This is a genomic window from Bacteroidota bacterium (assembly GCA_018698135.1).
Lineage (GTDB): Bacteria > Bacteroidota > Bacteroidia > CAILMK01 > JAAYUY01 > JABINZ01.
The window spans coordinates 1-41,467 of sequence record JABINZ010000263.1; the positions used below are offsets into that span (position 1 = coordinate 1).

General features: G+C 34.8%; 33 protein-coding genes. 5 read left to right on the plus strand and 28 right to left on the minus strand.

Features of this window, described 5'->3' with window-relative positions:
- The coding region (locus HOG71_16170) for a thioredoxin family protein (GenBank protein MBT5992383.1) at positions 1-560 on the minus strand (560 nt) is incomplete at its 3' end.
- A 230-nt stretch (positions 561-790) separates the two neighbouring features.
- Here HOG71_16170 and HOG71_16175 point away from each other — a divergent pair.
- A complete protein-coding gene (locus tag HOG71_16175) occupies positions 791-1,093 on the plus strand; it encodes an RNA-binding protein (GenBank protein MBT5992384.1) in 303 nt (100 codons plus the stop codon).
- Between the two features lie 41 nt (positions 1,094-1,134).
- On the opposite strand, the gene HOG71_16180 is transcribed toward HOG71_16175, so the two are convergent.
- From HOG71_16180 to HOG71_16205, 6 genes are all read right to left on the minus strand, one after another.
- Positions 1,135-1,656, minus strand: a complete 522-nt coding sequence (locus HOG71_16180) for a hypothetical protein (GenBank protein MBT5992385.1) — start codon at positions 1,654-1,656, stop codon at positions 1,135-1,137.
- 592 nt (positions 1,657-2,248) lie between these two features.
- Entirely contained in the window at positions 2,249-6,496 is a 4,248-nt protein-coding gene (glgP, locus tag HOG71_16185) for an alpha-glucan family phosphorylase (GenBank protein ID MBT5992386.1), read from the minus strand.
- 87 nt (positions 6,497-6,583) lie between these two features.
- Positions 6,584-7,783 carry a polysaccharide deacetylase family protein gene (locus HOG71_16190; protein MBT5992387.1) on the minus strand — a complete coding sequence of 400 codons (1,200 nt, stop codon included), beginning with the start codon at positions 7,781-7,783 and terminating at the stop codon, positions 6,584-6,586.
- A 2-nt stretch (positions 7,784-7,785) separates the two neighbouring features.
- The gene (locus tag HOG71_16195) at positions 7,786-9,081 is read right to left on the minus strand and encodes a glycosyltransferase (GenBank protein ID MBT5992388.1); all 1,296 of its coding nucleotides are present in this window, start codon (positions 9,079-9,081) and stop codon (positions 7,786-7,788) included.
- Positions 9,082-9,099: 18 nt separating this feature from the next.
- Positions 9,100-11,061 (minus strand): glycogen debranching protein, encoded by a 1,962-nt coding sequence (locus tag HOG71_16200; GenBank protein MBT5992389.1) that lies wholly within the window; start codon positions 11,059-11,061, stop codon positions 9,100-9,102.
- A gap of 119 nt (positions 11,062-11,180) precedes the next feature.
- Complete coding sequence (locus HOG71_16205) at positions 11,181-12,644, minus strand: T9SS type A sorting domain-containing protein (GenBank protein MBT5992390.1); 1,464 nt, start codon at positions 12,642-12,644, stop codon at positions 11,181-11,183.
- 270 nt (positions 12,645-12,914) lie between these two features.
- On the opposite strand from HOG71_16205, the gene HOG71_16210 reads away from it, so the two are divergent.
- A complete protein-coding gene (locus tag HOG71_16210) occupies positions 12,915-13,163 on the plus strand; it encodes a winged helix-turn-helix transcriptional regulator (protein ID MBT5992391.1) in 249 nt (82 codons plus the stop codon).
- Positions 13,164-13,234: 71 nt separating this feature from the next.
- Here HOG71_16210 and HOG71_16215 read toward each other — a convergent pair whose 3' ends face one another.
- Entirely contained in the window at positions 13,235-14,893 is a 1,659-nt protein-coding gene (locus tag HOG71_16215) for a Zn-dependent hydrolase (GenBank protein MBT5992392.1), read from the minus strand.
- Between the two features lie 236 nt (positions 14,894-15,129).
- Here HOG71_16215 and HOG71_16220 point away from each other — a divergent pair, with 236 nt between their 5' ends.
- Positions 15,130-16,296, plus strand: coding sequence for a tetratricopeptide repeat protein (locus HOG71_16220; GenBank protein ID MBT5992393.1), 1,167 nt, complete (start codon positions 15,130-15,132; stop codon positions 16,294-16,296).
- 90 nt (positions 16,297-16,386) lie between these two features.
- On the opposite strand, the gene nrfA is transcribed toward HOG71_16220, so the two are convergent.
- From nrfA to HOG71_16285, 13 genes are all read right to left on the minus strand, one after another.
- Positions 16,387-17,901, minus strand: coding sequence for an ammonia-forming cytochrome c nitrite reductase (gene nrfA / locus HOG71_16225; GenBank protein MBT5992394.1), 1,515 nt, complete (start codon positions 17,899-17,901; stop codon positions 16,387-16,389).
- 24 nt (positions 17,902-17,925) lie between these two features.
- Positions 17,926-18,492 (minus strand): cytochrome c nitrite reductase small subunit, encoded by a 567-nt coding sequence (nrfH, locus tag HOG71_16230; GenBank protein ID MBT5992395.1) that lies wholly within the window; start codon positions 18,490-18,492, stop codon positions 17,926-17,928.
- A gap of 171 nt (positions 18,493-18,663) precedes the next feature.
- Positions 18,664-20,262: a NarK/NasA family nitrate transporter gene (locus HOG71_16235; GenBank protein MBT5992396.1), complete on the minus strand. Its 1,599-nt coding sequence runs from the start codon at positions 20,260-20,262 to the stop codon at positions 18,664-18,666.
- Positions 20,263-20,299: 37 nt separating this feature from the next.
- Positions 20,300-21,838, minus strand: a complete 1,539-nt coding sequence (locus tag HOG71_16240; protein ID MBT5992397.1) for an MFS transporter — start codon at positions 21,836-21,838, stop codon at positions 20,300-20,302.
- A 29-nt stretch (positions 21,839-21,867) separates the two neighbouring features.
- Positions 21,868-22,590, minus strand: a complete 723-nt coding sequence (locus HOG71_16245; protein ID MBT5992398.1) for a respiratory nitrate reductase subunit gamma — start codon at positions 22,588-22,590, stop codon at positions 21,868-21,870.
- Positions 22,591-22,600: 10 nt separating this feature from the next.
- Positions 22,601-23,221, minus strand: coding sequence for a hypothetical protein (locus HOG71_16250; protein ID MBT5992399.1), 621 nt, complete (start codon positions 23,219-23,221; stop codon positions 22,601-22,603).
- Positions 23,205-24,695: a nitrate reductase subunit beta gene (gene narH, locus HOG71_16255; protein MBT5992400.1), complete on the minus strand. Its 1,491-nt coding sequence runs from the start codon at positions 24,693-24,695 to the stop codon at positions 23,205-23,207. Before narH ends, HOG71_16250 begins: the two co-directional genes overlap by 17 nt.
- 21 nt (positions 24,696-24,716) lie before the next feature.
- Entirely contained in the window at positions 24,717-28,334 is a 3,618-nt protein-coding gene (locus HOG71_16260; GenBank protein ID MBT5992401.1) for a nitrate reductase subunit alpha, read from the minus strand.
- Positions 28,335-28,354: 20 nt separating this feature from the next.
- Positions 28,355-29,209 (minus strand): cytochrome c, encoded by an 855-nt coding sequence (locus HOG71_16265; GenBank protein ID MBT5992402.1) that lies wholly within the window; start codon positions 29,207-29,209, stop codon positions 28,355-28,357.
- A 289-nt stretch (positions 29,210-29,498) separates the two neighbouring features.
- Positions 29,499-30,179 carry a hypothetical protein gene (locus HOG71_16270; GenBank protein MBT5992403.1) on the minus strand — a complete coding sequence of 227 codons (681 nt, stop codon included), beginning with the start codon at positions 30,177-30,179 and terminating at the stop codon, positions 29,499-29,501.
- A 96-nt stretch (positions 30,180-30,275) separates the two neighbouring features.
- Positions 30,276-31,259, minus strand: a complete 984-nt coding sequence (locus tag HOG71_16275) for a 4Fe-4S binding protein (GenBank protein MBT5992404.1) — start codon at positions 31,257-31,259, stop codon at positions 30,276-30,278.
- 105 nt (positions 31,260-31,364) lie between these two features.
- Positions 31,365-32,474 carry an ATP-binding protein gene (locus HOG71_16280; GenBank protein ID MBT5992405.1) on the minus strand — a complete coding sequence of 370 codons (1,110 nt, stop codon included), beginning with the start codon at positions 32,472-32,474 and terminating at the stop codon, positions 31,365-31,367.
- Positions 32,475-32,651: 177 nt separating this feature from the next.
- Positions 32,652-33,857, minus strand: coding sequence for a DUF438 domain-containing protein (locus tag HOG71_16285; protein ID MBT5992406.1), 1,206 nt, complete (start codon positions 33,855-33,857; stop codon positions 32,652-32,654).
- Between the two features lie 298 nt (positions 33,858-34,155).
- Here HOG71_16285 and ric point away from each other — a divergent pair, with 298 nt between their 5' ends.
- Positions 34,156-34,881, plus strand: a complete 726-nt coding sequence (gene ric, locus HOG71_16290; GenBank protein MBT5992407.1) for an iron-sulfur cluster repair di-iron protein — start codon at positions 34,156-34,158, stop codon at positions 34,879-34,881.
- A gap of 2 nt (positions 34,882-34,883) precedes the next feature.
- Positions 34,884-35,333: an Rrf2 family transcriptional regulator gene (locus HOG71_16295; protein MBT5992408.1), complete on the plus strand. Its 450-nt coding sequence runs from the start codon at positions 34,884-34,886 to the stop codon at positions 35,331-35,333.
- A 495-nt stretch (positions 35,334-35,828) separates the two neighbouring features.
- Here HOG71_16295 and HOG71_16300 read toward each other — a convergent pair whose 3' ends face one another.
- From HOG71_16300 to HOG71_16330, 7 genes are all read right to left on the minus strand, one after another.
- On the minus strand, positions 35,829-36,209 hold the full coding sequence (locus tag HOG71_16300; protein ID MBT5992409.1) for a helix-turn-helix transcriptional regulator: 381 nt from the start codon (positions 36,207-36,209) through the stop codon (positions 35,829-35,831).
- Positions 36,210-36,212: 3 nt separating this feature from the next.
- Positions 36,213-36,461, minus strand: coding sequence for a DUF1858 domain-containing protein (locus HOG71_16305; GenBank protein ID MBT5992410.1), 249 nt, complete (start codon positions 36,459-36,461; stop codon positions 36,213-36,215).
- Positions 36,461-37,696 (minus strand): hypothetical protein, encoded by a 1,236-nt coding sequence (locus HOG71_16310; GenBank protein MBT5992411.1) that lies wholly within the window; start codon positions 37,694-37,696, stop codon positions 36,461-36,463. The genes HOG71_16305 and HOG71_16310 overlap by 1 nt, the downstream gene beginning before the upstream one ends.
- Positions 37,697-37,754: 58 nt before the next feature.
- Positions 37,755-38,540: an outer membrane lipoprotein-sorting protein gene (locus HOG71_16315; protein MBT5992412.1), complete on the minus strand. Its 786-nt coding sequence runs from the start codon at positions 38,538-38,540 to the stop codon at positions 37,755-37,757.
- A gap of 18 nt (positions 38,541-38,558) precedes the next feature.
- Positions 38,559-40,856, minus strand: coding sequence for an RND family transporter (locus HOG71_16320; GenBank protein ID MBT5992413.1), 2,298 nt, complete (start codon positions 40,854-40,856; stop codon positions 38,559-38,561).
- Positions 40,857-40,939: 83 nt separating this feature from the next.
- Positions 40,940-41,278, minus strand: coding sequence for a cupin domain-containing protein (locus HOG71_16325; GenBank protein ID MBT5992414.1), 339 nt, complete (start codon positions 41,276-41,278; stop codon positions 40,940-40,942).
- A partial coding sequence (locus HOG71_16330) for a hypothetical protein (protein MBT5992415.1) occupies positions 41,275-41,467 on the minus strand: 193 nt, incomplete at its 5' end. The genes HOG71_16325 and HOG71_16330, both read right to left, overlap by 4 nt.

A 41,467-nucleotide genomic window follows, 5' to 3' on the forward strand; every position in this document is an offset into this window, starting at 1 on the left:
GCTGGCATCCAATGTGCATCTTTTCCATCCCACTTTACATTGCAACCAATAGGGTTTGTAATCGGGTTACTAATTACTTTACCTTCTACTAATTCAGTCAAAACCTGATCTAAGTCAAATACCTTGGCTTTGGTATAATCCCTGGGAAAATCAATTGCTCGTCCGGTGTAAACAAGTTTCCTTTCTTGATCAAATACATAAAAGTGAGGAGTACGTAATGCACCATATGCCTTGGCTATTTCTTGTGTTTCATCATATAAATACGTCCAAGGGAATTTGAACGCTTGCATGCGTGCTTTCATATGATCAAAGTCATCTTCAATGTAGGTGTTTTTACTATTTGAATTAATAGCCACGAATTCAACTCCATTAGAACGGAATTTTTCTGCAGTATTTCGGGTTGATTCATCTGAGCCAATCACATAAGGACAATGATTGCAGGTAAAAAAAACAACCAAGATATCTGAACGATCAAAATCAGCTAATTGATAGGTTTGTCCACCTGTCGAAAGCAAATTGAAATCAGGTGCTTTGCTTCCTATTTGTAATGTAAAAGTCATTTATTTTATATTAGTTTATCCGAATAATCATGTAAAATTAGGCAAAATATTGCAGGTGTATTTCAAGCCAAGAACAGATATCTTATATTCATATTTAATTTAAAAAATGTGTTTATGATGTTTAAATACTCCTTATCTTTGTTATGATAAAGCTAATAAAATGCGATTATTAGGTTTCAAACAGCATTTTATTAAAGTCTTTTCGTATCGATTTCACTTAATATTGCAATATGAACATCTACGTAGGTAACTTAAATTACAATGTTACAGAAGAAGAATTACAAGAAGTCTTCTCAGAATTTGGAAGTGTAGCTTCTGTTAAAATTATCAAAGATCAACATACCGGCCGTGCAAAAGGATTTGCATTTATTGGTATGGATCAGGAAGAAGATGGTAAAAATGCCATCGAAAAATTAAATCAAACTGAAATTTTCGGTCGTACTATTAAAGTTAGTCAGGCTAAAGATGGTGGAGGAAAAAGAGACAATTCCTTCAACAAGCCACAAAACAGATATGGCGACACCGATTTATAGGTAAATTTTTCTTCTCAGATTATTCTATTCAATAGTAGTTCTTATTGAATAAACAGTGTTTTGATGCTTTCCTGAAGTCCATCATTGTATTTATTCTTTTGTTTTTCAGGGCAATCAAATCGAAAAAGAATGAATTCATTCTCGGATAGTTTAGTGCAAAAAACACATGTATATGTTTTCTTATTGCTAAACTCCTGAACGCCAACCTTCTTGTTTCTATTTATCAATATTTTTCTTTCCTTGACTGCTAATAAGTCATGTAAATCTTCAAATTCTCTTGATAAGGTATTGGTAACAGTTAATACATCGGATGTAGATTGAAAGTCGAATACATAAGCCTTCATGGATGCTGCATTATTTTTCGTAGACCAGCTTTTCTCTAATTTAGCAAATTCAAGATGATCATTGCTATCTACAGTCTGTTTTTCAATAAACTCCTGTTGAATAAGCACTTTAACCTTATTTTCTAAAAATATATACTTGACAAATTTTTGCCCAAAAGAATTTAATGATATTATTACCATTGCCACAAATACCAATAAACTTATTGATTTACTCTTCATAAATAGCGTTGATTTGGTAATAATAAGATACAAAAAAAAGGCAAATAAGAACTACTTATTTGCCTTCCCTTGCTATTAAAGATTGAAAACAGTGATGAAACTTGATGCAAATATATTAGATTTTTGCAATTATCAAAACTTTTTGAAATAATGATATTAAATCTAAATTACGAATGAATTCATACATTATATTCTTAATTAGTGGAAATAATCAGCAATCTGATTTTAAGTTTTTCATTTTCAATTATTTCAAACTTACTTATCTAATTATTTAAATATTTAACAATAGTTCTTCAGTATCAAATTATCCGCAAAACATGCTAACTAACATATATGTGGATTACTTTTAAAATTACACATTATAGAATTAATAGATTTGCAGAGAATAAAAAAAGTCACAGGCTCAATAGGACATGAACCTGTGACAGAAATGGTAGAAATGAAAAGAATCTGTACTTATATCCTTTTCATTCAATAAAAGTTACCTACGACCTTCAATGCATTTGATTTTCAAATACTTACAAACAGTATTTATTTTTTAAAATCGAAAAGTCAGTAAGAATTTTACCGACTTTTCGATTTTTCAATGCATTTATGCCCAGTAGATTAAATTGATATTTGTTCTATTAGTTAAGTCAGGATGCTTGGGTAGGACGCGCATTCCATAATTGAATTTTCCCGATTTTTGGGCTACATAGTTAATCGAATAGGTCAACACATCTTCCTTCTCAGCAACTAATTGCATTTCAAAAACAGAAAAGTATTCATCATAAATTTCCAACTTGTCTCCATAAACAATGGAATCGTGAGATGAATCTTTAATGATAATTAACTGCGCACTGATTTCTTCTTTGGTTAATTTACCTTTATGCACTTCAATGCTAGCCGAAACTACATCATTCACATTAAGCACATCCCCATTTCCACCTTTTAAGTTGATGGTGTTAATATGAATGCTGGCAAAACGATTACGAATTGATGAAAGCCATTCAGAAAAGGACTTTGCTTTTTCAAAGGAGTTGTCTGATAGCAAAGCATAGCGGCTTGCTGTTGGTAAATACATATCTCTGAAATAGTCATTCAACATGCGATGTGTATTAAATCCACCTAATATCGTAATCATCGATCGTTTCATTTTTTCAACCCATTGAACGGGTACTCCTCTGTTATTTCGATTGTAATAAGAAGCAACTATTTCATTCTCCAGTATATCATAAAAAGATTCACTGTCAAATATGTTTTGTGTATCTGTATTTTTATATTGTTTTTGCTCTCCTATTGCCCAGCCATTGGTTGAATCATAGGCTTCATCCCACCAGCCATCTAAAATGCTGCAATTGATTACTCCATTGATTCCTGCCTTCATGCCACTGGTTCCCGATGCTTCATTAGGCCGTATGGGATTGTTTAGCCATACATCCACTCCTGATACCAATTTTCGAGCAAGTTTAATATTGTAATCCTCCAAAAATATAATTTTACCTAAAAATTCAGGCATTTTTGAAATGGCCACAATCTCCTTAATTAATCGAGCTCCTTCCAAATCATCAGGATGTGCTTTACCAGCGAAAACCAACTGAACAGGATATTCAGGATTTAAAAGAATTTTCTTCAATCGATCAAAATCCTTGAATAATAAAGTCGCCCTTTTATATGTGGCAAATCTTCGTGCAAAACCAATGGTCAGTGGAGTGGGATCCAAATTCTTTAAAAACAGTTCCAATTTTGCAGGTTCTTCTCCTTCCCTTGTCCAGTTTAAAGTAACTTTTTCTTTCACATAACTAAAGAAACGTTCTTTACTGGTGTTGTGAGCATGCCAGATATCCTTCTCTGGAATTTTATTAATCTTCTCCCAAAAGTCTTTGTTAAGTTGTCCTTTCTGATAATCAATCGATTGATACTTATCAAATAAATCGCGCATTTCGGATGACAGCCACGTACTCAAATGAATTCCATTTGTAATATGGCTAATAGGTACTTCCTCTTGCAAAAAGCCGGGCCAAAGTTTAGACCACATTTTACGTGAAACAACTCCATGTAATTTGCTTACACCATTTCTCTTGAATGTATTGGTTAAAGCAAGAATTGTCATTTCATATTCAGCTTTTGAATTAGCATTTCGTCCGGAAATATCATTGAAATTTTTCCAGCTTAAACCATTTGCTTCAACATAACTTCTCAGATAATTTTCAACCAAATTATAATCAAAAACCTCATTGCCTGCAGGAACAGGTGTGTGGGTAGTAAAAACAGTACTTGATCTAATAAGCTCTTTGGCCGTATCAAAATCCAGTTTATTGTATTTAATTTGATTGATAAAGCGCTGGATGATTAAGAAAGCTGAATGTCCTTCATTCAAATGGTATACAGAAGGAGTAATATTTAATTCCTGTAAAAGTTTAACACCACCTATACCCAGTATTAATTCTTGTTCGATTCGATTCTTTTTTCCTCCTCCATATAGATTTGATGTAATCAAACGATCAGCAGGGCTGTTTTCAAGAATATCGGTATCAAGCATATACACTTGAATTCGTCCAACCTGAATGACCCATGCTTTTGCAAACACTTCTCTTCCCGGAAAATCGATGGATATCAAAACGGCTTTCCCTCTTTTCCTGAGTTCATGTATAGGCATTCTATGAAAATCGTTGTGAAAATATTCGACTTTCTGATTTCCATCCAAGCCAATTCCCTGCATAAAATATCCTTTTCGGTAGAGTAATCCTACACCAATCAAAGGAATGTTCATATCGGAAGCTGACTTAATATGATCGCCTGAAAGAATGCCCAAGCCACCGGAATAAATGGGAATTGATTCGTGAAAACCAAATTCCATACTAAAATAAGCAACAGGTTTTTCTGGAGTAATGTAATCATCTCCTTTCACCATTGATTTTTTAGCACTCATGTATTTATTGAACTTATTCATTACTTCTTCGTAAAAATGAAGATAATTTTCGCTTTGAATAACTTCCTGTAAACGTTGTGGATCAATGGTTTCAATTAAACTAACCGGATTGTTTCCCAATTTATCATATAAATCAGGATCAAGCCTATTAAATAATTGATGAGCAACTGGATTCCACGCCCACCATAAATTAAAAGCCAAATCTCTTAACCCCTGAATTTCTTTAGGCATTGACGACTTGACTGTGAAGTTCCGCAGTCGAGGTTTAGTGCTATCTGTTCCACTGAATGCGAGCGCATTCACATTTGTTTTACTTTTTTCCATATGACCGTCAAATCTCTCTTTTGAAACTTTTTCTGCATTTGTATAGGCTGTTAAGTAGTGAGGATAAAAATTCGCCCATTCAGCTTGTAAAGCCAGCTCACGCAAACCCGGCCTTAGCTCATCAGCTTGCTTATTGCTCCGATTTATAAATTCCATAATGGATTCGGATAGCTCGTTAACCACAACATCGTGTGATTGATTATAGCGCTTGATTACATGAACTCCCGGAACCGTTTTTTTCTGCGCATTAACCCATAATCCAAATCCGGCTAAGTCAGTGGTTATTGTTGGAATACTAAATGCCACACTTTCAAGAGGGGTATATCCCCATGGCTCATAATAGGATGCAAAAACAGCTAAATCACAACCCGATAATGCATCGTAATATTCCATGTCAATTAGGCGATCTCGTCCATCTAAATAAATTGGAATAAAGATTAAATTAATTTTGTCGTTCTCACCATTCAATAAATTGTGCTGATTAGCAGCCTTCACAATAGGATCATCGTTCTGATTCCATAAAGGATGGGTTGCGATTTTAGCATGACGGACTCCGGATAGATTTTGGCTTTGATTGTTCGCCTCATTAGATCCGGCCAAAACAAACATAAATACAATTAACTCCTTATTTTTGGCTAAACGATCTTCCTTTTTTATTCTTGCAATTGCATCTAACAATACATCCAATCCTTTGTTTCGATACTCATATCGACCAGATGTTGACAGAATGAATGCATTTTCTTCATCAATATCCTTTTGAAGAAATTTAGAGGCTATTTCCAATAGTCTTTTTCTGTTTTTCTTGAAGTGCTCTGGATTTTTCTGATAATCGGGCACTTTGCTCATATCAAATCCATTTGGCAAAACCTGATCGACAGGCACATTCAGTAAATGTTTTGCTTCCATGGCTGTAATATCACTCACAGTTGTAAAGCTATCTGCCTCGTGTGCACAAATCTTCTCCATCGAATATTTTGCCAGAATATTAAATCGTGCTGCTTCACTATCTGGATTAATATTTTCAATAACACGATACAAATCAATTCCATTACCTGCAATGGAACGCCCTAGAATAGTAGCATGGGTTGTAAACACAGTACTGATATGTGGCGCATACTTTCTCAGATAGAGCAAACCAGAGCCTGTCATCCACTCATGGAAATGAGCAATTGTTTCCAGATCATCATAAATATCGCTAATTGCCTCAATTACTCTTCCTGCATGATTGGCAAAGGAAACTGGTTCAATATAGTCCCATCCTCCGGTCATTGAGTCAACACCATATTCTTCCCATAATTCAAAAAGGATTTTATCTTTATCGACTATAGATGGAGGAACTAAAATAACAGCTGGTTTTTCGGGTAAATCCCAATATCCCACTTTTGCAAGTATTCCAAGGTGATCCAATTTGTGTTTGATGGTCAACATACTTGCTGAGTTCGATTCAACAAAGCCAGGATTTGAGTCCAGGAGAGGTCCTATTAGAAAATAGTTTTTACCAAATGCAGCGGTTGCTTGCTCCAATTTTGATGTAATAACAGTATATATTCCACCTACTTTATTACATACCTCCCAGGATACTTCAAAAAGTAATTTATGATTCATTTTTTGCACGTTCGATATTTATTAATCTTGTTATTTGGGTAGTTGGCTAAAATCAATACACAGAAAAATCCAAAGTTTCTTCAGTGATTATTTTAGTAAATTCTTTTGCTTCAATATTTCAATCAGGTCATTTAATACGTTTGCATAAATAACATAGGCATCATACGGACTTTCGTAGGGATTAAAATATTTATGTACATCACCATCAGAAAACCATTTTGTACACATATAATAAAAATGATCGGATGTCAATAGTTTTCGCCAAGTGTGAATGAGGTTATTGTCTTTAGAAGCTTTTACTGCTTGCTCTATTTCGTATATTTTTTCAATAGCAGAATCCTGCAAAGGATTGCCCAACCATGCTGTTAAATCTCTTTCAAGGTCTGCCCATGAAATATAATAAGGCACATCAATTTGTGACAATGGCGTATAAAAATTACTGACTTCAGCTGGTGTAATAAATTGAAAATCGGGTTTTTTGTAAATTGCTTCCGGCATTGCCTTCATAAATTCAAAAATTCCAGTATCAGCCCATTGATGCTCTCCAAAAGTTTCATAATCCATAAATAGATTAATTAACTCTCCATTTCCTGAAGTGGAATGGACCCATGAAGCAAATTTTTCGGCAGTTAAGGGATAATCTTCCCAAGCCTGATTTGAAAAACGAAAAGCAATATCGTCTGAAAGTTTGAAGTTTTTCAGCAATAAATTCAATTTATGGGTTCCTGTGGGTTGGTATAGAAAATTTGGACTTCTCCAGCCCAATATTTGATTAGCCCCTTCAGTAATCACCGTTTTATAGCCCATCTTTTCCAATTCAAGGGCTAAGTCGTTGTGATAAATTAATTCAGTATTTCGAAATGTTGAGGGTGTTTGCCCAAAAAGTTTCTGTATTTTCTCTTTGTGCATCTGTACCTGCTCTTTGAATTCTTTTTTAGAAAACAAAAACGACAACGAATGAAAATAGGTTTCGTTTATAAACTCTACCTGACCTGTTGCAGCAAGCTCTTGAAAAAGTTCAAGCACATACGGATTATACATTTCGAACTGCTCGAGCGCAACTCCTGAAATAGAAAAGGAAACTTTAAATTGGCCCGGATAACGCTTTATTAAATCCAACAATAATTTGTTTGTAGGAATATAACATTTTTCAGCAACCTTATTTAATATGCTTCGATTTGCTTCTTCATCTTCATAAAAATGGTTCTTACCAATATCAAAAAAAGAATAATCCTTTTTTAATCGAAATGGTTGGTGAACCTGGAAATAAAATACAATTGATACCATTATTAATTATTCAAGATGGTTTTGTATACGATTTTAATTTTTTCTCCGGCAAAATCCCAATGGATAAATTCCATATCGCCCTTGCTTTTTTCGGCTACTTCTTTTGCCAATTCATCATCTTCGAGAAGCATTAACATCATTTCAGCTAAACGATCGATATCCCAAAAATCGACTTTTATGGCATTATCTAAAACTTCTGCCACACCAGATTGCTTGGAGATAATGGCCGGAACATCATACAATAGGGCTTCAAAAGGAGAAATTCCAAATGGCTCAGAAACAGATGGCATCACATATACATCGCTGGTTGCATACATTTTTTCAACCTCTATTCCTTTTAAGAAACCTGTAAAATGGAATTTATCAAGCATTCTTAAACTGGCTACACGCAATATCATACGAGTTAAAAGATCACCACTACCAGCCATCACAAAACGCACATTTTTATATTTCTGAAGTACTTTATAAGCTGCTTCAACAAAATAATCAGGACCTTTTTGCATGGTTACACGACCTAAAAAAAGTACAATCTTCTCTTTTACATTTTTCTCGATTCCCAAGCGTTCCAACCGATGTTTCTTTTCAACAGCATTATGGACGACTTCTATTTTATCTGCATCAATTCCATATTTGCTAACGATGATATTCTTCGTGAAATGACTTACTGCAATTATCTTATCAGCATGCTCCATTCCATATTTCTCTATTTCGAATACCTCCTTATTAACATGCTCTCCGCTTCTATCAATTTCGGTAGCATGAACATGTATGACCAAAGGTTTACCACTTGCATGTTTGGCTGCTACTCCGGCAATAAATGTTAACCAATCATGTGCATGAATGATATCACAATCTTCACCATAACCAAGGATTTCACCAATAATACCATATCTATGAACTTCACTCATCAACTCCTTACCATAATTTCCTGTGAAATGAAGTAATCCCTCCTGCTCAAGCTCCAACCTTTTTTGCTTGTTCTCAATTCTAAATTGATGTAGGTATTCAGTATATTCTTCTTTTGTAAAATAGGGAGCAATTGTAAATTTCTTTTCAAATACAGAAACATCAATATTTTTCATTTCACTGATAACGCTTTCATATCGCTTTATTAGATGAACTTCATCAGCAGCAATAATTTTGAAAGGCACATCAATTTTTTGCCCTCTTTTTGTTGGCATTACAAAAGCCAGCTCCACTCCTGAATTGTGCAAACCACGGGTAATTCCATAACTGGCGGTTCCCAAGCCTCCACTAATAATTGGAGGGAATTCCCAACCGAACATTAAAACCTTCATAAATACTTATTGTTTCAATTAAATTTTCAACAGACTTAAAACCCTGATTAATTCAGCTTCGCTCCATGCTTGAGCAATACAAGCTTTGGCTACATAAGGTGGATTAGGCCTGAATAATTCTGAAATATGGTTAAGTCCATATTGCTCCAAATGAACTTCCCATAAATCTTTAAAATTCTTGATTACTTCTTTTTTAACAGAAGCTTTTGATTTTGACTGTTTCAGCAAGGCATCTGTATAAATACCAATCAACCATGGCCAAACCATTCCCTGATGATATGATTCATCTCTTGTTTCTGGACTGCCCTTATATTCACCTCTGTAATTGGTGTTACGTGGTGATAATGTTCTTAAACCATAAGGAGTAACTAAATGCTGCTTAATAGTTTCCAGGCTTTGCTTGGCTTTGTCAGCACTAACGCATGTATATGGCAATGCTAAGGCAAAAAGTTGATTAGGACGGATGAAGCTTGCCTCTAAGCTGCCATCATTTTTTAGATCACAAAAGCATCCATCATTTTCATTCCAAAAAGATGACTCAAAATGCTGTTCATACAACTTCAACTTTTCAAAAATTTGTTGCTTGAATGAATTATCCAAATGCTCATTAAAATCATTTACTAAAAACTGAAGGGCATTATACCAAAGTGCATTTATTTCAATTGCTGCCCCTGATCTTGGAGTGATTGGTTTTCCATTTACCATGGCATCCATCCATGTATAATTTTCAGTCTCCGATCCAACATAAATGAAGCCATCACCTCCCATATGCATCAGAGGATTCCTATTTTCTAAAACTGCTGAAACTATATTTATCATCAATGGTAGCAGTTTTTTAACAATCTTTTCTTTTTCTCCTGTGTATTCCAGATATTGTTGTGCTGCTCTAAAAAAGAGCCAAGGAGTGTCTACTGCATTATAAGAATGAGCTCCTGATTGGTCAATTATATTTGGTAATAAACCATCTTTTTCATAAGCTGTGAAACTTTCCAAAATATTTAGAGCCGATTTAAAATCATTTCGACAAAGCGTAATTCCTGCTAATGAGATTAAACTATCGCGTCCCCATTCTCCAAACCAATGGTATCCTGCAACTATACCTTTTCGCTTGTTCTGCTCAATTAAGAACTGACCGGCATGTGTTTTCAACGTTTTTAGTGGTTCAGCATCTGTTTTAAACTTTTGACTTTCACGAAGAGCTCTTTTATACTCTTTGTCCCATTCTTTACCTATTTCGGAATTAGCGGAACTCAAAGATGCTCTGAAAATCACTTCTTCCCCTTTTTTCAATTTAAATTCAAAAACTCCGGGAACAAATAAATCTTCCTGATAATCATATCCCCTATTTCTTTCTTTTAAATATTCAAAATTCAACCACCATTTTGGTGATGGGTAAAACACAGAAGGAATGGATGTTTGAATAAATAATGCCGGTAATCCTTTATATGGTTCAATTTTGAATCCATTTTCTTCAAAATAGGTTCGTGGCATAATATCCATATTCTGCTTAGATAAACTATGTATGTTGCGTGAAGCAATAAGAGGATTAGCCTTGAAATGAATTTCCTGATCGCCTGATATCAGCTGATATTTTACCAAAACAGTATCTTCACCCTCAGGCATTAATATTGATTTTATAATAACAGCCTCTCCCAGTGTATAGGTTGTAATGGGATAAAAATCATAGTCAAACGAATCAACATATTTATGTCCGGTTGGATTGTAAACACCGGGGAATTTATTGGTTGACAAATGAAATTCCATATCATTTACACTTGCTGTCAGTTCAATTTTCGAAAGAAAATTAAATACTTTACCCGTTTCAATAACAGGTAGATTTAATAAACCATGATATTTACGTGTATGACAATCAAGAACGGTACTTGAACAAAATCCTCCCCGACCATTTGTGATCAGATATTCCTTTTTCAGTGAAACCTGTAAATCAAGTAACTCCTCACGTTTGAGACTAATCTTCATGCTATTTTTTATTTATTTCCATTTAGGATATGAAGGATGCATATCTCATCATTTCCCAAATTATATCAAAAAATAGGCTCAAGTCAAACCTGAGCCTATTCCTGTAATTTTTAAAACTTTTACTCTTTAATAAACTTGGCTGTAAAAGCATTTTCACCACCATCACTTATTGAAAAAATATAGGTGCCTGCTGCTAAAAAGTCAATATCTGTTGAAATAGTTTGTTTCCCAATTTGTTTCGTACTTGTCTGTTTTTGATAGACGATCTTCCCATTCAAGTCATGAATAGTAACAAATAATCCGTTTGGCTGATCTGCAAACAAATTGAAATCCATATTAATTTGGGAGGTTGCAGGACTTGGGTAGAGATAACTTGTTTGGAAATCATCGGCAATTACCGGAATACCAACTGCCCCATAATAATAAATCATTTCGTCAACAATCAATTCATTATTATAGCCCATAGTCGATCCAAAAAATAAATTACTCGACATTAATAAAATATTACTGGTATCAGGAATTGCACTTGTGCTATTAAAAACAAATGTTTTTCGTGTCCAATTAAAAGCACCCGGCAAAAAGGTCATAGAGGAGTCAACTGTTATACTTTGTTGCAAACCAGCATCAAATTTTGAAAATGATGCATATACGATAGCCAAATCACTTGGATTATTTGAATTGTTATACTTGTAATAAAAGCTTAAAGAATCTGGTTTTTTACTCATGGCAAATCCACCTGAAAACCCAAAATCACCAATCATCCCGGTGGTTGCAATTCCGAAAGTATCCAACTCGCCTCCAAAAAGACTTAATGCCTTGGTTTTTACAGATATAGCTGAATTGCCCATATAGGCATCTGTGGATCGTGTTACACTTGGAAGTTGCCCTTCTAATAGAAAATACAGATTAAAAGTATTCCATCCCAAGGGCTCTTCGGATTGAACGGTTTTCCAGTTTTCAAAACCATTATTTGGAATTGAAGTAGTCGCATTTGTGAAACTAATATCATCAACCATTAACCAATTACCAGGATTTACCTGATCTGCTTCAGGAAGTGATGAAGCAAATCCAATAATAGCAGAATCAGGAGCTATACCTAATGGGTTTATTTTAAATGCCATTTCCGACCATGTGTTTTGAACTCCAGCAAATGGAATAAACTGCATTCCAATAGGAAATCCATTTTTCTTAAATAAAACAAGAATAACTGCAGAATCACCATTGGCAGTATTGTACTTAAAGCTTCCTTTTATAGAATCCGGCATATCCGTGAAAGGAAATCCGCCAAAGAAAAAATTATCATTTGGCTGACCGAAAACTGCATATCCAAATACAGTATCTCCATCAAAAACAGTCGTTTCCATTCTTACTGAATAGGTCCCTTCAACTGCATCTGTAGATTTTGTTAAGTTTGGTGTTGCACCCATCATAAACAATTGCGCATTTGCTGATGTATATCCAATTGGATCTTCAAAAAACACTTTATTTTCCCATGCTTCAAAATCTCCATTATATACTCCTTGAGCAAAAACTGTATACAGCATTCCAATCGACATAAATGCCGTGAACAATATCTTCTTCATAACCATTTTAATTAAAAGTTGAAAACGAGTACAAAGATACAATAAACAATAGCTTATTGAGAATGGAATCAGTAAAATAGAAATAACTTATATATAGCTATGTGAGTCTCCAAAATCTTTTTTTTGCATTATTTATTTACTATCATCTCATTAGAGCAATTATGATTTACAACTATGCACAAAAAACGTTAAAATGTTAACAATAATTTAACATTATATCCTTAAAAAGCATGAATTTAGATATGTCTTATTTTGAGATTAATTTAACATATGAACACAGAAAACACAAAATCAGAAAAAAAGAAGAATTCAGTTGATGATTTTACTGACGAAATCCTTAAGGATCCGGTAAAAAAGGCGATTATTGAGCTGCTTTATCAAAACGAAGGCTGTTTTTTTGGTGATATTATTGAGGAATTAAACTACCCTTATGCAATTATCCAACAGCATTTATTTGAACTTAAAAAACTGGGGATTATCAGAAAAAATTCCGAACCAGCACATTTCGTTCTTAATTAACTGATTGCTGATTAAAAAAAAGGGAAACCAGAATATCTCCAGTCTCCCTATGTTTTTTTGTGCTATTAAAATTACAATCCCAACATTTCAGGACCTTGTTTATAGACAATATCAGTAGGAATCGAAAGCTTTACCAAACGATCCAAATCTTTTTGTAACTGTTCACCCACTTTGGCTCCTTCTTCAACCCAGCTTCTTGCTGCATCATAATCACCATTTCCCTGAATGGTCAAAATCTTTACAGCCAGTTCAGATACCAATACTTTCATTCTCTCAAAATCGACAAAATAGGTTCCTGTCTTTTCATTGCGAATTAAACCTCCATTTTCAATGATATAATTGAAACGCATCATGTTGGCCTTCCCATGCGAGCTAGCCACACCAAAACGAACAGAACGGAAAATACTAGCACTAAAAGTCACATAATAGTCCAAAAGATCCATGTCGCTTAGTTCTCCCTTTTCAGACAAATAAGTGACCATATAGAGTCCTAAAATATCAGCTTTCCCTTCTTCAATAGCTGAATACTGTTCTTTCAGAGCATCCCTGACAGATATTTTGGAATTATTAACCAAATATTTAATGCCCAATCCATGTGCTACTTCATGAAACATGGTATTTGAAAAGAAAGCATCAAATTTCACATTTTCTCTTTGTGATGGATCAATCAATACATCTGTTATAGGAAGTAATATTTTGTCGAATTTAGCACGCATGGCATTTTTCAATTGCAGCTTTCTGGTTCCCTTCAGGATATGTACTTCTTCATCATTCGGAAGATTGATGGCTATTGTTTTACTTCCTGCATTGCAATCACCAGCATAAAATACAACATCGTAAGCATTCAATTCAGAATCTGTACCCGGTTTTTCTTTCTTATAATCCGCATTAACTGGCAATGACTGCTGTAATTCAGGAAGAAAAGCTGCATATTTTGCCAATTTAGCACTCCAAACTTTGTCCTTAATTAAGATAAATGCCTCATGAGCTGCTTTATATCCATAACGTGAATCTTCATAATTCTCAATCGGCCCTACAACAAAATCAATGGTATTAGTTTTCATATCCAACCAAGCTAAATCACTGGGTTGATATTGATCGGTTATAAGTGCTTCTGCACGCAACGTCAAATAATTTTTTAATCCTTCATCTTCTGCCAAAGCGGCTGCTTCAAGCAAAAGGTCGTGTGCTTTAAGGTTTTGATCTTTAAAAAATTCGTGATAAGGAATCACAACTAATTCATTGGCCTCATTTCTGAGAATTAATGTGTACAAGCTATTTTTAGCTTCATTATCCAGTGCATCAAATTCTGCAGATGTCATATCAGCAGGATAAAAATTAGAACCCAATGGTTTGTCTCCAATTTCTTTGATAAAGCTGTTGTTACCATCCAGACGATCCCATGGGCCATAATTAATCTCAATAAATTTCTTTGTTCCCTTGTCTTTGGTTTTCGACATAAGCTCATTTTTATCACCATAAGCTTCAACCCAATACATTTCTTCAATAATTTTTGCTACTTCAAATAAAATAGGTAGCATTTGTTTTTCTTTGTCGGTTAGCATATTCATATCAGTAGTAAGCTGAACTTCTACATACTTTGCCAATCGATTTTCGATATCTATACCTGTGTAAGTAGTCACTTTTTTAGTCTTTGATTTATTTTGGGCATTTGCTTGTATTGATACAAACAGAACCAATAATCCAATTATACTTGCAATTTGTTTCATGTAAAAAAAATGTTTTGGCGTATCCTAAAATAATTATTCCACGCTTGAATTAAACAAAGTTAAATGTGTAATAGTCTCCAAAAATAACAAATCAAAAATAGATAATGCTAAATAAGGCATCTTATTAATACAACCTCATCTTACAGAATTACGTCATTAGTTCATAATTCTATTTTGGAATAAATTTGGCATTGAAAGGAATTATCTTTGACCAGAAAATCAAATAATCAATCAGCATGAACAAGCAATTTATTACTATCCTACTTTTCTTAATAGTTCTTCAGGCAAATGCTCAGCCTCAAACTTCAAAAGATCGCATAAAAAATTTAATGGCTACTGGTACGATCGACTTTTTATCGGATAAAGAAAAGTCAATGCAAGCATTTAACGAAGTTTTAAAAATTGATTCCAATTATTCTATGGCTTATTATATGAGAGGGCAATGTTATTATGCATTGAATATGCCCGTTCAGGCTATTGAAGATTTTAACAGGGTCATTAAACTGGATCCAACTAATGCAAAAGCATATGCTTTGAAAGGAGTGGTTTATACTGATTTTCTTGATTATTACAATGCTTTAAGATCATATAATATGGCTGTCACGCTGGCCAAAGACCAGGGGAACTACTATTATTCAAGAGGCTATGTTCAGCTAAAAATGGAAAATTTCTGGTATGCAGTAAAGGATTTTGAAAAAGCCATTGATCTGGGTTATAAGGAAAAACAAGTTTATTACTGGATGGGATTCTGTTATGTCATCCTCCACGATTTCCCAAATGCAGTGGTTAATCTACAAATTGCTAATGAAATTGGTCAACGTGATGCAGATATATATTATTATTTAGGATATAGCAAAATGTATCTTCTCGAATGGGATAACGCATTGAAAGATCTTGAAATGGCTGTAAACTTCGATCCCGCTTACGCTCCTGCTTATTTTACCAAAGGTTATATTTATTTGCATAAGCAAGATTTTCAACGATCAGTTGCCGCCTATACAACAGGTTTACAACTTACTCCTGGTATTGCCCGGGGTCATGTTAACAGAGGATTAGCCTATCAATCGCTAAGCATGGAAGCTGAGGCTTTAAAAGATTATGAGATGGCCGTCCTTATTGATCCAAAATACGCTGAAGCCTATTTACACCGATCTAAAATATGGGAGAAACAACAAGCCTATAAAAAAGCATTAGCCGATTTAGAAAAGTACACAATTTTAAAACCAGAAGACATGATTGCTCTCTATGCAAGAGGTCGAATGAAATTATATAATAATGACGGCACAGGTGCTTGCAAAGATTTCAGGGATGCAGCTCTTAAAGGAAATGAACAGGCTATCATTGCCGTAGAAGAAATTTGCAGCAAAATTGACGTGAATACTGATCAAGAAATCAACAAATAAAAATAGGAATCTCAATAACATTGAGATTCCTATTTTATCAATCAGAAAGCCGAAATATAGTTTTGATTTATTTCAAGCTATCTTAAATTTTTATAGTGATCCGATCTGTGGACTATAGGTTTTTTCTCGTTTTTCTGCTTCAGCTTTCCAAACAGGAAGTATATTTTTCTTAAAGACTTCTTTCTCTGCCTTTAACTTTTTCATATCCAAGCCTATAAAAGCTTGTGCATCGGCCTTGGTTTCAATGGCTGGATAAGGGATTTCACCAACTCCATATTTAGAAAGAATTCGTGCTAACAATACTCTTGATTCTTGTGATTTATCAATAGATGTTCCAATTATCCTTGCTGTTTCAAGAGGAGCATGGAAAGAACCTCCATGACTTGCAGCTGCATAATCCCATCGCCATTGTGCATGACGAATAAGCATTAAAACAGGAGCCATCTCTTCATCATTAGCACCTGCATCCCAGGCAGCTTTCGCTTCAACATGTGCCCGCACTAATAATTCCTCTGCTTTATCCCGAATCTCGATAATACTTCTTTGGCGATCATATACATTCTGAATAAGCGTTTCTTCCTTTTCACGATGGCATACCTGACAAGCCTGATCAATATGGTTTAAAGGACTTTGTATTTTATGAGAAGTAAATTTTTGTCCACCTTCGCTGACATAAGGCATGTGACAATCAGCACAACTTACTCCACGTTCTGCATGAATTCCTTTTTTAAACATTTCATATCCCGGATGTTGTGCCTTTAACATGGGCGTTCTACTTAAAGCATGTTTCCAATCTGAGAATTCAATATTATCATAATATTCTTCGGCACCTTCTACGGTCATTCCATTCTTCCATGGAAAAGTGAGATAAGGTGTTTCCCCATCACTTTTGTCAAAATAATATTCAACATGACATTGGGCACAAACCAGCGATCTCATTTCATTGTGTGTTGCTTTGCTGATATCCTTACCCATAGCGGTATATGCTTCAACCAATGCCGGACGACTTATGCGCAAGTTCATTGTTTCAGGATCGTGACAGTCGTCACAACCAATTGAATTTGTTATTTCATGACCTTTGCCAGCCCACTTGCCTTGATAAAACTCTTTCACGCCAATTTCATTCATCAAACGAGGAACATCCGGACTTTTGCATGTCCAACAAGTTGATGGCATTGGTCCATCATCTGGCCCTGTTGGCCCTCCTGTTCTTAAAGAATTATTAATATCAGTAATCGCATAAAAATGACCTCTTCCCTGCTTATAATCTTTAGCAAATCCATATCCAGCCCACAATACAACTAAACGTGGATCAACTTCTAGCATATCAATTTCTTTTCCTCCATTATACAAACTCCGAAATGAGGTATCTTCAGTTTCATAATAAGATTGAAACTCTTTCGGATAATTCTCGCCCCAGATTTCATTTCTAGGCTCATTGTCGCTAATCTCAATTCGAGGAAGGTCTACAAACTGAGCTTCTGTTTTCCTTTCATTAATTGAAGAAGCCAACAGTCCTAATAAAAAAACAATAATCATTGTTACAAAGAATAATAACCAATTGATCCATGGTTTTCTTCCTTTTGAATTTCCCTTATTTTCCATGATTAATAATTTATACTTTTCAATTTAATTTATCCATTCTGCAACTATGCTACTTGCTTTAGAAACCTGTGCATTGGGTGTGCTTGATAAAGAATTGACCCGACCATGCGGAACTTCCCGATGACAACTCCAACACACTTTTCCATCGCTGTGCAGGTAATTCTCTCCTGTCAAACTGAGTAAACCAACTTTCTCATTCAAATTCTCATGACATCTTTTACAATTCTCCTGAACCACTTTTAATCCTTCATCTTTAATGAAAATAACCTGAGGCTCTCTACGGAGTGTAAACATAGTGGCGTGTCGCATTCCATCTTTAGCTTTAAAAAAATACTTATTGAAGATGTTATTATGTGGAACATGACATTCGTTACAATTGGTTACTTCACGATGAGAGCTATGATTCCAAGTTGCATATTGAGGATTCATTACATGGCAGTTAACACAGGTTTTTGGATCATCGGACAAATAGGAAACAGCATTGGAAGCATAAAACAAATAGATAAGCATACCAATTCCACCTGCTAAAACAAGTATCGCAACAGTTTTCCATTGTGCTGGTGGTGTTATAAAACCAATCAATTTTTTCATCCAATCCTATTTAAAGTATTCAAGCACTTGTTGTCTTAAATACAAACTTATGCAATTGTTATTAAATTAACAAGAGTAAATATATGAAAAGTACAATGCATCTATTTTGCTGAAAAGTAAAATACTAAGCACGAGGACTTCATCTCAAATTGTGAGAATTAAGAATTCTTTTTAGCACTGAATCCCTGATTTTTTTCTATCGTAGAAATACCAGTTAAGCACAAGGCAAGCAACATAATAGATGGCGAAACCAAACAAAGCTTTTTCAGGAGTTCCCAAACTGATTTGCTGACCAAATACTTTTGGTATCACAAATGCTCCATAGGCAGCAATGGCGGATGTCCAACCGAGTACAGGTCCGGCTTGTTCTTTTTGAAAGATATAAGGAATACTTCTGAAAGTGGAACCATTTCCAATTCCTGTGGTGAGGAAAAGCACCATAAAGGAAATAAAGAATGGCCACCAATATTGCTCAGGTGAATTTGCCTCTCTGGCTTTAATAACAAAAAAGGCGACAGCCAATGTTGCTATAATCTGAAATACTGTACTAAATGCTGTTACCCTTGAACCACTATTGATTTTATCCGAAAGAATTCCTCCCACAGGACGTATTAACGCTCCTAAAGCGGGTCCTAAAAATACCCAAAGCATAAAATTTGGTGCATTCGGATTAATAAAGCTTGGATCAGCAGGATTTGTGTAAACAAAGATATCCTGACATAATTTGGGAAAAGCTGCAGAAAAACCAATGAATGAACCAAAAGTCATGGTATAGATAATGGTCATGATCCAGTTATGCTTATCGGATAATATGGAAAACTGTTTCTTCAGATTTAGTTTTATCTCACCCGGAGTAGCATATTTCATGAGTAAAACCGATAGAATGATTACGATCGGAAGCACTATCCACATGTTTACTTTCAAACCCACCAAAAGATAGGCGCCAACACTGGCTGAAACTAAACCCAGAAATACCATAAAGAGTGTTTTTGTTACTCCCTGAAAAGTATTAGGCAATTTAGGTGTACCCGTAATCACATTGTTCATTCCAAAAAATGCAGCAATGGCAGCAAGCGAAAGAAGAGGAACCCATACCCATCCTGCATTTTGTAAACCTGCCAGAGGAGCGTCTCCTGATCCAACAGATGTGCCAATTGCTCCAAATAGTGCAAAACCAACTACAAACGGTATTGTCTTTTGCATAACGGCAACACCCAGATTTCCAATTCCGGCATTCATACCCAGCGCATAACCTTGATTTTTCTTGGGAAAGAAAAAACTGATATTACTCATGGAAGATGCAAAATTTCCACCACCAAAGCCAGAAAGTAAAGCCATTACAGCAAACATCAGATAGGTAGTATTCAGATCTGCTAATGCCATTGAGGTTCCTACAGCAGGAATGATCAACAATAATGTTGAAGTAAAAATCACATTTCTTCCTCCGGCTAATGAAATCAGAAATGAGTTTGGTAATCGCAAGGTAGCACCGGCCAATCCTGCTATGGCAGGTAAAGTGTAATAAAGGCCATTGACTTTATTAAGTGCTTCATTAAATGCATCAGAACCCGGGATTAAACCATCTGTCATTCCAAAATTATAACCGAAATCTTTCATGTACTTGATGATAACTCCCCACATAATCCAAACAGAAAATGCCAGAAGCAATGCTGGTATTGAAATGATTAAATTACGATTGGCGATTTTCTTACCCGTTGATGCCCAAAAACCTGAGTCTTCAACATTCCAGTCTGAGATGTTAACTTTCATAGGTCAATAATTATTTTTTTACAATGAAATGGTATTCTTAAAAACTATCAGCAAATGCATCTTTTGGTTCTTTCAACATAAAAAAGCAATAAACCAAGCTGATGAAGGCTCCTCCAGAAAGCATATATAAAAAGGTTTTATCGTCCATGAAAGTGTATAAGAATAAGTAGGTAACTGCGCCCACATTACCAAATGCTCCAGCCATTCCGGCTATTCGGCCTGTCATTTCTTTTTTGATGGAGGGTATCATGGCAAATGTGGCTCCTTCAGCACCCTGAACAAAGAAGGAAGCAAACATGGTAATGACTACTGAAACAATTAACCAGCCCATGCTATTGAATTGAGGTAAAAGGCTTACTTCTCCATCAGCTCCCATTGGCCCATATTTTGAAATCATGGCCATTAGGAAAAAGCCAATGGTAATTCCACTCATATACAACAACATGGTTTTTTTTCGGCTTCCCATTTTATCTGATAATAATCCGCCCAAAGGCCTAGCCACCAGGTTCATAAATGCAAAAGAACCTGCCACAGCACCTGCCAATGTTAAGGTCATAACTTGAGAACCATCAGCGTATAAAAGTCCACTAAAAACTTCATAAAAAAACATGGGTAACATGGATACGATGGCCAATTCGGCTCCAAAATTTGCAAAATAGGTAGAATTCAAAGCCCCAACACTTCCAAAAGGAAACTTCTCAGCATCAGGCACACCTGCTTTTAATCGGGGAAGATTAGTTTTTAAAATGCGCATCACATCGGCTAAATAAACGATGAATAAAGCTATCCAAATTCCAATGACAATATTCATCGAAATCATATGCTCCCCGTGTATCATTTGCTTATGCAATACAAAGGCTACAAGACCAAGAGCTCCATACAAGGGTAGCTCCCATAATAGATATTGTCCCAAGTCGAGATATGATGACACAGGCATTGGCCCGCCTTTTTTCTTATCTGCAGACGGTTCCTGTCCTTCAGGATAATCATTAACAATCATAAAATAAATGACACCATATATGGCAGCAACAATACTTGTAATAGCCAATGACCATCTCCAATCACCACCTAAAAGATTAACAGCAACAAAAGGTACCAAGGCAGCTGCAGCAGCTGATCCAAAATTTCCCCAGCCGGCATAAAATCCTTCTGCTCGTCCAATGTATTTTGGTGTAAACCAGTTGGCAGTCATTTTTATTCCAATAACAAAGCCAGCTCCAATAGCACCTAATGCTAAACGACTTACTACCAGTTGAGTTAAATTATCTCCAAAAGCAAAAGTTAACCCTGGAATCACCATAATAACCATGAGGCCGGCAAATATTCGTCTCGGGCCATATTTATCGATTAGTCCACCCACAATAATTCTGGCAGGAATAGTTAGAGCCACATTGGTAACCAATAAGGCTTTTACATTGGCTTTTGTTAACCAATCAAATTGCTTTATCATTTCAGATAATACACCAGCCATGTTAAACCAAACAACGAAGGTCAAGAAGAATGCAAGCCAAGTAAAATGCAAGGTGCGTATACTGGGATTTTTAAAATCGATTAATGATGGTGCTTTGGGAGTCATTGTGTTGTTTTTATTATATCAATGTGTAATTAAACTTCTTCAGAAATTTTTTGATTAGTCGCCAGTTTATTGGAAGTGCGGATTTTCTTCCTTTCCCAATTCCAGATAACCAATTGATAAGGTCGCCAGATATATGCAAACGGATAGACCAAAAAATGCATAAAACGGGTAAATGGAATCATCCCAAGAAGAACAAATGCGCTGGAAACATGAACTTTAACCATCAAAGGCATTGTTGCTATAATATTCATATCAGGTTTCAACACAAAAATGGATTTCACATAAGGTGTTAGTGAGGAGGCAAACCAAGTGGAACCCCATCGGTGAAACAGGGCAATCCAAATACCTGTAACAATTTGAACAAGCAATACAACATATACAGCTACATCCATTTTAGTTGTAACCATCTGCAGCTTTCTATTAGTTAACCTTCTAAAAATAAGCAGCATTAATCCTGTGAATGCTGCTATTGCAAAGGCAAATGCCGAGGCTTCAATAATCAACAATCTTGCAGGTATACCATTCCATACTATTAATGTCCGGGGGAATAAAAATGCAATCAGGTGTCCAAAAAACAAGAAAATTATGCCCCAGTGAAATGGTCGGTTGCCCCAAAAAAGTTTCTTTCCTTCCAAAAACTGGGTAGACAAAGAAGATACCTGAAATGGTGTCACCTTATAGCGTAAGAATGAGCCAATTATAAATATTAATATGGCAGCATATGGCAATCCGATAAACCAGAAATTATTCATATTCTTTTCATTAATAGTTATCTGTATTATTCGCAGAACATCCATTTCCTGCAAATACACAATCCTTGTTTTCAGGGATTTCGATTTTGATTTCCTCAATATTAAAATCCTTGATCAAAACTTCCTTTAAAATCTGTAGCAGAAATAAATACACATTTGATTCTGATTTGAAACCTTTGATCATACTTAAAAGAGCTGGCAATAAAATGAACTGTACAAATTCATCTGCAAATTCACTATCATTTGTGCTGGCCAATAAAACCAAAACATTGGGTAAATGATCTGCTAACTCAAACCCTAAATCAGTTTTGTTTTTAATATGCTCTTGCTGAAGTTTGACCAGAAAATCTCCTCGTTTCAGATCTTCACCAAAAAGAATATAGCCTATGTCTAAATGTGATAATGCCTGAATATCAAATGTGCTGACATAATATTCCTGTAAATCTCTTAGGGATTTAGTCTGGACATGATTCAGAAACAATTGACATTTTGAAATCTCATTTGTGTAGTTTGTCTGAATCAATTTTTCAAATTCTTCACTTTGACTTAATAAGCTTTCTGAGGGATATCTGAATAAATCTGCAATCTGCTTATAATGTTGTATCCTATCCATTTTACAATCCTCTTTCATTACTTTGATTTGCTCCAAATCCGGTTTTCCCTTTGAATTCCTCTGTATCATTCAACATTTCAATGGCTTCTTCCCGATGTGCTTCAGGAATCACAAATCGTTCATCAAATTTGGGCAGGGAGGTAAGCCTATAAATCGCATTGGCCGTTTCTTTGTCCAAGCCTGATTCTTTAAGTGCAAGTGTTGTGATTGCCTCATCCTGATCATTTACAGTTTGAGTTCTTCTCAGGTGTCGCACAGCCATTAATTTCCCTAACACTCCCCTGATTGTATCTGTATTTCCAGCACTAAACATACTGGCCAAATATTTCAAGGGTACTCGCATGTTATCAATTCCGCCCCAGAATGAATCAGCTTGATTTTCATACATACCCTCTTTTATGGTGGCCATAGCCGGCAATAAGGGTGGCACATAAAATAAATTGGGAACTGTTCTGAATTCAGGGTGTAAAGGCAAGGCAATTTCCCATTCCTTCACAAATTTCCAAACAGGTGATTTTTGAGCAGATTCAAGTGTATTGATTGAAATACCATTATTTTTTGCTGCCTTAATTACTTCTTCATCAAATGGATCAAGATAAATAGCACGTTGTGCTTCTACTAAATCTTCTTCAGGACATGAAGCAACTGCTTTTATTTTATCGGCATCGTATAGCATTACTCCGAGATAACGAATTCTCCCAACACAAGTATGCATACATGCAGGAGCCTGACCAGATTCTATTCTGGGGAAACAAAGAATACATTTCTCTGATTTGCCTGAATTCCAGTTGTAATATGTTTTTTTATACGGACAAGCAGAAACACACATCCGCCATCCCCGACACTTTTCCTGATTGACTAATACAACACCATCTTCACCACGTTTATAAATAGCACCAGATGGACAAGCTGCAACACAAGCAGGGTTCAGGCAATGATTGCATATTCTGGGCAGGTAATGGAAAGTCATTCTTTCCAGTTGAAACATAGCCTCTTGTTCAGCAGGACTCAAATTTTTAAAATTTACATCTTTACGTGCATAATCAAGAGATCCACTTAAGTCATCATCCCAGTTCGGTCCACCTTTAATGTTAATGAATTCTCCAGTAATTTGAGAAACCGGAATAGCTGTTGGTTGATCATTCGCATCTTCTGCCGTAAATAAATCCTGGTATTTATAGGTAAATGGTTCGTAATAATCATCCATGGAAGGCATATTGGGATTATGGAAAATATTCCCTAATCCTTTACTTTTCCAATTTGTTTGAAGCTCTCCACTTAATTCATTGAGTTTCCATCCCCCTTTATAAATATCCTGGTCTTCCCATTTAGTCGGATAACCTGTACCGGGTTTTGTTTCAACATTATTCCACCACATGTACTCTGAACCTTTTCGATCGGTCCAGATATTTTTACAGGCAATAGAACAAGTATGGCAACCAATGCATTTATCAAGGTGAAAAACCATTGCTATTTGTGATCTGATATCCATAATCTGAGTTTTCTATTTTGATTATAAAACAAAAGAAACCTTTTCCATTTTCCTCACCATGACAAATGAATCACGATTTACACCAACGGGGCCCCAATAATTAAAATGATAAGTGAACTGACCATATCCACCCACGAGTAAATTTGGTTTTAAACGAACTCGGGTTAAACTGTTATGTCCACCAGCTCTTCTATTGTTCCGAACTTCTGATTTTGGAACAGAATAGGTTCTTTCAGGTGCATGATAAATGAAACAAATTCCTTTGGGAATTCTCACACTTACTACAGCTCGTGTACAATACACACCATTGTCGTTATACACTTCAACCCAATCATTGTCTTTAATGCCAATTTCTTCAGCATCTATCTCACTGATCCAACAAGGAACCATTCCTCTTGAAAGCGTTAGCATCCGGATATTGTCGCTATAGGTAGAATGAATTTGCCATTTTCCATGAGGAGTCAAAACATTCAATGTTTTGGTTTTACCAAGAGGCTTTGAAACCTTAAGATCTCCATAAATCTCTGGATCGGGAGCTGGTTTGAAAGTTGGGAGGTGCTCTCCAAACTTAATATAACCCTCATGATCGAGGTAAAAATGTTGTCGGCCAGTAAGCGTTCTCCATGGGATGCTTCTGTCAACATTATAGGTAAATCCGGCATAGGTTCTTCCATGTTTCATTAATCCTGACCAAACCGGAGAATTATTATATCGTTTTGGTTGACCTTGCAGAGCCATAAAATCAATTCGAACATCCTTGCTCCCTTCGCTTATATCAGTCAATTTAACGCCTGTTCTTTTCTCAGCATTCTGATAGGCTCGGTGGGCAAGCTCGCCATTGGTTAAGGAGGACAATTTGAGAATGGCATTAATGGCTTCTTCATCGTCTGCCAATGATGGATAATTTTTCCCATCAACTAATTTAAGATGATTCTTATCTTCAAGCATTTCCTCATAAAAATCCTCACAATTATAAGAATTTCCATGAGCACTAAGTCCTTTTCTTACATTAGGACCAAGGCTAACGAACTTGTCATATATCTTTGTATAATCTCTTTCTACTATTGACAATCCATGCATACTCACACCAGGAATAGCTTCACATTCTCCTAAATACCAATCTTTAATATCAGGCTGAGCAATTTCCGCTTTTGAATCATGTGAAAGAGGAGAATTTACAATCTCTCGGATGGGTTCATTATAATGGGTTTTAGCTAAATCCTGAGTTGCTTTAGCAATATCCCTGAATATGGCCCAATCGCTTTTTGATTCCCAGGCAGGTTTGATGGCAGCAGTCAGTGGATGAATAAAAGAATGCATATCTGTGCTATTCAAATCAGATTTCTCATACCAGGTAGCTGCTGGCAGAACAATGTCAGAATATAAAGCAGAAGTATCCATGCGGAAATTCAGATCTACTATCAAATCCATTTTTCCTTGAGGAGCAACTTCATGCCATTTGATTTCCTTGACATGATCTTTTCCTAATTCTTCTGCCACATCATTGTGATGAGTTCCTAAATAATGCTTCAAAAAATACTCATGTCCCTTGGCACTCGACATCAATGCATTGCCTCGCCAGATATACCAAACTCTTGGGAAATTAATGTCATTATCCGGATCAGAAACTGAGTATTCGATGGTTTTTTCTTTTAACTCTCCAATCAAATAATCAGCTATTTCCTTATCTGTTTTTGCTCCTTTTGCTTCTGCATCTTTTACAATATCAATATTGCTTTTGTTGTATTGAGGGTAAAAAGGCATCCAGCCATTTCGAACTGATTTTGCAATAAGATCGGCCGTATGTTGTGATGACAATTCATTTTTTGGTGAATAATTATAATGTGCCTGATTGGAATCATATCTCCATTGATCAGAATTCATATAATGCCAGATTGGAGCTTGTTGTAAACGAGGAGAACCTGACCAATCCTTGGCTGACATGATCGTTCCCCATGAATCCACTGGAGCCAGTTTTTCCTGACCAACATAATGGTTCATGCCACCTCCGTTTTTTCCAACACAACCCGTTAGCATTAAAGTCATCGCACCTGCTCGATATATTAAATTCCCATGATACCATTGATTGATACCAGCACCAATAATGATCATGCATTTCCCTTCTGTAGTCTTTGCAGTAATGGCCCATTCCTCAGCAAACTTAATAACTGTGTTTGCGCTGATTCCAGTAAACATTTCCTGCCAGGCTGGCGTATAAGCAGCATTCTCATCCTGGTAAGATTTTGCATTTTCTCCATCCAAACCTCTGTCAATACCATATTGACCCATGATAAGATCATAGACCGTTGCCACTGAAATTTTTCCTTCAACAGTTTCCAGAATTCTTATAGGTACACCTCTGAGTGATTTCTTGTCTTTTCCATAATCAATGAACTCAACCTGCTCAACTTTATCGTGTTTTTCCAGAAAACTTAAAGCAGGTTTGTAATCTTTCCCATTTTCCCCATCTATTGGTAAAATATTCCAATTGCCATCTTTACTATCCCAGCGATGCCCGGAACTACCTGCAGGACACACCAACTGACCAGAATCTTCATCAATATTCAAGAATTTCCAATCTCCATTTTCGATGTCTTTGTATTCCTTTACACGACTGGCACGTAGCAATTGTCCAGCTTCAAACACACCATCTTTTTCAATCATTTCTACTAAAAATGGGCTATCCGTAAACTTTCTTACATAATCAATGAAATAAGGAACAGGATTTTTATAATGATATTCATTCAAAATGACATGCGTAACTGCCATCCAAAAAGCACCATCCATACCAGCATGCACTGGAACCCATTCATCCGAATACTTGGCAACCATACTCATATCAGGCGAAAAGACCACGGTTTTTGTTCCGTTGTGTCGAGCTTCAGCAAAAAAGTGAACATCAGGTGTACGAGTCATTGCCAAATTTGATCCCATGACTGCAATGAATTTGGAATTATACCAATCGGCACTTTCCGCAACATCTGTTTGTTCTCCCCATATTTCTGGAAAAGCATTGGGCAAATCGCAATACCAATCATAGAAACTCAGGTTTACACCACCCATTAATTGAAGAAAGCGAGAACCAGCAGCATAACTAATCATCGACATGGCAGGAATTGGGGAAAAGCCAACTAATCTATCTGGACCATATTTTTTTACCGTATAGATATTTGCAGCAGCAATAATTTCATGTGCTTCATCCCAACTGGCTCTTCTGAATCCACCTTTGCCTCGAGCTGTTTGATATAATTTCCTCTTTTCAGGATCTGTCTGAATATTCTCCCATGCTTGCAGTGCATCCCTTGTCTTTTCTTTTTCAGTATGAAATAAATCAAGTAGTTTACCTCTGATCATGGGATACTTTATTCGCAGCGGGCTATATAAATACCAGGAAGCAGAAATTCCTCTTTGGCAGCCACGTGGCTCATAGGGCGGTATATTGGGATCTATTTCAGGATAATCCAAAGCCTGTGTTTCCCAAACAACAATACCATCCTTTACAAAAACCTGCCAGCTGCAACCACCAGTACAATTTGCTCCGTGTGTACTGCGAACAACTTTATCGTGCTGCCATCTGTTTCTGTAAAAATCTTCCCACTTACGGGTTTTTGGAGATACTAAATCTTTTATCCAAGTCATTGCACTTATACTTTATACTATTACCTAGCCTGTCTATCAAAAATGCTTTTATTCACGCTTTCTTTTTTTCTCTTTGCCCAAATAAGGCTGATGAAAAACATTAGAAATGCAAGTATGATCAATCCGACAATAAATGTATCGGAAAAAATTGCCGCCTTTGTGATTTGTTTTTGTTCAGCACTGGCTTTCAAATAAGCTGATAAATGAGCCATTTCTTGCAGTGTTAAACTTTGGTCTTGATACGTTATTTGCATAGAAGGAAAAGGCGGGGATGTCATAATTGCATTAATGCCAGCTTCTCCACCACTTGTTTTATAGGACAAACTCAAATCTTTTGCTAACAGACCACCTTCCCTTGCATTAGGAAAACTAACATGATGACAACTTAAACAACTTGCCCCTTTGTTTCTAAAAGCAAGACTTCCTTCAAAATAAAGTTGTCCTGTGTCTATATTACCAGGCCATACTTTCACAACAATAAGTAAATCTTCTACAATTGGAATAGGCTGATCACCCGTTTTATCAATATATTTAATAATCGCTTTGATATCAGCATCTGATCCATTGTAATCTGGCATCAAAATATTGAAATACTCCTTTGCAATTGCTACTGCATCAGGATCACCACTATCGATCATTTTTTTTGAAGATTTAATAAAACTTATCTGCCATTTTTCGCTTCTCTTTGAAGAAATACCAGATAAATCGGGACCAACTAGTCTTCCTTTACCAATTGTATGACATGCTGCACAATTGGTTAAATACAACTCCTCACCTTGCTGCGCAGAAAGAATGAATATTGGGAAAATAAAGAAAACAACCATCAATAGCGATAGACGATTTCCTTTAAAACTCGATTTAGTTTTATTATTCATGATGAGTATAGATTTTCATATATATGTAAATGAAAAATTATCCTAAATAATTTGCCAATGAAGTTTTCAGAATGACTTTTATCTAAGATGGAGGGCTTTACAATAAAGTTTTACACTTATCAATTTAAGCTTTTTTGGGGATTTTACTTATAGTTTGCCTCCTAAAATATATGCAAAATCCCTTTTGAAATCATTTCGGTATTTAAATACCTTATTTCCAAAATTATTTTATTAATTTATAATAGCCAAAAAAAATATGAATGATTAATTAGACTAGTTTTTATTATCTCTATATTGTTATCAAACGTGGAAAAAGAAAGTCTTTTTCTATATGTATGTGTGCATAGAGTTTATTACTAAACTCAGACAACTTTTGATAATACTTCTTGATATTTTTATCTGCATATGAACAATTAAAACCATCACATCTTCTATTGAGTTGCTTTAATGCACCTTCTGCTTCATCATGTTCAATTTCAAGTTTCTTCATTTTGTTTTCAAGCAGCTGTTGATCAGATTCAAGAAATAATGGAAACAGGTTTAGCTCTTCTTCCTTGACATGCTCTAAAACCTCATTTGACAAAGAATTAAAGAAATTAATCGTTTCTACTAAATCAGGATAAATTGCTCTAAACTCTTCAAGTAATTCAGACCCTGACTTTGTAATTTCGGGAATACTTTCTTTTAAATATGAATGATGTATTTTGAGTAAGTATTCAATTAGTAAGCTATTCTGAAGATTTCCAAATTCAATTTCGTCTTCAAAGTCAACAACTCCTCCTACTAATAGTTTATCAAGAATCATTGAAGCATCAAAACCAAATTTATCAGCTAAACGTTGTAAGGAGTAATCTTTATGCAGCTCAAAGTCAATATTTTTTGCCAACAAATAAGTGTATATACTATAATCATTGGCTTTAAAATCAAAGAGTGTTTTTTGTAAATAATTTTCTTGTGTTTTTGATTTCATGATTTTGTTTTAATCCAAATATACATATTTATACGCATTCAGGTACTTGTTTTCCTATTTGTTTCAAAAGAATTAGCATTAGCCGTATTTATAAGACTATAATCTGGCTAAACCCAAGAAAACGGAATGAATAGTTATGGTAATTATCAACCAAAGATTCCTTGCAGTTTCTGGTTTAAGATTCAGGAATTTGTATTTGATGGAAGAGGTATGGCAGCTTGTTATGCAATCGCCACATAAAGTACATGTTACATCAGGAATTCTGTTTTGTATATTTTTAATACTCAAGGCATCATAATAGCATGTCTTCGTGCAAGCCATGCATTCAGTACAATTCGAATCAATATACATTCTAAAAGGGTTAATGTATTTTGCATATCGAATGAGTGTTCCAACCGGACAGTATACTGTGCAATGATACATTTTATTCAGGTCTGTACTAACTATTAATATGATCATAAAACCTGCAATTCCAAATAGTGCAGCTGCTGCGGATATTAAGTTTAGCTCAACATTAAATAATCGGAAAAGAATAGCAACAATTACCACAAAGAATAAAAAAGTGTGCTTGAGCACGTTTCTATAAGGGATACTTTTTCGATTTGGTTTACCTTTGGCAGCAACTATATTATCAATGGCTCCAAAATAACAAAGTTGACTACACCAAGCTGGTCCTGATAGAATAATTGTGCTTAAGAAAAGAATAGGCATGAAAGAAATATGCCCACGATAAATTGGACCACCAACAATTAAGGCTGGAATTGGAAAATGCAGTTTTTCAGGATTCATTAAGAATTTATCAAAACCAGATGTGCCCAATATTAATTGAGTAAAGAAAACAATTGAAAATAATGTCCAACTTCTTCTTCTCCAAACAGCCGTTTTTTCAGGGTCTTTCATTTTTGAAATCAGAAAAGCTGAATAAATTGCCAATATCAAAATCATTCCCCAGCCGGAATAAGGGATGAATCGTTCAATTAATAACATGGGCTTTTCAACCTTCCATTGAACCATTGAAAGGATAATTGATGTGATGGCAAAAGTCCAGATGGAGAGTTTGTTTTGTTTTAACCAGTTCATTGTATATTTCAAATTTCAAAAGGCAAATTTCAAATAAAATACAATACAAAAAGATCAAATCTCAATTTGCTTGTGATATAGGTAAATTTCTAATGCGATCTCTGCTTAATTTAAGTACTTCAAATAATGAGAAAGAAACACATCATACAAGCGATAGCCATCATCCAATTTGATTAAATATCGCTTATCCAATAAAGTTTTCAGGACACGTTGCATACTACTTGAATTTTTTACACCAGAAAATTTAAGAAAATCGCCAGAAGTAGGAGCCACAACCTTATTCTTTAGAGCAAATGCACGTAAGCATGCAAACTGTTGATTTGTAAGCCTATCTGGCAATTCGCTATAGTAAACATGTTTTTCTTCCAGATACTCCAAATATATAATTTCAAAATCATTTACACTTTCCGGTAAGTTGTCAAGGCTATATAAATAATTGAATATACTCTGAACATAGAAAGTATGGCCAAATGTTATGTTTAAAACGTGTTCAATAATGGCATCATTTATCTCTCTTTTTGACTTCTTAAATTGTTTTTGAATAAAATCGCCATATTTTTTTTCATCAATTATGTCCAATGAAAACATTCTTGTAGAAACATAAAATGGTCTGACTGGATTGTTAAAAATTTCATTTATAATATGATACTCACTCCCACTAAATACAAAGCTTATGTTGTTACTTGCCTGAACATATTTTCTCAATTTTGCTTCTAAAGCAAATTCTTTTTCATACTTCGTAATTTCTTGAAATTCGTCAATGGCCAATATTACTTTTTTATTTTGATCATTCAGGAAAAAAAATATTTCTTCAAGGCTTTTAAAAAGTTGTTTTTTTTCAGAATAATTCAGACTTACTGATGGAGTGCCATCAACACCAAAACTTATTGAAGTACCCAAAGATTGAATAAATGAAGTAAGTTTTTGCGGCAATTTTCTGCTAGCGAATAAATTACTTCGAATTATGGCATTCGCTATTTCATTTATAAATTCTGAGACAGTTTTTGTTCCCCAAAGGTCAGCATAAATACATATATAATCCTTCCTTAAATAATAGAACACATTGTAAATCAGTGCGGTTTTGCCAAGCCTTCTATATGCATAAAGCGTTATATCCTGCTGATTGGTAAGTGCTTTTATAATACTATTGGTTTCCTTTTCCCTGTCACAAAAATAGTCTGGACTTTTATAATTCTTAAGTATAAATGGGTTCATGATCAGATTATTTTGAATGTTTTTCACATGTTGCGTCACGCATTGTGCGTAATATATGATTTATATTTACACAAAGTGCGTTACGCATTGTGCGTAAATATACAAAACATTTTAAACTCTTAATCCAATTATAAAGAATATTATCAGTTAGATTGTCTGCTATTAGAGTGTGTCTTTTTAGGCATTCCAATCGAGTAAGCGTTGCTCTCCTTCCAAATTTTTAACTTCGGTGATATCCTGGCTCACCTCCAGCGTTCCCAAATAAATACCAGTATTTGCTCGCACGGCAAAATACTGAATTAATAAAAACTTTCCCTTAATGGATAACCAAAACGAAGCCTTATCTTTTTCCCCTTTTCTAAAGGAAGTAATAATTTCTTCAACCACATGAACACTTTCTGGAGGATGGCAATTATTTACCTTCCTCCCGATGATGGCTTTCGATCTTGTAAAAAATCTATCTTTTGGATTCGAAAAGTAAGCCACTTCATCATTGTGATCTACAAAAGTCATATCAAATGGAAGGTGATTCATCAATTGAACCAACTGCTCAACACTTAGCTTTCCAGTTTCCATGTCCACAAATCCATCTTTCAAAGTGCCTATTTCTGAAACATCTTGAATAGGTATCGGAGGTTCAATGAATACAAATCCTATTTCGAAACTCTGTTTATGCATTTTTGCCCAAGCTTTCTCAGGAACATATTTCAGTGCAACTGGATACAATATAAAATCCTCTCTAAAAATTATAGCATGCATTGCAAAAAACAAATCGGCTATCGATTTATTGAATTTCTTCAAGTCAAGATTTACTGCCATTAAAATCTCATCCAAATCCTTAAAATGCTTTCTTATGTCATCATGAATGGACCACATCACAGAAAGACATTTGTATTCAGGGAAATGTGATTCAAAATATGGAAAAAAGATATTTTCCTTTTTCTGGTAATGAATTTCAAATTTTTGCAGTTCTTTTAATTCCTTTCTCACAATGTCAATAGCTTGAATATCTTGTATTCCATTCTTTTTATTGATTGCCTGAATATAAGGCCGCATTTTATTGAGCTTATCTTTCAAATGATAATTTTCAAGTATCATGTAATACAGAAAATGATTTTTAGTGAGTTTTTTCCGCACATGAAGCACCAGATATTTGTAGAAAACATTCAGGATTTTTCCAATATTTGCTTTTATCGCTTCGATGGAATAGCCTTTATTCATAAGCCAATCAACTACAACCACAGTATCCTCTGGTGTAACTTTTTCAATGAAAGTCTGATATTCATTGATTAAATCAATCCCTTTCCCTCCTTCTATCATTCCACAGCAAAAGGCCAATAAAGCTTTTCGTCTAATCTCAATATGATTTGATATTTCTGACATCTTATTCTTTCAAACAGCAAATTTATAATGTTTTAACATACGCGCTAGCCTAAAAATGTTTAGTTTTTCAGATCATATATTTACCAAATTTCCTATGTTATATTATACCTCTATTATAAGAAAGCAGCCTTGCCATGAAAAATAGCAAGACTGTATAGCTCAATAAACTGCTATAAAGCTATTTCTGCTTTTTTGTTTCTTAATTATTTTAAGGCAAATATATAAATTATAAAAAGACCCGTTTATCTTTTTATAAATATTTTACTACCTTTGTTTCAGAATTTTTAAAAGGAATAACATGGAGATAAAATCAAACACATCAATTGGAGAAATTGTAAGACAGAATTTTAAAACTGCTAAAATATTTGAAGACCTGAATATTGATTTTTGCTGCGGAGGTGACATCTCCTTGACAGAAGCGTGTAAAAAATCAAATATAGACATCAATAAAATATTACCAGTGTTAAATTTGATGATGGATGTAAACGATCCTGATTCAAAATACCTGGATGGACTTTCATTAGAAAGATTATGTGATTATATTGTTGATAGACATCATACTTATGTAAATGAAAACATCCCGTTTCTATTACAAAATTTAAAGAAACTTTGTGATGTTCATGGAGAAAATCATCATGAACTATTTGAAATTAAAGAGCATTTTGAAACTGCTGCTGGCAATTTATCAATGCATATGAAGAAGGAAGAGCAAACACTATTTCCATATATTCGTAATTTAGAAAAAAATAAATCTGAAGCAGTTGAAAATACTTTTGAATCAGGAAAATTCCATGATCTTTTAAATGAAATTGACAACGAGCACCTGGCTGAAGGGGAGAGATTTCTGAAAATATCAAAACTAACACAAAACTATAGTTGTCCGCCAGATGGATGCAACACCTATCAGCTTACCTTTAAAAGCCTAAAGGAATTTGAACAAGATTTACATCGTCATATTCATTTAGAGAACAATATTTTATTTAAAAAAGCAATTGAATTGGAAAATAATACAAAACAGGAATAATAATGTTGGCAAAAAGTACTGAATATGCCATACGGGCATTGGTTTATATTCAATTACAAAATTGGAAAGAGAAACGTCCGGGAGTTATTGGGATTGCTCATGAAATTGAGGCTCCTGAAGCTTATTCAGCAAAAATTCTCCAAACCCTGACCAAACACAAACTACTCGAGTCGATGAAAGGGCGTGGAGGTGGTTTTTTTTTCAACCAAAACCAATCAAACATTACACTTTATGAAGTAGTACATGTAATGGAAGGAGATGGATGCTTCCATAAATGCGGTTTCGGTTTAAAGGATTGTAATAGTGAAAATCCTTGCCCCTTGCACAACAGATATATTGAAGTGCGTGATGGTTTTTACGACATTGTTACATCAGAAACAATTCGAACTCTTTCAGAAAGAATCCTTAATGGAAATGCAGTGTTAAATAGATTAGACAAAGAAAATGTTTAAACAATTCATTAAATTTTTTGATTCTTTGTCGATTTAGGTGGGGTAATGTTGTGGTAAATCACAAATAGCAATGGTCAAATCTCAAATAATAATCAACTTAAAAAAAGAAAAAACACCCGATTAATCAAATACGTTTCTGAACAAATAATCAATTTTGTGTCCACTCCGAAAAGTCCAAGAGATGATTTTCAGCACCTTTTTGCCCCTGCCCTGAAGGGAGAAGTTTGCTGGAAATCAGGACTCACTTCTTCGCTGCTGCATAGCTATAGCAAAGCGCAGTAGGGTATTGGGGCAAAACCTGATCTTCAATTCCAATAGTACATACTTTTCAGAGTGGACTCAATTTTACAAATTGAAAGCCAGTGAATTACATGAATTATTTTGTTGTTCGATTTGAATTTTGATAGATTGGCTTTTGTTGTTTATTTGTGATTTGGATTGTTGATTATTGTGATTTTAGATGTCACCCACGGTGAACGACATAGAGCCAACTCATTAAAACATCTTATCCAATGTTTCATTCGAGATAGATTCTGGAATTGCATATTTTATGTAATGCTGAAGTATATCATCCCATTTCAACTTATTATAATTATTCAAGGCTTTAACAAACAACACTCTATTGCTTTTAAATTCATTTAATACAAATAATCCAACTGATAAATTTCCATCAGTATCATTCCTGTAATCAAGAATTTCCCGACCTATTTCCCTTACCACATTATCATAGAGTTTTTCTTTTGATCTATAATAATAATGGATTGCCGTTTTGCTTACTTTAGCATCGGTTGCAATCCTTTTAATAGTAGTGGCCTGAAAACCATACAGAAGGAAAACCCTACGGGCAGAATTCAGTATTTTTTCTTCAGCACTCAAGCTTTATTTTGAATCAGGTTTTTCTTGCCTCTCAAGACTATTATTCACCACTGCTTCATTCAAAATGTTCAGTAATTTATCCAGGGGCACTTTGTGTACTTTGGCTGCTGTTTTAACACTTATAAATTTTGAAATAAACTTTCGCAAACCTAATCCACCAACTCTTTTTAAGCCGAATGTTTCCATTACTTCAGCGATGTCGCCATACTCTTTGAGTATTGCTGATACTTTTGTTTTTTCTGTTATTTGCATTAGAAGCTATATTTAATTTTTGTGTAAATCATTGAGTTGTCAGCGTATTGACCAAAGCGGCCCTTGTCATCACCAACAAATATATTTGAACCCAAAAGGATAGAAAATCCATCATCAAAATCGTAAGTAATTTTAGGTCGGATAAGAGCATCCTGATTTGTCAATCCGATGTATGAGAATAGTTCAAGGTGCAGTGTTTCCCTTAACAGGTCATATCGTGCTAAAAACGTCATGGTATTTTCTATTTCTGTTTTCTGCATCTTTTCATCATAATCCAAAACAACCTCCTGGATAAATTGCGAACTGAATTTTACACCCTTAATACTAAAATCTACTCCTGTAAGGTAGTGTATATAATCTTTTTGGACTAAAGCATCATTAGCAAAAGGATCTTCTGTTTGAAAATATTTGCCATTGTAATAAGCAGCTTCGCCACGCAACACTACACCTTTGATTTCAGAACTAAATGATCCCCCACCAATTAGCAAGCGATGATGTTCCGGAGTTATGTTTAATCCAGTAAGTACTGGCTTTCCAGTAGACATATCAATAATTTTTTCAATATGCATGCTGGGATTATCATCCCATGTATATCCTCCCATGAGTTCAAAGTCAATCTTGGACGTCATCGCAGAATATTTTACAAATAATTCGCTGTTTTCAAGATTAGGTGTCATACTGGATTTAGACCAATCGAAAGTAGGAACTATTGGAAACTCTGGTTGTACATGCCAAATTGATCCCGCTTGTGGAATTTCAGTTGGGGTAAATAGAGGCATCCAAATTACTTCAAAAGTATGGTTGCCAATATAATAATCCAATTTAGTTGCCAATACACCGGTTCTTATTTCATCAAAATCGGGCAATAAAAACTCTGTCAGGTTAAGGGGAGAAACGATGTCGGTAATAAATGCCCCATCTGCTTTGCCCCAAACAATTTGCTGTTGTCCTATTCGTAAATCAAAGTTATCGAAATACAAATCCATATATAATTCTCTCAATCGTAAATCCAGTTTATTGTTATCGTAATGATACAACATGGGGTTTGCTTTGAAAGCTGCCTTTCCTCCTGTTTTTTCAAAGTTTAAATCCAGAGTATTCTGAAGTATTGAAAAATCTCCTGTTTCTAACAAAACTCCTGTGTAATTTCGTACAAATCCTGAAATTTCAGTATTTTGAGATTTTGCAATATAGGAAAAGCTGATTGCTACTAATAGTATTATTATCTTTTTCACTTTTTTTGTTTTAAGGTTAATACCTACTAAAATTAGTATGTTGTAGGTATTTTTGTTTTTATAATCCCCTCATCATCATTCTTTCGCTAAAATGTGTTGCTGGAATACCAGTATTTATTTTCACATTACTTAATAGCATGTTTGTTTTATGATTTTTCTGAACATTATTCATTTCCAAACTGCTTATCACCCATATTCCAGCTATTTTTTCTGATTTCTTAACGGTCAATATCTTTAACAATTCATCATCTTCATCGTAAAATTCTTTTTTCTCTCCAATAAAGTTCGATTTATCTACCCAGGTAATTGTTTTGGAATACATATATTCATCGTTCTTTGATACACTTTGAACTACGTAACAAGCTTTCCCATTGATGGTTTCTTCCCTTAATAGTTTATGTGTGTCATCTTCAAGTTTACGATCACCAAGATCATCATAGGTAAAATCAGATCCCATAAAATAATCACTTTTACTATCGCTTGAAATACGTTTTGTCTTTTTTAAAGCTGGTAAATATATCCACTGATCATCGCTTTGATCTGTGTCGTAAGCCCAACTCATAAAAGATGTATTTTTAACATCTGCAGGAGATGTAAAAAACATAATGCTTTTTTCTACATCTGCAAATTGCTTGGAGTATTGTTTGATTTTTCTCACTCTTTGGCTTCCACTCTTATTCGTAAGTGTCATCGTAAGGTCAGCGGTTTGATCATTGCCTGATGGCCGATTATAGACTTTTTCTACAATTTGCTTTCCTGTCAAGTTTTGAGCAGAAACACTGGAGCTAATTCCAAATGTTAAAAATATAGCTGCTAATATTGCTGTTATTCGTAAATGTTTCATGATTTTTCTTTTTAGATTTTATTTAATAGATTTTTTGAAATATATATTTGATATTTTTAATAGAACCAACATAACTGTCACTGTACCAACAAAACTCGTAAACATATTTAGTGATACTAAAGCACCAAGCTCTCTGTTTGGAGGAAATACAGAAAACATTAAGACTAAGAAACCTGCAATGACCACTATTGCATTAAAAATAATTGCTTTGCCTGAATGTGCCATTGTTTTTTGTGCAACTACTAATTGATTGCTTGTTTTTAAAGCATTGAGACGATACTGCTCAATAAAATGAACAGCATAATCGATTCCGATTCCTATGGCTATACTCGACAAGAGCGCTGTTGTAGAGTTTAGGGGTATATTTAAGAAACCCATTACACCAAAACTTATGGCAGCTGTTATTACAATAGGTACTGATCCTATTAAACCCAGCGTAAACTTTCTAAACATTAAGGACAGTAAAACAATAACGATTATCAAGGACAATAGTAAACTCGAGATTTGACCTTTTAGAATTAACTCTGTAAATACCAGACCTTTATAGCCACTACCTGCATAATTTATACTTACCCCATATTTTTCAAGATCCACTTTATATGAATCTATAATTTCTATAGTCGAATTCATTGCTTTGGAATCGTCACTTTTAAGCTGATAAGTAACATTCATTTTAGCATAATCATAATCAACCACTTTGTTAAGATTTTCAGGGTCGCCTGACATTTCATAAAGCAATAAATATTGAGCAATCATATCCCGGGTATCAGGAATTGTATTGAACTCTTCCTTATCGGCATTCATCACTTTGTTCATCCGTTTTATATAGTCGGTAAGTGAAAAGGAGTTTCCAACTATTTCAAGTTCATCCTCTACTTGAGTTTGCATTTTGTCAACCAGTTTTAAAACCTCTGGATTTTTAAATACATTTAACTCATCCCCTCCATCTAAAATTAAATTAAACTGCGTAGTGCCGCCAAAGTTTTGGTTAATGAATTTATCAGTTAATACAATTTCACTGTCTTTCTCGAATTTATCAAGGAAACTGGAGTTGATCCATATCTTTTGCATTCCTATAATTGAAAGTACAATAATGAGTGCAGTTGCTATAATTGATACACTTTTTCTTTTTAATATAGCTGCTGCAAATTTGTGTAAAGGATCGCTCTTAGAAACAGCAGATTCTTTAACTTTTCTAGGTTTTGGCAATCCAAAAATCATGATTCCTGCTGGAACAAGAACAAGTGAAAAAAGCATAGCTGTTAATACACCAAAAGCCGTAAATAATCCAAAATATTTAATTGGATACACTTGTGATGTTAATAGTGAAATAAATCCAACAGCAGTTGTTACTGCAGCCATTACAACGGGTTTCCACTTAAATTTCAACATGTCGGCTACAGCCTCTTTTTTGCCAGTTTCTGGGTTTTTATTTACAAATAATTGTAAATGCGTGTATAAATGAACCGAGTACGCAACACCAATGGCTATAAGCATTACAGGAATCATTGTTGAAACTGCATATATCGGAATATTTAACATAGCCATTAGCCCAAATACCCAAATTGTAGATAAGAAAACAACAGACATTGTTAATAATGTGCTTTTTACACTTCGCAGTATCACCAACAAAACAATCATAATCACTATGAGTACAATTGGCACCATTTTCTTCATATCAGCAGGGCCAAGTAATGCCATAGTGCCCTCAACAATAGGACGACCAGCAACATGAACTTTAATGTCTTCCGTTTCATAGGATTCAGCAAGTGCCAGTATTTCATCATAAAACTCCATACTAAACACGTCATCCTTAATTTCTGCTATTATAACTGTAACGGTTTCGTTGGTTGAAACAAGTCGCCCATAAATCATTTCATTCTTACGTACATTTTCTTTTAGCTCATTAATTTTTGATTCTGATTTCGGAACTCTTTTGAAAAACCGTTCTACTTCCATTCCATCCTCTGTGCCTATAATATTATCGGCAGTATATAAAGAGGTAACATCAGCTTTTTCAATTTCATCCATTTTCTGAAGTCTTTTTGTAAGCTGCTTTAGGGTGTCTAAGGTTGCCGTATTAAAAATTCCATTCTGATTTTCAATGGCCACAATTATTCCATCATTAATCCCAAACCATTCTTCAGCTTGATCGCTATAAACAAATGATGGATGATCCTGAGGCATGTATTTATCAAGATCAGTCTCCATTTTTGACTTTTCTTTCATTTGCATGAAAAATACTACACTGATAATTATAGTTACAGCAACGATAATCCAGGGTGCTTTTAAAAATTTCCTTAATAACTTTTCCATATTCTTATTGATGTTTGTTAATATTCACTAACGTTTGATTGACAAAAAAACCCACTTTATTGCAAGTGAGTCTTATACTATTATTATAGCAATTTTGCTTTAGTTGTAGGTTTTGGCGCTTTTACGACAAGTATTCTTGCTACTTCAGTTGTATTGTTTGAAATGCAATGAGGTATATCTTTTGGACTTTCCACAAGACAATCGGCACCGACAATTTGTTTTTCATCTCCCACTAAAATTTCAGGGTTTCCTTCTAATATATAGAAGAATACATCTACTGGTGTAATGTGTGGCTTCAGGCTTTCTCCCGGATTCAATGTAATATGAACAGCCTGGGCAGTCTCTTCATCATATAATTTTCTCACATCTAACTTATGAGGTGTGTCAGTGATTTCAGTCTCAACGACTTTAGTTACTTTCATTTCTTTATTATTAATTTTATTGATTCAACAAGTTGTTGGCCTTCAAGTGGTAAATCAAACGAAAAACCTGAGAATTGCCATTTCTTAATAAATAGTCTCAGGCTTCCCATGATTACAATGGAAAGGTTTTTCGCATCCATGTCGGAGCGCAATTCACCACTATTTTGACCCTCTGTTATTATTGCTGTA

Bases quoted from the DNA above. Each gene is read 5' to 3' on its own strand.
- HOG71_16175 (MBT5992384.1), top strand. From the start codon at position 791: ATGAACATCTACGTAGGTAACTTAAATTACAATGTTACAGAAGAAGAA.
- HOG71_16180 (MBT5992385.1), bottom strand. From the start codon at position 1,656: ATGAAGAGTAAATCAATAAGTTTATTGGTATTTGTGGCAATGGTAATA.
- glgP (MBT5992386.1), bottom strand. From the start codon at position 6,496: ATGAATCATAAATTACTTTTTGAAGTATCCTGGGAGGTATGTAATAAA.
- HOG71_16190 (MBT5992387.1), bottom strand. From the start codon at position 7,783: ATGGTATCAATTGTATTTTATTTCCAGGTTCACCAACCATTTCGATTA.
- HOG71_16195 (MBT5992388.1), bottom strand. From the start codon at position 9,081: ATGAAGGTTTTAATGTTCGGTTGGGAATTCCCTCCAATTATTAGTGGA.
- HOG71_16200 (MBT5992389.1), bottom strand. From the start codon at position 11,061: ATGAAGATTAGTCTCAAACGTGAGGAGTTACTTGATTTACAGGTTTCA.
- HOG71_16205 (MBT5992390.1), bottom strand. From the start codon at position 12,644: ATGAAGAAGATATTGTTCACGGCATTTATGTCGATTGGAATGCTGTAT.
- HOG71_16210 (MBT5992391.1), top strand. From the start codon at position 12,915: ATGAACACAGAAAACACAAAATCAGAAAAAAAGAAGAATTCAGTTGAT.
- HOG71_16215 (MBT5992392.1), bottom strand. From the start codon at position 14,893: ATGAAACAAATTGCAAGTATAATTGGATTATTGGTTCTGTTTGTATCA.
- HOG71_16220 (MBT5992393.1), top strand. From the start codon at position 15,130: ATGAACAAGCAATTTATTACTATCCTACTTTTCTTAATAGTTCTTCAG.
- nrfA (MBT5992394.1), bottom strand. From the start codon at position 17,901: ATGGAAAATAAGGGAAATTCAAAAGGAAGAAAACCATGGATCAATTGG.
- nrfH (MBT5992395.1), bottom strand. From the start codon at position 18,492: ATGAAAAAATTGATTGGTTTTATAACACCACCAGCACAATGGAAAACT.
- HOG71_16235 (MBT5992396.1), bottom strand. From the start codon at position 20,262: ATGAAAGTTAACATCTCAGACTGGAATGTTGAAGACTCAGGTTTTTGG.
- HOG71_16240 (MBT5992397.1), bottom strand. From the start codon at position 21,838: ATGACTCCCAAAGCACCATCATTAATCGATTTTAAAAATCCCAGTATA.
- HOG71_16245 (MBT5992398.1), bottom strand. From the start codon at position 22,590: ATGAATAATTTCTGGTTTATCGGATTGCCATATGCTGCCATATTAATA.
- HOG71_16250 (MBT5992399.1), bottom strand. From the start codon at position 23,221: ATGAAAGAGGATTGTAAAATGGATAGGATACAACATTATAAGCAGATT.
- narH (MBT5992400.1), bottom strand. From the start codon at position 24,695: ATGGATATCAGATCACAAATAGCAATGGTTTTTCACCTTGATAAATGC.
- HOG71_16260 (MBT5992401.1), bottom strand. From the start codon at position 28,334: ATGACTTGGATAAAAGATTTAGTATCTCCAAAAACCCGTAAGTGGGAA.
- HOG71_16265 (MBT5992402.1), bottom strand. From the start codon at position 29,209: ATGAATAATAAAACTAAATCGAGTTTTAAAGGAAATCGTCTATCGCTA.
- HOG71_16270 (MBT5992403.1), bottom strand. From the start codon at position 30,179: ATGAAATCAAAAACACAAGAAAATTATTTACAAAAAACACTCTTTGAT.
- HOG71_16275 (MBT5992404.1), bottom strand. From the start codon at position 31,259: ATGAACTGGTTAAAACAAAACAAACTCTCCATCTGGACTTTTGCCATC.
- HOG71_16280 (MBT5992405.1), bottom strand. From the start codon at position 32,474: ATGAACCCATTTATACTTAAGAATTATAAAAGTCCAGACTATTTTTGT.
- HOG71_16285 (MBT5992406.1), bottom strand. From the start codon at position 33,857: ATGTCAGAAATATCAAATCATATTGAGATTAGACGAAAAGCTTTATTG.
- ric (MBT5992407.1), top strand. From the start codon at position 34,156: ATGGAGATAAAATCAAACACATCAATTGGAGAAATTGTAAGACAGAAT.
- HOG71_16295 (MBT5992408.1), top strand. From the start codon at position 34,884: ATGTTGGCAAAAAGTACTGAATATGCCATACGGGCATTGGTTTATATT.
- HOG71_16305 (MBT5992410.1), bottom strand. From the start codon at position 36,461: ATGCAAATAACAGAAAAAACAAAAGTATCAGCAATACTCAAAGAGTAT.
- HOG71_16315 (MBT5992412.1), bottom strand. From the start codon at position 38,540: ATGAAACATTTACGAATAACAGCAATATTAGCAGCTATATTTTTAACA.
- HOG71_16320 (MBT5992413.1), bottom strand. From the start codon at position 40,856: ATGGAAAAGTTATTAAGGAAATTTTTAAAAGCACCCTGGATTATCGTT.
- HOG71_16325 (MBT5992414.1), bottom strand. From the start codon at position 41,278: ATGAAAGTAACTAAAGTCGTTGAGACTGAAATCACTGACACACCTCAT.